Source organism: Roseateles terrae (genome assembly GCF_014192155.1).
Classification (GTDB): domain Bacteria; phylum Pseudomonadota; class Gammaproteobacteria; order Burkholderiales; family Burkholderiaceae_C; genus Roseateles; species Roseateles terrae.
Map to the genome: position 1 here is coordinate 1,432,267 of NZ_JACHXO010000001.1, position 49,717 is coordinate 1,481,983.

Here is a 49,717-nt window from a genome sequence, read left to right on the forward strand (position 1 = left end):
CAGCAACTCGTCGATGGGACTGTCCGGCTGCGTGCGTCGATTGGCAAAGAGGTAGGCGGTGTGCGGATGAGCCGCGCCGAAGACCTTAACCACGCGGGCGAGCGCGGTCTCGGTGCCGGCCCGCATATCGAGCGGCTCGACCGCCATCCACACGGCGTCGATGCGGATCAAAGCAGCAGCTCTCGGGTCCAGGCGGCGAACTCGGCCGCTGCCGAGGTCGGCCAGTGGATCGTCAGGACGATGGCGCCTCGGCGCAACTTCACATGGATGTCGGTGCTGGGGACCGGGGCCGGCGCCACTGGCGGCGAGGCAAGCGACACCGGAACAAAGCCGCTTGAGATTACGTGCACCGCTGGCTTGCCTACGCGCACCAACTGCCGCCACCGATGAACGACATTGGCATTGATGCCGTGAGCCAGCGCCACCTTCGCAACCGAACTGCCCGGCGCATCACATTCGGCAAGCACTTGCGCCTTCAGCGCCTAGTCATACGTCCGCCGCGTCGCCACCGAAGGCGCCACCACCGACGGCCGCACCATCCAGCGTGAATGGCTGGTCCAGGCGGCGAAGAACTACGACCCCAAGACCTTCACCGCGCTCGTGAACATCGAGCACATCCGCAGCGCCCGTCCCAACAGCAACTTCCGCAACTATGGGAAGATCACCGGGGGAGACCTGAGCGGCAAGCCCTTTCCCAACCGCTCCCCCACAGACATAAAAAAACCCCAGCCGCTCACACGCACTGGGGTTCTTGCTGAAGCCCGGCATCGCCAGGCTCTTCGAGATTACATATTCTCGATCATCACCTGCCCAAAGCCAGAGCACGACACTTGCGTGGCGCCGTCCAGCAGGCGGGCGAAGTCATACGTGACCTTCTTCGACAGGATCGACTTCTCGATCGACGAGATGATCAGGTCTGCCGCTTCCGTCCAGCCCATGTGACGCAGCATCATTTCAGCCGACAGGATCTCGGAACCGGGGTTCACATAGTCCTTGCCAGCGTACTTCGGTGCGGTGCCGTGGGTGGCTTCGAACATGGCGACGGAGTCGCTCAGGTTCGCACCCGGGGCGATACCGATGCCGCCGACCTGTGCGGCCAGAGCGTCGGAGATGTAGTCGCCATTCAGGTTCAGCGTGGCCACCACCGAGTACTCGGCGGGGCGCAGCAGGATCTGCTGCAGGAACGCATCAGCGATGCTGTCCTTCACCACGATGTCCTTGCCGGTCTTCGGGTTCTTGAACTTGCACCACGGGCCGCCGTCGATCAGCTCAGCACCGAATTCCTTCTGGGCCAGGGCATAGGCCCAGTCACGGAAGCCACCTTCGGTGAACTTCATGATGTTGCCCTTGTGCACGATGGTCACGCTGGGCTTGTCATTGTCGATGGCGTACTGGATGGCCTTGCGCACCAGACGCTCCGTGCCCTCGCGCGACACCGGCTTCACGCCAATGCCCGACGTTTCCGGGAAACGGATCTTCTTGACGCCGAACTCTTCCTGCAGGAACTTGATCAGCTTCTTGGCCTTGTCCGACTCGGCTTCGAATTCGATGCCGGCGTAGATGTCTTCCGAGTTCTCGCGGAAGATGACCATGTCGGTCTTCTGGGGTTCCTTCACCGGAGAAGGAACGCCATTGAACCAGCGCACCGGGCGCAGGCAGACGTACAGGTCCAGTTCCTGGCGCAGGGCCACGTTCAGCGAGCGGATGCCACCACCGACGGGGGTGGTCAGCGGGCCCTTGATGGAGACGACGAAATCCTTCAGGACCTTCAGGGTCTCTTCCGGCAGCCAGACGTCCGGACCGTACACCTTGGTGGACTTCTCACCGGCGTAGATCTCCATCCAGTGGATCTTCTTGGCGCCGCCGTAGGCCTTGGCCACGGCTGCGTCCACCACCTTGATCATCACGGGGGTGATGTCAAAACCGGTGCCGTCACCCTCGATGAACGGGATGATGGGGTTGTTGGGAACGTTGAGCGAGAAGTCGGCGTTGACCGTAATCTTCTGCCCGCCCTCGGGCACCTTGATGTGCTGGTACATGGAGTCGTCTCCGCGAATCGCGTGGTGGGGGTGATTAACCGGAAGCGCCGATTCTATGACAGCAGCCGCCCTGCTGCCGGATCGATCGGATGGCCTTAACCGCAATACGCGCGGATCTGGACCCACAGGCCGTGGCCCAGCGCCCACAGGGCCGCCGCGCTCAGCAAAAGACCCGACAGCCGTGTCGCCCAGCGAAGGCCGTCTGCACCCGGATTGGGGGGCATCCGTCCTTCCAGGTGGATCACCGACACCCCCGCAGGCGCCGGTCGCGTCTGTGCCAGGCGCCGAAGCAGCCAAGGCGCCGCCCAGAGGCCGGGCGACGATCCGATGGCAAAGGCCGCCATGACCATGGCCCCCGTGACTGGGCCGGTGGCCAGGGTAGCCACCATCAAGGCCGACTGCAGCAACCCGCAGGGCCAGGCCACCCAGGCCAGGCCCGCAGCAGCGGATCGCCCGCGAACGGAAGGGTGGGAGGCCCCGCCGGATGGCAGAAGCGACGGTGTACGGCTCAGGCGGCGCTGCATCCACAGCGGCTGCTCCCCCCGCCACAGCAGCCACAGGCCCAGCGCCAGCACCGCCAGGTGCAGGGCCAGCCACACCGGCTTGAGCCATGCAGCCGCCTGCTCCCATTGCCAGAGCAGTCCGATGCTGGACGCTGCCACCGCGCCCGCCAGCGAATAACTGACCAGACGCCCGCCATGGAACAAGGCCGCTGAGGCGCCCTGCCCGCCCGTGACCGCCGCGCACGGCGCGGCGCACATCGACACGCAATGGACGCTCCCCGCCATCCCCATCAGGAAAGCGGAGCCCATGAGTGCCAGTTCAAGCATGGCGATGCGCCGGGCCCTGCGGCCTCACAAAATGCGCGAAAAGCGCACAGGCGCCTCGTCCGGCTGCAAGATGCGGGGACGGCGGAAGTACTGATCGAACACCATTGCGACGGCGCGAACGAAGTACCAGCCCAGAGGCGTCACATCGATGAGGTGGTCGTGCACCGTGACGAGGCCGTCGCGCTCCAGTTGCGCCAGACGTTCCAGTTCGGCGCTGTATTCCTGCGCGAAGGACAGGCCGTGGTCGCGCTCGAAATGCTGCATGTCCAGGCGGCCCTGGCACATCAGCGTCATGATGATGTCGCGGCGGCGCAGGTCGTTGTCATCCAGCGTCATCCCACGCTCCACCGGCAGTCGGCCGGCTGACAGCGCTTCTTCATAGGTGCTGAGATCCTTGGCGTTTTGCGAATAGTGGGCGCCGATGCGCGAAATCGCCGACACACCCAGCGCAATCAGGTCCCGGTCCGGCTGGGTGCTGTAGCCCTGGAAATTCCGCTGCAGGCGCCCTTCCCGCTTGGCCACGGCCAGCGAGTCCTCCGGCAGCGCAAAGTGGTCCATGCCGATGTAGCTGTAGCCCTCGCCCATCAGACCGCTCAGCGCGTGGGAAAGCATCTGCAGCTTGTCGCCAGCCGTGGGCAGGGCTTCGCTGTCGATGCGGCGCTGCGGCTTGAACCGCTCGGGCAGGTGCGCATAGCCATACAGCGCGATGCGGTCCGGACGCAGCGCAGACACCTGGGCGATGGTGCGGGCGAACGACGCAGAGGTCTGCTTCGGCAGGCCATAAATCAGATCTGCGTTGATCGACTGGAAGCCCAGCGCGCGGGCGCTTTGCATCAGCGCCGCCACGCTTTCGAAGGACTGCTCGCGGTGTACCGCGCGTTGCACGTCGGGGTCGAAATCCTGGATACCCAGGCTCAGGCGGTTGAAGCCCATCTGCCGCAGAGCCGCCAGCCGGGTCGCGTCGACGGTGCGTGGGTCCACTTCGATGGAAACCTCGGCGTCGTCCGTCAGCTCGAACTGGCTGCGCAGCAACTCCATCAGGCGGGCGAGTTCATCGTCGGAAAGGAAGGTCGGGGAGCCGCCCCCCAGGTGCAACTGGCTGGCCGGCGTGTCGGCAGGCAGATGCTCGGCGATCAGCGCCAGCTCGGACTTCAGCTTCTCCAGATAGGGGGCGCCTCGGTCATGGTGCTTGGTGATGACCTTGTTGCAGGCGCAGTAGTAGCAGACCGATTCACAGAACGGGATGTGCACATAGAGCGACACCGGCTCTTCGCGACGCGCCGACAGGGCACGCTCCTTGAGCGCTTCAACGAGGCCGTCGGCGGTGTAGCGGTCGGAGAAACGGTCAGCGGTGGGATAGGAGGTGTAGCGGGGGCCGGCGACGTCGAAACGTCGCAGGAGGTCGGCGTCCACCAGGCTGCGGGAGCCGGCGTGATGCGGATGCCCGGCGTGCTCGTGCTCGTGGTCTTCGGCATGGGCATGGGCATGGGTGTGGGTGTGGTCATGGTGGCCCGCGCCCTTCCCTTGGCCACTGCACCCGCACCGGTTCGTGCAGGACTCGCCACAGCCGTGCGACCGTTCATGAGAACCCTGGTGCGCCTCGACCTGCTCACCCGCGTGGGTGGAGACATTGTCAGCCATCGTCGTGCCCATCTCAGTGCTCCTTCCCGCCCGTGGCGGCGTGATTGCGGGCGCGCATCGCAGGCTGCAGCGCGGGATCATCGACCGACGCGGCCTTGGCCGTCACGCTCGCGCCAATAGCGCCATTCGCACCGTTCACCCCGGAGGTGCCGCCGGTTGCACCGGTCCCATGGGTACCGAATGAAGCCGTCTGTGCCCGCGCAGCGTCTTCCGTGCCCGCATCTTCCGCCGACACACGCGCGGACCCCGCCTGATTGCCATGCTCCACCACCGGATCCGCATGCCGGACCGCGAGGGTCAAGGTGATGAAACTCGCCACCACCACCAGCGAGGGGCCGCCCACCACCAGCCACATCATCGGATGTCGCCACCAGGGGCCGGTGGACCCGCCCGTGCCTGCGCCCGCCAGGGTCGCGGCGGCCGCAGCCGATGAGGCGCGAGCCTGAGAGGCGATCGTTGCGCCAGTCGCGTGGGTCGCGGCGGTCGCGGCATCGGCAGCAGTTGCGGCGTTGGACATGAGGAACTCCTTCAACGGGGAATGACGAAGGTCGACTTCTCGACCAGCACCCGGCCCGGCGCGCCATCCGGCGCCACCTGCTGGATGCGGAATTGCATGGGATGCGCACCGGCGTTGAGCTGACCGGCCGTCTCCGGCGGCACCCGCAGGGCCACCGTCACCCAGCGGGCTTCGGCAGGCGCGAGCGACTGCACTGCAGGCGGGCCGCTAAAGGCCAGCGTGTCGATGCCGCTGATATCCAGTCGCAGCCGGAGCGTGTCGCCACTAGCGTTCATCAGCTGCAGGCGATAGACGTTCTCGATGTAGCCGTCTTCCACCTGTCGGGCGAGCGCTGCCCGGTCCCGCACGACGTCCGCGCGGAACGGCAGGCGGGTGGCCAGGCTCCACACCATGGCGGCCGAGAGCAGCAGCAGGATGCTGGTGTAGATCAGCACCCGGGGCCGCAGCACGCGTCGCCATTGCTGCGCGCTGGTCCAGCCCTTCTGGATGCCGTTCTGGGTGGCATAACGGATGAGGCCTCGCGGATAGTCGAAGCTGTCCATCACGCCATTGCAGGCGTCGATGCAGGCCGCGCAGCCGATGCATTCATATTGCAGGCCGTCGCGGATGTCGATGCCGGTCGGGCACACCTGCACGCATTGCTTGCAATCCACACAGCTGCCCACACTCGCGGACGACAGATCGGCCACGGCCAGCTTCTTGGAGCGCGGGCCGCGGGGCTCGCCGCGAGCCGTGTCGTAGCTGATGACCAGCGTGTCCTTGTCGAACATCGCGCTCTGGAAGCGCGCATACGGACACATGTATTTGCAGACCTGTTCCCGCAGGAAGCCGGCATTGCCATAGGTGGCCAGCGAATAGAACAGGATCCAGAAGGTCTGCCAGCCGCCGAGCAGCCCCTGCAGCGTGGCATCACCCAGCGTGCGGATCGGCGTGAAGTAGCCGACGAAGGTAAAACCGGTCCAGAGGGACACCGCCAGCCAGCCGCCATGCTTGGCGGACTTGCGCAGCACCTTTTCCAGGCTCCAGTCGGCGCGGTCCAGACGGATGCGGGCGCCACGGTCCCCTTCGGTGTGACGCTCGATCCAGAGGAAGATTTCGGTGTAGACCGTCTGCGGGCAGGCATAACCGCACCACAGACGCCCCGCCACCGCAGTGAAGAGGAACAGCGCATAGGCCGAGATCAGCAGCAGCGCGGTCAGGTAGACCAGGTCCTGCGGATACAGCACCAGGTCGAAGATGAAGAAGCGCCGGGCTTCCAGGTCGAACAGCACGGCCTGGCGGCCGTTCCAGTTCCACCAGGGCATCCCGTAGAACACCGCCTGGGTGAGGAACACCAGGGCCCAGCGCCAGACGGCAAACCAGCCGTGCACGGCGCGGGGATAGATCTTGGGCTGCGCCGCATACAGCGACACGGTCTTGAGCTCTGGCTCCGCAAGCGGTTTGTTCATGGGGACGGTCGCTTTACTTCTACTGCTACTGCTGAGGGCGCATTCGCGCCTGGGATCAGGGCTTGACTGCGGCAGCCACAGTGGCACCGCCGCTGAGGCCCGATCCGGTGCCGGAGGCGTCCGCCGTGATCGACGCGGTGTGAGACTTGCCCCACACATACGCCGCCAGCACGCGGATCTGATCCGCGCTCAGACGCGAGCCGTGCTCCGGCATCACGTTGTGCTTGCCGTTGTTGACCATGGCGACGATGGCGGCCTCACCCCAGCCGTGCAGCCAGATCTTGTCGGTCAGGTTGGGAGCACCCAGCGCCTGGTTGCCCTTGCCGTCCATGCCGTGGCAGGCGGCGCAGGCCGCAAACTTGGGCTTGCCCAGCGCGGCGGCGATGGAGTTGTGCGGGCTGCCGGAGAGGCTCAGCACATAGTTGGCCACGTTGCGCACGTCCTCGGGCGAACCGACCGCCGCGGCCATCGGGGGCATCATGCCCTGGCGGCCTTCGGTGATCGTCTGGATGATGGTGGCGGGGTCGCCGCCATACAGCCAGTCGTTGTCGGTCAGGTTGGGGAAGCCCTTGGAGCCCTTGGCGTCGGCGCCATGGCACTGGGCGCAGTTGTTGGCAAACAGGCGTTCACCGATGCCCTGCGCCTGCGAGTCGCGGGCCAGGGTCTCCACCGGCATGCTCTCGAAGCGGGCGTAGACCTGATGCATCGCCTTCTGTGCCTTGGCCTGCTCGTCCTGGTACTGGCCTTCACTGCTCCAGCCCAGCGTGCCGGAGTAGCTGCCCAAACCCGGATACAGCGCCAGGTAGATGCCGGCGATGACGATGGTCAGGACGAACAGGCCCATCCACCAGCGCGGCAGCGGGTTGTTCATTTCCCGGATGTCTTCGTCCCAGACGTGACCGGTCGTGTCGTCCTTGGCCATGACACGGCGGCGGCTGGCGATGATCAGCAGGGCGACGCAGAACACCAGCCCGCCGATCGTGCCGGCCATGATGAAGATGGACCATCCATTCGAAAAGAAATCACTCATGGCGAACTCCCTCCGGCATCTGCTCGTCGCCCAGGAAGGGCAACTGGGCCAGAGCCTGCAGTTCTTGTTTGTTGCGCTTGGCGTAGGCCCAGGCCACGATGGCCAGGAACATCACGAAGGACAGCAGCGTCACCGCTGCGCGGACGAGGTTGAGATCAAGACTGTCCATGGCGGTCTCCTCAACGCTTCATCGCGGTGCCCAGCACCTGCAGGTAGGCAATCACGGCTTCCATCTCGGTCTTGCCCTTGACGTCGTCGCCAGCGGCGGCGATCTCGGCGTCGGTGTAGGGCACACCGACAGTGCGCAGTGCCCGCATGCGCGGCGCCATGCTGTCCGGGTCGATCTGGCCGGTGGTCAGCCACGGATAGGCCGGCATGTTGGACTCGGGCACCAGGTCGCGCGGGTTGTTCAGGTGCAGGCGATGCCATTCATCGCTGTACTTGCCGCCGACACGGGCCAGATCAGGACCGGTGCGCTTGCTGCCCCATTGGAAGGGGTGGTCATACACCGATTCACCGGCCACCGAGTAGTGGCCGTAGCGCAGCGTCTCGGCGCGCAGCGGACGGATCATCTGCGAATGGCAGTTGTAGCAACCCTCGCGGATGTAGACGTCCCGGCCGGCCAGTTGCAGCGCGGTGTAAGGCTTGAGGTTTTCCAGCGGCTGGGTGGTCGAGCGCTGGAAGAACAGCGGCACGATCTCGATGATGCCGCCGACCACCACGGTCAGCAGCACCAGCACGATCATCAGGAAGTTGCTGGTCTCGATACGTTCGTGACCCACTGGTGTGGCATGGGCTTGCGCCATGACTTTCTCCTTCTTCTTCGCTTTGCGATCAGGCAGCGGCGGCGGCCAGCGGGGCGTGGCCCACGGTCGGGATCGGCTGCGGACGGGCCGAGCCCACACGCACCGTCATCACCACGTTCCAGGCCATCAGGCACATGCCGCTCAGGTAGAGCAGTCCGCCCAGCAGACGCACCACATAGAACGGGAAGGTGGCCTTGACGCTTTCCACGAAGGTGTAGACGAGGGTGCCGTCCGGGTTGACCGCGCGCCACATCAGGCCCTGCATCACGCCGGCAATCCACATGGCGGCGATGTAGAGCACGATGCCGATGGTGGCAATCCAGAAGTGCAGCTCGATGGCCCGGGTGGAGTACATCGCCGTGCGGCCCCACATGCGCGGGATCAGGTGATACAGCGCGCCCATGGAAATCAGGCCGACCCAGCCCAGCGCACCGCTGTGCACGTGGCCGATGGTCCAGTCGGTGTAATGCGACAGGGCATTGACCGTCTTGATGGACATCATCGGGCCCTCGAAGGTGGACATGCCGTAGAAGGACAGCGCCACGATGAGGAACTTCAGGATGGGGTCGTCACGCAGCTTGTGCCAGGCACCGCTGAGGGTCATGACGCCGTTGATCATGCCGCCCCAGCTCGGTGCCAGCAGCACCAGCGAGAAGAGCATGCCCACGCTCTGCGCCCAGTCCGGCAGCGCGGTGTAGTGCAGATGGTGGGGACCCGCCCACATGTAGGTGAAGATCAGCGCCCAGAAGTGGACGATGGACAGGCGGTAGCTGTAGACCGGACGGTTGGCCTGCTTGGGGATGTAGTAATACATCATGCCCAGGAAGCCGGCCGTCAGGAAAAAGCCCACCGCATTGTGGCCATACCACCACTGCACCATGGCGTCCTGCACGCCGGCATAGGCGGAGTAGCTCTTGGTGAGGCTGACCGGAATCTCGGCGCTGTTGACCAGGTGCAGCAGCGCGACGGCGATGATGAAGGCGCCGAAGAACCAGTTGGCCACGTAGATGTGGCGCACCTTGCGGATGCCGACGCTGCCGAAGAACACGACCGCATAACTGACCCACACGAGGGTGATCAGGATGTCGATCGGCCATTCGAGTTCAGCGTATTCCTTGCCGCTGGTGATGCCCAGCGGCAGGGTGATGGCCGCCAGCACGATGACGGCCTGCCAGCCCCAGAAGGTGAACCAGGCGAGCTTGGGCGCAAAGAGCCGGGTGTGGCAGGTGCGCTGGACGACGTGAAAGGCGGTGGCCATGAGGGCACAACCGCCGAAGGCGAAGATGACTGCATTGGTGTGCAGCGGCCGCAGGCGACCGTAGCTCAACCAGGGAATGCCGAAGTTCAGCTCCGGCCAGGTCAGTTGGGCGGCGATGATCACCCCCACCAGCATCCCGACCACTCCCCACAGCACCGAAGCCAGAGCGAAGGCGCGGACCACGCCATCGTCGTAGCTGGGAGGTGCCACCCCTTCCTTGCTGAGAACCCCACTCATTGACGCTCCTTGACCAATCTATTTGGATTTCCCGGTCATTCTTTGGCAGCGGCCTCGGGAGTGCTTTGATGGGAATCAACCTTAGGACTCGTCCTCGAGGATTCGTCGCCCTTCGCGATCCAAAGCCTCAGATTCCCACTGACCGTTGTATAAAGCCCACCCGAAAACGCCCAGAATCAGCAGCACCAGCACCACCGATAACGGGATGAGAAGAAAGAGGATGTCCACGGTGTTCAGCTTTCTGCGGTTGGCGCAGCGATTGGTGTGGCGAGAGGACCCGTGGCCGGCGCAGCGATCGGGGCACCGGAGGACGGAGCGGCAGGCATGCCGCTGCGTCCCAGGCGGGCCGCATTGCCGATGACCGCGCAGGAGCTCAGCGCCATGCCGAGGCCGGCGGCCCAGGGCGGCAGCCAGCCGACGAGCGCCATCGGCACGCAGGCGGCGTTGTAGAACAGGGCCCAGCCGAGGTTCTGCCGGACCACCCGCACCGTGCGGCGTGAGAGGGCCACGGCCTCCGGCAGCGCCCGCAGGCGCGGCTGCACCAGCAAGGCATCGGCGCGGACCTTGGCCAGATCCGCGCCCTGCCCCATCGCAATGGAGGCTTGGGCGCGCGCCAGCACCGGGGCGTCGTTGATGCCGTCACCCAGCATCAGCACATGTGCGCCCTGCTGCTGCAGGCTGCTCACCCGGGCCAGCTTGTCTTCCGGGCTGGCGCCGCCTTGCCAGTCGGTGATGCCGGCGCGTGCAGCCGCCTGCACCACGCGGGACGGCTGGTCGCCGGACAGCAGCGTGACGGACAGGCCCAGGGCCTGGCAGTCAGCGACGGCGTCGTGCGCGTCCTCGCGGAGCTGTTCGTCAAAGCGCCAGGCGGCGCGGGGGAAGCCATCGCAGCTCAGCACCAGCTGTGCATCGTCGAGGGGCACAGGAGCGGCAGTCGCCGCGAGTGTCGATGTCGACGCACGACCGGCACATCCGGTGCTCTCAATGATGGCGGTGCTCGCAACCGTCGCCGACTTCACGGTGGTTGTCGTGGTCGTTGTGGCGGGTGCGATTGCCCAATGGGGTGCGCCCAGGCGCCACACGCGGCCCGCCATGTCGGTGAGCGTCAGGCCGCGACCTGCGTGTTCGGTGGCAGTCGCGGCGAAGGTCTCGCTGAAGTGGTCATCGTTGCTGCCGGTGGTGCCGGCGGCGCTGCGGGGGCCAATGCCGGCCACCCCACCTTCAGACGTCATCGCCTCGTCCGCCAACGCACAACCCGGCCCGGCCTTTAAGGCGTCCTGCTCCTGCAGCGCCAGCAGGAGTGCGCGCGACAAGGGATGATGCGACGCTGCCGCCAACGAAAACGCCCAGTGGGCAGCCTGGCGGTCCAGGCGCTCCGGCCACTGCGCGGCCAGCGCCAATTGCGGACTCGTCAGGGTGCCGGTCTTGTCCATCACCACATGCGTCGTGCGGGCCAGCGCTTCGAGGGCTTCGAGCCGCGAGAGCAACAGCCCCTGCCGGGCGAGCCGACCGGCCGCTGCCACCCATGCTGCGGGCGCGGCCAGGGACAGCGCGCAGGGGCAGGTGACGATCAGCACCGACACCGCCACCGCCACCGCCCGCGACGGGTCAATGAACTGCCAGGCCAGCGCGGCGCCCAGGGCGAGCGTCATAACACCGGCCAGGAACACGCCCGCCATCCGGTCCGACGCCTTCAGCATCGCCGGACGTTCCTGGAAGGCCTGCTCCATCAGCCGCTGCAGGCCGGACAGTCGGGTGGCGGCCCCCACCTGCCTCACCTTCAGCAGCAGGACGCCATGCAGGTTGATGCTGCCGGCCAGAACTTCGTCGCCCACCGTCCTGGCCACCGGCCGGGACTCGCCGCTCAGCAGCGACTCATCCACCGCGCCCTGCCCTTGCAGCACCACCGCGTCCGCCGGAATGCGCTGACCGGCGGGCACCCGCACCCGGTCGTCCGGCTGCAGCGCCTCGGCGGCCACCCAGTCGCTGCCGCCATCGTCCCTCAGCCGCTCCACCTGGTCGGGCAAGGCACCGCTCACCTGTTCCAGCGCCTCAATGGCGCGGTGCCGGGCCCGCAGCTCCAGGTAGCGCGCCGCCAGCAGGAAGGCGACAAACATCGTGATGGAATCGAAATAGACCTCGTGGCCAAAAGGCCCGGCAGGATCCAGCGTGGCACCGGTGCCGGCCACAAAGGCGACCGTCAGGCCCACCACCACCGGCACATCCATGCCCAACCGGCGGCTGCGCAACTGGCTCCACGCCGCCTGGAAGAACGGGCCGGCGGCCATCAGCATCACCGGCAGGGTCAGCACCCACTGGCCCCAGCGCAGCAGGGCCTGCACGTCGGGCGTCATCTCTCCGGGCGCCGCCACATAGGCGGGCCAGGCCAGCATCATCACCTGCATCATCAGAAAACCCGCCACGAACAGGCGCCAGATCGCCTGCCGGTGCTCGCGGCGGCGCAGCTCGCGGGTGGGGGTGGCCAGGTCGGGGGCGCAGTCATAGCCGGCGCGGCGCAGTTCGCGGCGGAGTACGTCCAGCGAGACCTCTGCGGGGGCCCAGTCGAGCGTCAGCCGCTGGGTGGCCGGACTGACCTGCGCCGCCCGCACGCCAGGCTGGCGCAGCAGCAGGGTTTCGATCAGTCCGGCGCAGGCGGCGCAATGCATGCCAGAGAGGCGCAGGCGCGAGCGGGCGTCGGTCTCGGTGAGCCATTCACTGAAGGAGAGCCACGCGGGCTGTGTCGCTTCAGATGCCGCTTCAGATGCCGCTTTGGGCGCCGCTTCGGATGCCGCCTCGGGTGCTGCTGCTGGTGCTGCTTCCTGCACCGCTTCTGGCGCTGCTCCAGGCACTGCTTGACGCGCTGCAGCGGACACCGCTCCAGACGCAGTCTGCGTCGCGGTGGGAAGCGTGGTTTCGGACCGATCAGCAGCGTCTGGCCGGCCCAGCACCGGGGTCAGGGTGGGAGCAGGCAGGACCGCTTCGGCGGCGGCATCAGCGGGCGGCATGGCGCGATGATGGGCGAAACCCCATCGACACCCCATGTCGAATATCAATAACTTGATGGATTCATCGTCGGCAACCGAACTCGCGATGCCACAAACGAGGGATTGAAACCCTCGTCATACCGAGGAACTACTGCTTGATTCGTGTCAAGCAATACATCCCGCCCCAGCGGGCCGGTGCATGCGCGGCGCCCTGACGGGGGTAGCCGGAAAGGCGGCGCCAGAAATAACAACGCCCCACGGATGGGGCGTTGGATCGCTCGTGGAGCGATGTGAGAGTCAGACCCGGTGGGCGACCGGCCTCACGCCGCGCCCCCGGGCCCCTCGCTCCGCTCAGGCGAAGTTGGTCTGAGCGAATTCCCAGTTGACCAGGCTCTTCAGGAAGGTTTCGACGAACTTCGGACGCGCATTGCGATAGTCGATGTAGTAGGCATGTTCCCACACGTCGATCGTCAGCAGCGGCTTGTCGCCGGTCGTCAGCGGGGTACCGGCGGCGCCCATGTTGACGATGTCCACCGAACCGTCGGCCTTCTTCACCAGCCAGGTCCAGCCCGAACCGAAGTTGCCCACGGCGCTCTTCTGGAAGGCTTCCTTGAAGGCGTCGTAGCTGCCCCACTTGGCGTTGATGGCGTCCGCCAGGGCGCCCGTCGGTGCACCGCCGCCGTTCGGGCGCATGCAGCTCCAGAAGAAGGTGTGGTTCCAGATCTGGGCGGCATTGTTGTAGATGCCACCGGTGGAGGTCTTGACGATCTCTTCCAGCGTCTTGGACTCGAACTCCGTGCCCTTTTGCAGGTTGTTCAGGTTGTCCACATACGCCTTGTGGTGCTTGCCGTGGTGGTACTCCAGCGTCTCAGCGCTGATGTGCGGGGCCAGGGCATTCTTGTCGTAAGGCAGATCGGGAAGAACGTGTTCCATGAGGCACTCCTCTTGTTGAGTTTGGACAAAGATCGCGGCGATTGTAGGCAGCTAATCAGCACCGTCGCCGGCAGGGGATTAAGGATGGGTCACTCGGCCTTGGGCTTGCGCCGTCGGGGGCTTGGCGAAGGCGATGGCGACGGCGCATCCAGTGAGTCGTCGAGCAGCGAGCTTTGTGCGCTGGGCAAGCGGTCGAGAGGCGTGTCGGACGCTGTCAGGGACGCGTCGGCTGCGGCCGATGAAGCCGCTGCCGCTCCTTCGGGCCCGGTCTTTGGGCGGGCCCGCTTGCGCGCCACGGTAGCGGCAGACGATGCCGAGGCCGGTGCCAGCGCCGGCCTCGGCGCCGTTGCGATCGCGGCACCGTCGCTCCCGGTGAGCCGGTCCACCGTGAGGTCGGCCGCGCCATCGGCGAGCACCGCCCGCAACCCCTGACCCTGGCGCAGCTGGTGAATCGAGGTCAAGGCTTGGCCCTGGCCGTCATCCAGCCAGGCGAAACCGCGCTGCAGCACCTGCCGCGGGTCCAGCGCCTGCAGGCGCGCGGAAAGCGACTCCAGGCGGTGCGCAGCCCGCCCGGCCTGTTGCGGCAAGGCGCGTTGCAGCCGTCCCTCCAGATGCTCCAGCCGCTGCTGTCGATGCGTTGCCGCACGGGGCAGGAGCTGCGACAGCCGATGGGACAGCAGATCCAGCCGCTGTTGTCGCTGGCTGGCGATCCTGGGAAGCAACTGGCCGAGCCGCTGCCCCATCAGGTCCAGCCGGCGCCGTTGCCGGCTCAGGGCATCCCCCGGCCGCGCCAGTCTTAGTGCCAGTCGGTCCAGTCGCTGGGAGGCACTGTCCATCCGCTGCTCCAGCCGTCGGTGCAGCTGGCGCTCCAGCGCGGCCAGCGTCTCCAGGCATTGCTGGCGGGACACGGTGGCCAGCTCCGCCGCAGCGGTGGGCGTGGGCGCGCGCACATCCGCGGCCAGGTCGGCCAGGGTGATGTCGGTCTCATGGCCCACGCCGCAGATCACGGGCAACGCCGACTGCGCGATGGCCTGCACCACCCGTTCGTCATTGAACGCCCACAGGTCCTCCAGCGATCCACCGCCCCGCACCAGCAGCAGCACTTCGGCGTCGGCACGCTCGTTGGCCAGTTCCAGCGCCCGCACAAGGGCCGGCGGTGCCTCCGCGCCCTGCACCGGGCTCGGATAGAGGAACACCTGCGCATGCGGCGCGCGGCGCGCCAGGGCGGTCAGCACGTCGTGCAGCGCGGCGCCGGCGGCGGAGGTGATCACGCCGATGCGCCGGGCATAGGGCGGCGGCACCCGCTTGCGGTCGGCATCGAACAGCCCGAGGCTTTCCAGCCGGGCCTTGAGCCGCAGGAACTGCTCGTACAGCGCGCCCTCACCGGCCCGCCGCATCGATTCCACGATGAACTGCAATTCGCCCCGCGGCTCATACAGCGCCAGCCGGCCGCGTACTTCCACCGCATGACCGTCCCGCGGCGAAAAGTCCATCAGGCTGGCCGCCCGCCGGAACATCGCGCAGCGGATCATGGCCGACTGCCCGTCGGCATCCTTCAGCCCAAAGTAGCAGTGACCGCTGGCCGCGCGGGTAAACCCGGAGAGCTCACCTTGCACCGTCAGCACGGGGAATCGCGCCTGCAGTGCGTCGGAAAGGGCCATCAACAGGGCCGCCACCCCCCAGACCCTGCGTGGTGATGCGGCTTCCGGGGCGTCAATCACCTGCAAACCCAAGCGGGGCGCGGGCCGGGAACTCCACAGCCGCGCCAATGCTGGTCCCGCGGGCCACTTTGCCCGTCATACGACCGTCACAGATCGATAAGCGCTTGTTTTTCAAAAGCTTTTTCCTGCTGAAATTTGGAGCAAGCCAATCTTTGTCCCTTGGAGACGGGCCATGTCGCGCTTGATCACGAGGTTTCCCACAAAGTTATCCACAGGAATGGTGGATGTTTGTAAGGTCTTGTGTGGGAGACCGCGCGGAAGCTCGGCGACAGGGTCTTGAGGCGCCATAATGCGCCCGCCGGGCTGGAGTGGCCCGAACGGAGGGATTGCCTTGTTTTCGATCATACAAGCCGCCGGATGGCCCATTTGGCCCTTGCTGCTGTGTTCCGTGGTGGCCTTGGCCCTGATCATCGAACGTCTCGTGAGCCTGCGCGCCAGCCGCGTTGCGCCGGAGAGCCTGATCGAGGAAGTACTGGGCGTGACCCAGTTCCAGATCCCGAGCGGTGATGTGGTCAACAAGCTGGCCGAGAATTCGCTGCTGGGCCAGGTGCTCGCTTCCGGCCTGCGTGCCGCGCAGACCGACCCGCGCCTGCCCGAGCCGCGCCTGCGTCAGGTGTTTGAACTCGCGGGCCGCCATGCCATCCATCAGATGGAGCGCTACCTCAACACGCTGGGCACCGTGGCCGCTGCAGCTCCGCTGCTGGGGCTGCTGGGCACGGTGGTCGGCATGATCGAGATCTTCGGCAGCCAGGGTCCCACCGGGAACAATCCGACGCTGCTGGCGCACGGCATCTCGATTGCGCTCTACAACACCGCCTTCGGCCTGATCGTGGCCATTCCGTCGCTGATGTTCTACCGCTACTTCCGTGGCCGGGTGGAAGGCTATGTCATCGACATGGAACAGGCCAGCGAGCGTCTGCTGAATCAGCTGACCAGCCGCACGCTGAGCGGCTCCAGCGCCGCTGCGGCCTCCTCGGCGAGCACGGCCGCGGCCGCCCCGGCGGTGCGTTCCTCCAGCAAGGCGCCGACGAAATGAAGTTCCGCCGTCGCCAGAGCGAGGAGCCGGAGATCAACCTGATCCCGTTCATCGACGTGCTGCTGGTCGTGCTCATCTTCCTGATGCTCTCGACCACCTACTCGAAGTTCACGGAACTCCAGGTGACGCTCCCCACCGCCGATGCGCAGGCGATGAAAGACCGCCCGGCGGAAATCATCGTGGCCATCTCGGCGGACGGCCGCTACGCCATTGACAGCCAGCCGGTGGAAGGCCGCAGCGTGGATCTGCTCGCTGCCGCTCTGCAGGCCGCCACGCAGGGCAAGCAGGAGCCGGTGCTGATCATCTCCGCGGATGCCGCCACGCCGCACCAGGCCGTGGTCAACGTGATGGATGCGGCCCGCCGCGCCAACCTGCCGCGGCTGACCTTCGCCGCCAACAAGCCCCGGGAATGAACCCGGGCTCGCTGGAAGAGCGCCTGCAGCGCGCCTGGCGGGACAACGACCGCCTGGCGTTCTGGCTGCGTCCGCTCGGTGCCCTGCATGCCGGCGTGCTTCGGCTGAAGGTGGCGCTCTATCGGCTCGGACTCAAACGGGCGGCACGCCTGCCCGTGCCGGTGGTGGTGGTCGGCAACTGGGTCGTCGGCGGCGCCGGCAAGACCCCCACCACCCTCGCCATCCTGGCCATCCTCGCACGCGCCGGCATCCGCGCCGGTGTGATTTCCCGCGGCTACGGCCGGGCCGACGACCAGCGCATCCGCGTCCTGCAGGACGGCGACCGCGCAGCCGATGTCGGCGACGAACCCCTGATGATCCATCTGCGTGCCCGGGTGCCCGTGGCCGTTGGCCGGGACCGTGTGGCCACGGCGCAGGCACTGCTGACCGCCCATCCGGAGGTGCAGGTGCTGATCTCCGACGATGGCCTGCAACACTGGCGCCTGCCGCGCCAGCTGAGCGTGCTGGTCTTCGATGAGCGCGGCCTGGCCAATGGCCGTCTGCTGCCGGCCGGTCCGCTGCGGCAGTCCCGTCAGCTGCCGCCCCCGCCGGGCAGCAGCAACCGGCAGCTGGTGCTCTATTCGACGGGCCTGCGCAGCACCGGCCTGCCCGGCTACGTGGGCGTGAGGCAGCTCGCTGGCGCCACCGCGCTGGCCGACTGGTGGCGTGGCGAAGCGCCCCGCCTGGAGCGCCTGCACGCGCTGCGCGGCAAACCACTGATCGCCGCGGCGGGTCTGGCCCGTCCGCAGCGCTTCTTCGACATGCTGGGCGACCAGGGCCTGAGCTTCCGCGCCCTGCCCCTGCCCGACCATGCCTCGCTCGATCCGTTGCCCTGGGCGCGCACCGATGAGGTCGTCATCACCGAAAAAGACGCCGTGAAATTGCGCCCGGAGGCGCTCCAAGGCTGTCGCATCTGGGTGGTGGCGCTAGACTTCCAGCCCGAACCTGCATTTGAGGAGGCGCTGCTCAACGAGCTGTCGCGCCTGCTGCCTGATGGACCAAAGACTTCTTGACATGCTGGTGTGCCCCGTCTGCAAGGGCCCACTGGAAGACCGTCGCCATGCCGACACCGCCGGCAAGGCCCTGCCGGCGCGCGAACTGGTGTGCCCGGCGGACCGCCTGGCTTTTCCGGTGCGCGATGGCATTCCGGTGATGCTGGCCAGTGAGGCCCGCGTGCTGGACGCCGAGGGCGACGGGGCATGAGCCCCGCCGGCACGGCCGGCACCACTGCCGGCCCCGCGACGGGTGCGCTGCCCTTCCACATCATCATCCCGGCGCGGCTTGCATCCACGCGCCTGCCCAACAAGCCGCTGGCGGACATCGCCGGCCTGCCGATGATCGTCCAGGTGGCGCGTCGCGCCGCCCTGGCGGGCGCTGCGCAGGTGGTGGTGGCGACCGACTCCGAAGAGGTCCGTCAGGCCTGCGACACCCATGGGGTGCGGGCGTTGATGACCCGTGCCGATCACGCCAGTGGCAGCGACCGTCTGGCCGAGGCCTGCGAGCAGCTCGGCCTGCCCGACGACGCGCTGGTGGTGAATGTGCAGGGCGACGAACCGCTGATCGCGCCCGGCATGATCCGCGCGTGCGCCGAGCTGCTGGCGCAGCGTCCGCAATGCCAGATGTCCACGGTGGCCCACGCCATCGATGACGACGCTGAATTCGCCAATCCGAATGTGGTGAAGCTGGTAACGGACGCACAGGGTCTGGCGCTGTATTTTTCCCGCGCACCCATTCCGTGGTGGCGAGACGCCCCCGGCGGCGGTGCCCGCATCCGCCCGGGCGCCGTGATGCGCCATGTGGGCCTCTATGCCTATCGGGCCGGCTTCCTGCGCCGCTTCCCCACCCTGCCGGTCAGCCCGCTGGAGCAGATCGAGGCGCTGGAGCAGCTGCGGGTGCTGTGGCACGGCGAGCGCATTGCGGTCTTCGTCAGCGACGAGCGGCCCGGTCCCGGCGTGGACACGCCTGAAGACCTGGCGCGTGTGCGTGCCCTTCTGACAGGCGCCGCCTCCGTCCCCTGAAACGACGGGCAGGGAATGCCCGTCAGCGGAGTGAAGGCCTGCGCATGCTATCCTCGCCCGCAGTTTTCGAGGGCGCGTCACGTCTGCTTCAGCCGTGACGCGCCTTCTTCCCTGTATCGAGGAGACCCATGCGACTGATTCTTCTGGGCGCCCCTGGCGCCGGCAAAGGCACCCAGGCAGCCTTCATCTGCCAAAAGTTCGGCATCCCGCAAATCTCCACCGGCGACATGCTGCGTGCGGCGGTGAAAGCTGGAACCGAAATGGGCCTCGCAGCCAAGAAGGTGATGGACGCTGGCGGCCTCGTCAGCGACGACATCATCATCGGTCTGGTCAAGGAACGCATCACCCAGGCGGACTGCGCCAAGGGTTTCCTGTTCGACGGTTTCCCCCGCACCATTCCGCAGGCCGACGCCATGAAGGCCGCCGGCGTGAAGCTGGACTTCGTGCTGGAAATCGCCGTGCCGGATGAAGCCATCATTGAGCGCATCAGCGGTCGCCGCGTGCATCCGGCGTCGGGTCGCAGCTATCACCTGAAGTTCAATCCGCCCAAGACTGAAGGCAAGGACGACGTGACCGGTGAAGACCTGATCCAGCGTGACGACGACAAGGAAGAAACCGTCAAGAAGCGCCTGGAGGTCTATCAGTCGCAGACCCGCCCGCTGGTGGACTACTACTCCCGCTGGGCGGCCAGCGGCGACGCACAGGCCCCGCAATACCGCCGCATCGAAGGCATCGGCTCGGTCGACGAGATCACCGCGCGCGCACTGACCGCGCTGGCCTGATCCGTCTGCGAGGGACGGTCGGCTCGCGCCTCACCCCCTCTCAAGAAGGCGACCCCATCGGTCGCCTTTTTTTCACATCACAATTGACGTTAACGTCAACGGAAGGAGACAAACATGGATATTGCCAACAAGGTTTTCATCGTTACCGGCGGCGCCTCGGGCCTGGGCGAAGGCACGGCCCGGATGCTGGCCCGTGAAGGCGGCCAGGTGGTCATTGCCGACCTGCAGGCGGAGCGCGGCGAGGCGCTGGCCCATGAGCTGGGCGGCGTGTTCGTGAAGTGCGATGTGAGCCAGGAATCGGATGCGCAGGCCGTGGTCGCCACCGCCGTCGGCCGCGGCAAGCTGATGGGTCTGGTGAACTGCGCCGGCATTGCACCCGCCGCCAAGACGGTGGGCAAAGATGGCGCGCATTCGCTGGCCGCCTTCTCGAAGGTGATTCAGGTGAACCTGATCGGCAGCTTCAACATGATCCGCCTCGCGGCAGAGGCGATGTGCAAGAACGATCCAGAAGCCACCGGCGAGCGCGGCGTGATGATCTCCACCGCCTCGGTGGCCGCCTATGACGGCCAGATCGGGCAGGCGGCGTATGCGGCCTCCAAGGGCGGCGTGGTGGGCATGACGCTGCCGATCGCCCGGGACCTGGCCCGCAACGGCATCCGCAACATGACGATCGCGCCGGGCATCTTCGGCACGCCGATGCTGTTCGGCATGCCGCAGGAGGTGCAGGACGCGCTGGCTGCCAGCGTGCCCTTCCCTTCGCGCCTGGGCCGTCCGGAAGACTATGCCAAGCTGGTGCATCAGATCATCACCAACGACATGCTCAACGGTGAGGTGATCCGCCTGGACGGCGCCATCCGTCTGGCGCCGCGCTGATCGGCGTCTGCAAAAGAAAAACCCCCTGCGGCTTGCGCCCAGGGGGTTTTTTCATGGAGAACCGTCCGGCGGGCTTGCACCCGCCCGGCAGTTCAAGCCATCACTTCTTGCCGGAACGCGACACGACCAGCCACAGGCCCGCCAGATCGGCCGAGCCATCGGTACCCTTGACGGCGCGCCACGTGGCTTGCGCCTTGGCGGTTTCGCCGGCCAGGTATTGGGCGAGACCCTGGTAGAGCTTGGCATCGTCCGGGCGCTTGAAGTTGCCCTTGGCCATGCCTTCATCCACCAGCTTCAGGCCGGCGGCCTTCTGGCCACGTTGCACCTGGGCCAGACCCAGCTTCACCAGATCGTCACCGGCGCGGTCGGCACGGGCCGACTGCTCGTTGGCGGCCTGAGCCGCCACGGCATCCGCCACGCGCTTGTCGAGCAGGTCAGCCAGACGCTTCGGACGACCGTTGTCGTCGGTCGGCTTCAGCACGCCGGCAGCAAAGCCCTTCTCCAGGGCCTTCTTGCCTTCTTCCGGGAAGCCCGCAGCACCGGCCAGCTGAGCCAGCTCCATGTAGTCGTTGGCACCGGTCATGTTGTCGGTCGCCAGACGCAGGCGCAGCACATCGGTCTGATAGCGTGAAGCGCTGAAGCCCTTCTTGCTTTGCAGGTTGCCCAGCACGGCCGCCCACAGCTGCTTGGTCGGGTAGTAGTTCAGCTGCTTCTGGATGATCTGCGATTCAAGGGCGGTGTCGCCCTTCTTGTTCGCAGCCCACTGCGCGGTGTTCAGCGACTGCTGGGACGGTGCGCGACCGGCCTTTTCGTCAGCGGCGATTTCCGCCAGCGCATCCTTCAGCATCGGACCCACATCGCCCGACTTCATCTGGGCGCTGGCCTGGATCTGCTTCACGGTGGCACTGGTGCCACCGGCGGCGAAGTACTTGTTGGCCCAATCCAGCGCCTTGGCGGTGTTGCCAGCGCGCAGGTAGGTGCCGGCGATGGATTCCATCATCGGCAGCTTCTGCGCCGCTGGCAGACGGCCTGCCGCGTTCAGGGCGTCAAAGCCCTTGACCATGGCATCGGCATCGCCAGTACGCGAAGCAGCGGAAATGCGCAGGCCTTCCAGCGCAGCGTTCTCGTCGGCATTGCGGCCCGGGACGGCTTCGGCTTCACGGATCTTGCCCATGGCCTCGACCGCCTTGCCTGCCTTGAGCAGGTCAGAGGCAGCCTTCAGGTGCTTGCCCACATCGGGGCGCACCTGGGCGGAGGCCTGAGACATCACGCCGAGCGTGCCTTCGGGCGTTTGACCGAGGATCAGGGCCGCGGCCCCAACGGCGGCAGTGGCCAGCAGTTTCAGTTTCATTCGCTTGCTCTCCTAAGAAGAAAAACGCGCCGCCCTCGCGGGCAGCGCGTTCTGTTCCAACACCGAATCAGGCCGTCATCAGTTGATGAACTGTTCGTTCCCGACCATGGCCATCTTCTTGACGCCCAGGCGCTGCGCAGAGGCCATCACCGTCGCCACATAGCCATATTCGGCCAGCTTGTTCGGCTTGATGTGCACTTCCGGCTGGTCCGGGATCGCCACGACTTCCGACAGCTTGGACTCCAGCGCCGCATGGCTGGGCAGTGCCACACCGTCCCACAACACGGTGCCGTCAAAGTCGATCGCCACTTCGTGCACGATCGGCTCCGTCGGCGGAGTGTTCTTGTTGGGCGGAGGCATGTCCAGGTTGACCGAGTGCAGCTGGATCGGGATGGTGATGATGAGCATCACCAGCAGCACCAGCATCACGTCGATCAGCGGCGTCGTGTTGACGTCCAGCATGGTTTCTGGTTCGTCGCTACCGCTGGAGCTTCCAACATTCATACCCATTGTTCAGCTCCTTCAACCGCCACGAGCCGGGGGCTCGGTGACAAACTTGATGGACATGATGCCCGCGCGCTGGCACGCAAACATCACCTTGCCCACGTTCTCGTAGCGCGATTTCTCGTCGCCACGGATGTGGACTTCCGGTTGAGGATTCAGAACCGCCACCTTCTTCAGACGATTGACCAGTGTCTCGGTATCCGGCACTAGTTGCACGCCCCAGTAGATGTCGCCTTCCTTGGTCACCGCAATTTCGATGTTCTCCGGCTTCGTGACGCGGACGGCATTCGTCTCTTTCGGCAGGGTCACCCCCACCGATTGCGTCACCACGGGAACGGTGATCAGGAAGATGATCAACAACACCAGCATCACGTCCACGAGGGGCGTGGTGTTGATGGTGGAGACCACCTCGTCATCGCCACCGGACGAACCTACGTTCATCCCCATATTGAGTCTCCGGGACTTCGAGTATTAACGGCCAGCGACCTTGCGGCTGCCCATCAGGACGCCGTGCAGGTCAGCAGCGAAGGCACGCACTTGACCCATCACCGACTTGTTGCGGTTGACCAGCCAGTTGTAGCCCAGCACGGCCGGCACAGCCACGCCCAGACCGATGGCGGTCATGATCAGTGCGGCGCCCACGGGGCCGGCCACCTTGTCGATCGAAGCCTGGCCAGCCACGCCGATCTGGGTCAGGGCCTGCAGAATGCCCCACACGGTACCGAACAGGCCGATGAAGGGAGAGGTCGAGCCGACGGTGGCCAGGAAGCCCAGGCCGCCTTGCAGGCGCGAGTTCACTTCGCCGACAGCGCGGTCGATGTTCATCGTCACCCAGGTGTTGTGGTCGATGTTTTCGGTCAGGGCACCTTCGTGATGATCCGAAGCTTCCACGCCGGTCTGGGCGATGTAGCGGAAGGCGCCGGTTTCGCTCAGGCCCTTGATGCCTTCAGCCAGCGAGGCCTTCTTGAAGAAGGTGGCGCGGACTTCCTTGGCTTCGCGAGCGATCTTGGAGGTGTCCCACAGCTTCGTGAACAGGATGTACCACGAACCCAGCGACATGATGAACAGGATGGCCAGAACGATCTGGTCCACGATGTTGCCGTGGGCGACGATGTTGCCCAGGCTGTAAGGGTTGTCGACCTTCTCGGTGTGAGGGGCCGGGGCAGCCGCTTCAGGAGCGACGGCCGGAGCAGCGGTGTCAGCGGCAGGAGCAGCAGTCATTTCAGCGCCGGAAGCGGCGGCAGAGGCAGCGTCCTGTGCCTGAGCGGCCAGGGGGGACACGGCCAGGGTCGCGGCGCATGCAACGGCCGCAAACAAGGCAGACAGACGAGAGATCATGGAGTTAGCTCCTACGCAAAAAGTCTTGAACTCAGGTTGAGAGGGTCGGGACGCGTCAGGCGTCCCGGTGTTCGATCAATGGGGCGGCGGAAGTCCGGCGCCTCAATCCATGCTGAAGACGAATTCCTGCTCCAGGAGCATGTCTCCCGGGCATTCATAGCTGTCCCTCAGCGCGGCTTCAATCGCATTCTTCATGGCACGTTCAGCCTTGCGGTCGTTGGCGCCGCGCAGGGTCTGGAACTGCACGTCGGTGACGCGGCCGCCCTTCACGTTGAACGTGGCCTTGTAGGAAGCCTGACCGGACCAGTTCAGGGCCGGCATTTCGGGCTTGCCCATCTTGGTGCAGTTGCCGATGGCCTTGCGGGGACCCGCCACGGGCGGTGCCGGAGGTGCCGGTGCTGCCGGGGGCGCCGCCGGCTTGAATTCCTGAGCCGGCGGCGGCGTGGTGGTCACCTGCGGGGCAGGCGTATTCACCGGCGGCGGCGCGGTCACCACCACTTCAGGCGGCGGCACGAACGGCGGCGGGGGGGCCTTGATGTCGGGCGGGGGCGGCACCACCTTCTCCGGAGGAGGCGGCGGCTTGACCTTTTCCTCGACGACCTTCACATCGATGGGGCCCTTGATGGCTTCCTTGACTTTGGTCGCGAGACCGCTGGCCAGGGCGCCGATGATCAGGACGTGCACCAGTACGACGAGGCCAAAGCCCGTCAGGCGCGACGACCCGCCTTTATCCTGCGCAAAGTTCATGCGCGCTCCTTCATCAAACTGCGAATTTCTTTCATCGAGACTAAAGGGGAGTTCGACTCAACACAGCCAGGCTGATCAGGCGTTCGCGCCGCGGCCCCGAGGGTCAGCAGCGCCTGTCTTGCCGGCTGTGCGGACGGCAGGGAACGGTGGTGCAACGGCCATCAGTGCCGAAGATCGCCGCCCCGCCGAATGCAGGATGGACACACACGAAGAACCGAAACCCTGGGCACGATACGAACCCGACTCAACAAAAATGCCCGTCGGCTTGTGGCCGCGGGCGTCTCAAGGACTGGTCTGGATGTGTAGCAAAACTACATACCCGACTACCTTGCGCGACGCTGATCATAAACGACTTGGACTTGCGCTCTTGCCTGGGGTTTGCCCGAACAATTGGACGCGTCATCCAAGGCCGCTCATGGCCTTGCCGAATCACCTGGTATCTTACTGGTATGGTGCTCGTCCGGGGTCTGCACCGAGTCAGTGCTTTCCCCATGCGACCGATCTTTCAACCGGTCCGACCACCCCACCATCCCAAACGAAGACGCAATTTTCGCACCTGCCAACCCGCGAGGACTGACTGACGTGCGCATGCCGTCCATCACTGCAATTCCGTCAATTTATCGGAAAATCGTCGGGTTCGTACTCGCGTTTCTCCGTAGTCACCCATCGTCTCGCACCCCGGCGATGTGAGGGCAAATCACGCTCCCGGCGATGTGAGGGCAAATCACGCTCCCGGCGCTGGGATTGAGCCCTGCTGCGGCGCTGCAATCAGCCAGCCGGTGATCGCCTGGCGCTCCCCCATGGCGTACGGCGGTACATACGAAACGAAATGCGACTGCGGCACGGTGAATAGAGAGAGTGAATTGAAGTGGGGATAGAAGGTGTCCAGCACCGAGCCATCTTCGGCCGTGAAGTGCAGCAGGCCGCCCCAGTCCGGGCTCCATTGGCGTGTCAGATTGATGACATACGCCAGACGCCGATCCTCGCGCTCGACATGGTCGTCGTGTGCAGTCAGGAAGTTGCCGCGGGAGTACATCGTCGCCTGCGCATAGACGCCTTTGATGCTGGCATCACCGCTGAGTTCTCGCATGACGGAGAGGAAGTCCTCCTCCGCCATGTAGCGCATGAAACGCGCCAGCAGGTCAGACCGGCCCTTTTGCAGCGCCTCCACCAGCGAGTCGGAAAAGAAGGAAAACTGAAAGCCTTCCCGGGCAACGGAATGAATGCCTTCGGTCAATTGCCAACGCTGCTCAGCGGTGAGGCTGCGCAGTTGCTCGCCGGTCAATCGGCGATCGCCATTCAGATCGCGGTAGACCAATTGCCAGTCAATGCGCTGCAGGGCCTGATCCAGCGCATCCGCCACTTCCCTGGAAAAGAAATTGCGGATCTGCACACGGCCGGTGCTGCGCAAGGTCTGCCCCAATGCCGCCAGGTCCAGATCTGGATTCAGATAGTTCATGACATTCTCGTCCGCGGATGCCGCCGCCCACTCAGCGGACAGCATACGCATAAAACAAGGGCAGGCCCCGGAGGGCCTGCCCTGATGCAAGACCCGGCCTGATCGACTCAGGCCGGTCCTCTCATCGATCAGAAGGCGTACTTGCCACGCAGATAGAAGGTGCGGCCCTTCACGTCGGCGTAGGTCGGGTCGAAACCGACCTGGAAGTAGTCTTCCTGCACGGTGACCGGCGGCTTCTTGTCGAACAGGTTGCGGAAGCCCATGGTGAAGGTCATGTTCTTGACACCGCGGTACAGCGCCTGGAAGTCGACCAGATCGTAGGCCTTGACGGTGCGCTCGTCGCCATAGTCCGTGTAGGAGTTCTGACGGTAGTAGCGCACGCCCATGCCCCAGTTGCCCTTGTCCCAGTCCAGCGTGAAGGTCTGCTTGAACTTGATCACCGGGCCACCCACCGCATACTTGCCGAGATTGTCGACTTCCTCGTTGGTGACGACGTTGGTTTCGGTGCTCTTGGTCAGGAGGGTGCCTTCCCAGCCCGGGGTGAAGGTACCCCATTCGGAACGCACACGGGTCTTGGCGTTCAGGTCGAAGCCGGCAACGCGGGCCTGACCCACGTTTTCCTGCGACGCATTGACGTAGTTCAGGTAGCCGGTGGTCGGGTCGATGACCAGACGGTTGGCATACACCGAGCTGCTGGTCGTCGGGCCGGTCCGCTTGGCAAACCAGTCCTTCAGGATGTCGTCACCGGTCAGCGCGCGGATGCCGTTCGTGATCTTGATGTCAAAGTAGTTCACCTCCATCGTGGTGTCCTTGATCATCTCGAACACCAGACCCAGGTTGAAGGACTTCGATTTCTCGGGCTTCAGCTTGGGGTTGCTGTTGTTCACGGCGGTCAGCTGCGTGTCGCAGTGGTCCGTGTTGGGCGACTTGGCGCAACCGACGATCGCGTCATAGAACGGGTCGGTGTAGTTGCTGCCCGTGTTCGTGCCGGCGGACGGTGCGTACATGTTGTCCAGGGCCGGGGCACGGAAGCCCTTGCCGTAGGACGCGCGGAACAGCAGGCCCGGCATCGGGGTGAAGCGCAGGGCGATCTTCGGGCTGGTGGAGGAGACCGACGGCGAGGTGAACGAGCCGTCGCGCGATTCGCCCTTGGTGCCGCTGTAACGGTCATAACGGACCGCGGCGTTCAGCTCCAGGCTCTTCAGAACCGGGAAGTTGAATTCGCCGAAGATGCCGCTGATGTCGCGCTGACCCGTCACCTTGCCGGCATTGCCGGAGCCACCGACGATGTCGCCGGAGCCTGCAATCTCGGAGTAGCCGTCGTTGTACTTTTCCTTGCGGAATTCGCCACCGATGGCGGCACCCATGTTGCCCGCGCCGACATTGAACAGCTCACGCGACAGCGTGAAGTCCACGCCGGTGTTGCTGGTCTTGGACTTGCGGTTGTTGCCCGACAGTTCCGCCGACTTCAGCGCGGCCAGGCCGGCGGCGTCGTTGGGGCCGAAGGGGTTGATCAGACCGGTCTTCAGCGCAGCCACCAGACGCGAGTCCGAATAGATGCCGCTGACAAAGTCGTCACGGGCCTTGCCTTCTGCGTAGGTGAAGGCGGTCTTGTAATCAAAACCGCCCAGCGTGCCTTCCGCGCCCACGACGGTGCGCAGCACTTCGCTGGTGACCTTGTCGCGACGCTGGCCGCCGTCCACGATACGCCAGTTGATGATCAGGTCACCGCGATAGCCCGGCTGCACCGCGTCCACGGCGGCGGTCGGGTACCACTTGCCGCCGCCCGGATAGCGGTAGGCCGGCTTGCCGGTGGTGGTCGAGGGCGTCTGCGACGAACCCAGGGTGATTTCGTTGCGGCTGTAGGCCAGTTCGGTGAACAGGGTGTTGTTCTCGTCGGCCGCCAGCGTGCCCTTCAGCAAGGTGCCATAACGCTCCTGCTCAGGCACCAGGTCGATGTAGTGGGTGTAGTCGTAGCGGCAGTTGGCCGAACCCTTGAAGCTGTCCGGTGCATTGCACAGCGGATAGTTGGCGGCGCCCGGCACATAGATGTTGCCGGCTGCATTGGGGATGGAGGCGTTCGCGGGGAAGGTGTTGCCCGAGTCCTTCACGATGCCCAGGTCCGGACGATTGCCGGTGCTGGCGAAGCCCCGGTCCTTGGCGCGGATCGGGTCGTACTTCTGGTAGTTGAAGGTGCCCAGGATGTTGAACTTCTGCTTGGACAGGTCGCCCACGCCGAAGCCACCGGCCAGCGAAGCGACATCGCCCACGCCATGCGGCACTTCCAGGCTGGCGCTGATTTCGCCGCCCTGCCAGTCCTTGCGGGTGATGAAGTTGATCACGCCGCCGATGGCGTCGGAACCGTAAGTCGCCGAAGCACCGTCACGCAGCACTTCGATGCGCTCGATGGCCGCCAGGGGCACCGAGTTCAGGTCCACGCCCTGACCGCTGAACGGGTAGATCGGCAGACGACGGCCGTTGAGCAGCACCAGGGTGCGGGAACGACCCAGGCCGCGCAGCGAAGCACCGGTCTGGCCGGTGGCCGACGAGTCACCAATCGACTGACCCAGCGCAATGCCGCCGCCGTTGTTGTAGCTCAGGCGGTCCACCAGCTCCTGCACGTTGGACACACCGCTCTTGTCGATGTTGTCCCGGGAGATCACGCTGACCGGCAGCGCGGTTTCGGCATCGATCCGCTTGATCGACGACCCGGTAATTTCGACCCTGTCGAGTTGCTGCTGGGCGACGGCGGGTAGCGCGATACCCAGCGCCAGCAGCGCGGCAAGATTGACGCTCTTGCGTTTGAACATTGGAAACTCCTTTTCCAGAAACACTCGTGACGTGTTGTGAACACTTGGCAGACCTCGATAAAGGTCAGACCCGTGCCTGAGCATCCATCTCAGATTTAGGTGCGATGAAGTGTGATTTCTGGAAGGTGAAGCCTCCTCAGGTGAACCCCTAGAGCGAGGCCGGAAGTGCCTCAAGTCACGGTTTTTTGCGGGTAAGTACGAGTGTGCGAATGTTGTTTTCCGTTGCGTTGATGCGACGACGCGGATCGCACGAACTTCGTAGGACGCGCGCTGCGCTGTGCGTTTGTTTTCGGTTGGTCCAACTTTTGAATACTTTCGCGCGTATATCGCACTTTAACTAACCAATTTGGCGCACAGGTTCGCCCTTGTTTTGGGCGGTCTGCACAACAGTCGTGCATGCAAGCGCTTCACAGGCGAATGGCGAGGGGCCAGACGAGGGCAAAACGGCTCGTTTTCTTCTGCGGCGGATTGCAGATTCGTTGTCAATTTCGACACATGCCTCGGTAATGTTCGTGGGAGCGCGGGCGACGCACGAATATCAGCGGGGGTATGGCAGATGCTTTACCGGCAGAAATGCAGGAATATCGACACGACCGATTTCGAATATCGACATACTGCAAATAAAAAAGCCCCGCGAACCATCGCGAGGCTTTTCGTGGAGTGACGTCCGCGCCGATGCGCGTGCGGGATGGGGCCGTTCAGGCCGCTGCGGGACGCTGCACGACCCGAGGCACCGCCGCCAGCAAGGTGCGGGTGTACGCCTGCTGCGGACTGCCCAGCACCTGGCTGCAGTTGCCCGCCTCGACGATGCGGCCCGCCTGCATCACCGCCACGTTGTCGGCGATGTACTCCACCACCCCGATGTTGTGGGTGATGAACAGGAAGGACAGGCCACGCTGCCGCTGCAGCTCCCGCAGCAGGTTCAGGATCTGCGCCTGGACCGACACATCCAGGGCGGACGTCGGCTCGTCACAGACGATCAGCCGCGGCTGCACCGCCAGCGCCCGCGCGATGGCGATCCGCTGACGCTGGCCGCCGGAGAATTCATGCGGGAAACGGCCGAGCGCATCCCGGCGCAGACCCACCTGATCGACCAGGTCATGCAGCAGCGCCTGACGGGCGCCTGCATCGAGTTCCGGCCGGAGCGCCAGCAGGCCCTCCTCCAGCACCTCCTGTACCCGCAGCCGCGGATTCAGCGACGCAAACGGATCCTGGAAGATGATCTGCACCTGACGACGGGCGTCGCGCAGCGCTTCGCCATCCAGCGCGAACAGGTCCTGCGGCGCAGCGCCCTGCCCGGCCTTCGACCGATCCACCGCCGGATGCAGCCACGCCTGGCCTTCGATCGTCGCGACACGTCGCAGCAGCTGCACGATGGCCTTGCCGGTGGTCGTCTTGCCGCAGCCGGACTCGCCCACCAACGCCAGCGTCCGTCCGGCCTCGATGGACCAGGACACGCCCCCCACCGCATCAAACCACTTCTTGCTGCCACCCAGCAGGCCGCGCGACAGCGGATAACGGACCTTCAGATCCTTGACCTCCAGCAGCAAGGGCCTAGTGGCAGTCGCAGATGCAGCCGCCGATGCAGCCGGCTCCGCGCTGGCATCCGCCATGGGCAGCGCCGCCCGGGGCAGTGCCTCCCGCGGATCGGTATAGAGCAGGCATCGCACTTCATGCCCCAGCGGCCGGTCCGGCACCGCCGAGAGCGACGGGCAGGTCGACCCGCAGTGCACCATCACCCGGTCGCAGCGGGGCGCGAAGCGGCAGCCGTCAAAGTCCTGCCACAGCGGCGGCACCGTCCCGGGAATCGCCGCGAGCGGCTCCCCGCGGCGGTCCGCATCCGGCAGCGCCTTGAGCAGCAGCCGCGCATACGGGTGGCGCGGTGCGGCGAAAAAGTCCTGTGCCGGAGCCACTTCCACGATCTGCCCGGCATACATCAGTGCCACCTGATGGGCCATGCCCGACACGACACCGAGGTCGTGCGTGATCAGCAGCAGGCCCAGGCCCCGCTCGCGCTGCAGGTCCTTGAGCAGGTCCAGGATCTGCGCCTGGATGGTCACATCCAGCGCGGTGGTCGGCTCGTCGGCAATCAGATAGTCCGGCTCGGCCGCCAGCGTCATGGCGATCATCACCCGCTGCTTCTGGCCGCCCGACATGCGGAAGGGATAGTCGTCGATGCGGCGCTCCGGCTCCGGAATGCCAACGCGGCGCAGCCAGTCCACCGCCTTGGCACGGGCCGCCGCACCGCGCAGGGCGGTATGGGCCTCGATGGCCTCGACGATCTGGTCGCCCACCTTCATCACCGGATTCAGGCTGGTGCCCGGCTCCTGGAAGATCATGCCGATCCGGCCGCCGCGCACGTCCCGCATGCGGGCTTCGCTCAGGTCGAACAGGTCCTGGCCGTCCAGGTCCAGCCGGCCGTCGGCAATGCGGCCGTTGTCCGGCAGCAGGCGCATCAGCGCCAGCGCGGTCATGCTCTTGCCGCAGCCGGATTCGCCCACCAGCGCAAAGGTCTGTCCGCGCGAGAGGGTCAGGCGCATGCCGTCAATGGCCCGGACCAGCCCGGCCTCGGCATCCAGATGCACCTTGATGTCTTCAATCTTCAGCATGGGGACCTCAGGCTTGCGGCTGGGAGGAAGCGGCGCGCTGCGCATCGTCCGCGGCTTTCTGGGCCGCCGCGCGGCGGGCCTTCAGCGCCAGCCACTGGGGACGCAGCTTGCGCGAGCGCGGATCGAAGGCGTCCCGCACGCCGTCGGCGAACAGGTTGGCGGCCAGCACCAGGCTCACCATGAAGCCGAAGGCCGCGGCAAAGCTCCACCACACCACCGGGTCGCGGCTCATTTCCGAGCGAGCGAGGTTGATCATCCCGCCGAAGCTGTTCATCGTCGGGTCCACGCCGACGCCCACATAGGTCAGCACCGCCTCGTACAGGATCAGGTCGGAGAAGTTCAGCACCAGGCTGATCAGCACCAGGTGCATCACGTTGGGCACGATGTGCCGCATCATGATGCGGGTGTCCGACACGCCAAAGGCGGTGGCAGCCTGCACGAAATCGGATTCGCGCAGCTTCAGCGTTTCGCCGCGCACCAGGCGGCACAGCGTGGCCCAGCCGGTCACCCCGAGAATCACGCAGAGCAGGAAGATCTTCAGGTCTGACCGCTCCGCGCCGGTCTGGAAGACCTCGGGGTGCTTGTCCAGGAACACCTGGACCATCAGCACGCAGGCGGCGATCAGCAGCACATTGGGCACCGAGGTCAGCACGGTGTAGAAGTACTGGATGACTTCATCCACCCAGCCCTTGAAGTAGCCGGCCAGGATGCCCAGCACCAGCGCGAACGGCAGCGTCGCCAGGGTGGACAGCGCGCCAATCACAAAGGCGGTGCGCACGCTCTTGAGCGCCTGATAGAGCACGTCGTTGCCGGTCTGGTCGGTGCCGAAGACGTGATAGTGGTCCATCAGTGCCACCACCGGTCCGGCCAGCAGCATCACCACGGTCAGCGTGGCCAGCGCGGCGCGCCAGGGGTAGTCGGTGCGGTCCGCCAGCAGGTCGCGCAGGGCGGTGCGCCAGCCGCCGTGGCCGCGCGCGAGCACACCCGCCATCGCTGCCGCCAGCAAGGCGCTGAGCAGCGCGCCCCCGGCCAGGCCCGTGAGGACGCGGCGGGTGAGGTCCCCCACCCATTCGGTCGCCGGATCCTTGAGGTGCGCCCCGCCCCAGGTCAGCCGCGGGAACTCGCGCACGATCTCGCTGCCGTGCGCCACCGCATCCTTGTTAAAGCCTGCATAGGCCAGCGGCGCGGAGTAACTGATCTCCCGCATGTCCAGCTGCCGCGCCAGCATCACATCCAGGATGGAGCGGGTGCGCGTTTCATAGAACTGCTCGCCGGACGGGCTGTCCGGCAGGGCGCGCCGGAAATGCACGCTGTCCAGCGCGGTGATGGTGATGAAGAGCAGCAGCACCACGCCGGCACTCAGCGCCACCGGGTCGCGCAGCACCCGCTGCCAGTTGGTGCGCAGATGCGGCCGGCGCACCAGCCGCAGCACATAGCCCAGCAGCGCGGCCAGCAGCAGCCACAGCGCCACATCGGTCCACAGGACGACGATCTTGAAACCCATGACGTCCTCCGGACTCAGCTCAACCGCACCCGCGGATCGACCCAGGTGTAGACCACGTCGATCAGCGCATTGCTGGCGATATACAGAACAGCACCCAGGAACACCATCGTGCGCACGATGGCAAAGTCCTGACCGGTGATGGCATCGATCACAAACGCGCCGAGGCCCGGGATGCCGAAGAAGCTCTCGAACACCAGGCTGCCAAGGAAGACATACGGCAGATAGGCACCGGCGCTGGTGATGATCGGAATCAAGGCATTGCGCAGCACATGGCGGCGCAGCACCACCGGCTCGGACAGGCCCTTGGCTCGCGCAGTGCGCACATAGTCCTTGCCCACCTCTTCCAGCAACATGGCGCGGTACAGCCGCGCCTCACCGCCCAGCCGCGACAGCAGCGACAGTGCAATGGGCAGCGCCAGGAAGCGGATGGCGTCCAGGCCGGGCGCATAACCGTTGATCGGCACCAGGCGCAGGATGCGGGAGAAGAAGAACTGGCCGACGATGATGTAGAAGAGACTGGAGATCGACAGCATCAGCACACACAGCACCACGCCCCAGAAGTCGATGCGGGAGTTGCGGAAGAAGGTCAGCAGCAGCGCGAACGCCACGCTGATGATCAGCTGCAGCACAAAGAGCGGCACCGCCAGCTGCAGGCTCACGCCCATGCGCTTCTTGATTTCGTGGCCGATGTCCACCGCCTGACGGGCATCCGAACGGCCGAAGTCCAGCAGCATCAGCGAGACCGAGCGCTCCCAGAACACCGTGTGAGTGACCCGGGCGCTGCCCTGCTGGGTGTCGTCCCAATACAGCGGCTTGTCATACCCGCGTTCGGCCTTCCACTTGTCGATCTGCTCCTGCGTGACCCGCTTGCCGCCGATGTTCAGACGCGCCATGTCGTCCGGCGTGTTGACGGTGAAGAACAGCAGAAAGGTCAGCAGGTTGACGCCGATGAGAATGGCCAGACCGTAGCCCAGCCGTCTTGCAATGATCTTGAACATCAGTCGGCCCCTCCAGGGGCGGCAACCCGGCCGCGCGCGGTGGCGGTCTCCCGGGCCATGAAGCTGCGACGGGTGGCCCACACGATGGCGACGGCGCCGAGCACCAGCACCAGCAGCGGCCACCAGACCGGACGGTTCCACTCGGCCTGCTGGCGGTCTCGCTCGGCCGCATCAAGGCGGTAGAAGCGGACGGGGTCCCGCACCACGATGCTGGGCTTGCCGTTGTAGATCCAGTGCTGGAAGGCCTGGCCGGTGTAGGGCCAGTAGCCGCCCGCCCAGGGCGCGTCCTTCTGGACGATCTCCATCATGCGGGCGATCACGCGACGCTTCTCCGGGCCGTCGTCCAGCGTCTGCATCGTCTGGAAAAGGCGGTCGTATTCGTCGTTCTGGTAGTTGCTGGAGTTCTCGCCCTCGTGCTTGGACTTGCTGTTCGGTCCGTACAGCAGGAAGAGGAAGTTCTCAGCATCCGGATAGTCGGCGAACCAGCCCCACCAATAGATCTGATGCTTGCCCTGGCGAACCTTTTCCTGGAACTGGTTGTAGTCGGTGGCCCGCACATCGAGCTGCACACCGAGCTTGGCGAACTGCTTCACCATCCAGTCGTTCTCGGCTTTCACCTCGGGGGTGACGGTCCGCATGAAGTCGTAGTTGAGGACCAGCGGACGGCCAGTGGTGGCATCCCGGCCATCGGGATAGCCGGCTTCGACCATCAGCTGACGAGCTTCCTCCAGTGAGCGGCGGACGATCTTGCCGTCCACCCTCTTGTGGGTGACCGGATTGAAATAGCCCGGTTCGGCATCACGCGAGCCGAACACGCCGGGCGGTACCGGGCCGTAGGAAGCCACGCCGCCGCGGTTCTTGAAGATCTGGCCGTAGCCCTCTTCCCAGTCGATGGCCATGGACAGCGCCTGACGCAGCTTGCGGTTGCGCTCATGCTGCTGCGGCGTCGCGCCGTCGCCGACCACCGGGTCCAGCCAGTTGAAGCCCAGGTACCAGCTGTTGGGATCGGTATCGCGCGGGAAGCGGAAGCCTCGCTCATGGAAGAAGGCGGCCACCTCGTCGGAGTCGCTCTGGTCGGCGAGGAACTCCACGCCCCAGTCGCCGCGCTCCAGGTCAGGAATGTCCAGATAGCCCTGCTTGAACAGCTCCTTGCGCGGCACCCGCTCTTTCACCAGCGTCGCCACGACCTTGTCGATGAAGGGCAGGCGCTTGCCGCAGTCGGCCAGCAGGCCGGCGGCCTTGTCTTCTTCGCTACCGTCGCAGGGGTAGGTGTCCACGTGATAGTTGGGATTGCGGGACATCACATGGCGGCGGTCCTGCTCGTACTCGGTCATCATGAAGGGCCCGGTGCCCACCGGCCACTGGTTCCAGGAGATGCCGTGCTCGGCCATGCCCTTCTGTGCATAGAAGGCGTCCACTTCCCAGGGAATGGGCGAGAGGAAGGTCGTGGCCATCCAGTACGACCACTGGGGATACTTGCCCTTGATGCGGATGCGCAGCAGATGGGGATTCACCGCCTCCGCGCCTTCCAGCGGCCACTTGCGGAAGTCCAGGAAGGGCTTGTCCTTCGTGCTCTCCGGCAGGCCTTGCAGCAGCTTGGCGTTTTCCTGGCGGATCAGCGCGCCATATTCCTTCAGGCCCAGCACGCGTTCGGAGAACAGGCCGTAGATGGGTGCTTCGGTGCGGGGCGTGGCGTGGCGCTTGAGGGCGTAGACGAAGTCGTCCGCCACCAGTTCGCGGGTGCCTTGATGCTCGAACTGCCAGGGGGAACGCTTGTCGCCGAGCTGCCCGGCGGTGAGCTGGTGGTAGTAGTAGTGGCCCTGCGGATCCCGGGCAAACGCCGGGCTGGGCGCGAACATCACGCCGGGGCGGATGGGCACGTCATAGATGCTCAAGGCGATCTTGTCGGCCGGGGCGTCCTCGGGCAGTCGCTGGCCCTGCGCGTCGAGATAGTAGGGCTTGACGACCTCAGCGGCAGCGCGCGGAATCAGCTGGTACGGCCGCTTGAGGTAGTGGTAGCCGTAGAGCGGCTCGGTGATCTGATAGACGTAGACGCCTTCCGGGGCCGTGTAGGACGAGGTGGGATCCAGATACCGCGGCGAGCGTTCGTCGAAGGAGATGAACAGGGTGTTCTCCTTGCCCGCGCCCGCCCAGTAGGGGCTGTTGTTGCAGCCGCTCAGGCCGGCGCCCGCCAGCCCGATGAGCAGGACCGCCGTGCACAGGGCCCACATCCGCCGGGCCAGGCGTTGCCACCCGCCGTCCCCCTCACTCCACCGTCCCGACGACATTCGTCACCCCTCAAAACACAAAGCCGCATCCTCTGGACGCGGCATTGCCAAATTGTTTCCGGGCTGCCTGGGCGGACGGTCCGCGAGGACGCTGCATTCCGCGAAGGTTCCCTTGCCAAATCATACGTGAGCCCTGCCGGCTGAAAGTCTGGAGATGTGTCTCCAACAGCTTTCAGACAGCTTCGGCGAACAACCGCCGCGGGTCAGTGATTGTGGCCGTGATGATCGTGATCGTGCCCATGCGGATCGTCATGGGTGTGATGCGGATGATCGTGGTGGGGATGGTCGTGGCCATGGTCGCCATGCCCCACATGCCCCCAGGCGACAAACACATCGTGGCCTTCCACCAGCAGCTCGGTCTTCGCACCGACCGGCAGACACACCTTGGTGGGCACGTGACCGAACGGCAGGCCAGTCAGCACCGGCACCTTGCAGCGTGCCCGCAGCGCTTCCACACAGCTCTTGAAGTTGTAGCCCCGGTCCAGCGGCGACTTCTTCCAGCCGGTGAAATGGCCGAGGATGACCGCCTTCTGCGCATCCAGCACGCCGGCCTGCTGGAGCTGCAGCAGCATGCGCTCGATGCGATAGGGATGCTCGTTCACATCTTCCAGGAACAGCAGGCCGTTCTTGATGCGTGGGAAATGCGGCGTGCCCAGCAGCGAGCACAGCACGGCGAGGTTGCCGCCCCATAGGGTGCCACGCACGCCCAGGCCGTCAAAACCGGCCTCTGTGCGAAAGCCCACGGCTTCGAGCGATCCGTCCATGGCTTCGACGAAACAGTCGCGGGTGATGTCGTCGACGCCGCCTTCATCCTCGGTACGGCCGAAGTCGTCGCAGGCCAGCGGGCCGGCCCAGCTCATCTGCTGGGTGTGGGCCAGGAGGCCGAGGTGCAGCGCGGTCAGGTCACTCAGGCCGACCCAGCGGGTCCCCTTCTCCACACTGCGCCCCATCTGCTTCCAGTTGATCTGGTCGAGCAGCCGGGTCAGGCCGTAGCCGCCGCGGGTGGCCAGCGCCACGTCGGGCGCGGCCTTGGCCACGCGGTGCAGCGCGGCCAGGCGGGTCTCGTCGTCACCGGCAAAACGCTGGTGTTTGGCGGTGGCCGCTTCGTCGATGGTGACGTTGAAGCCCAGGGCGCCCAGCCGCTTGGCGGCGCGGCGCAGGGGCGGCGTGGTCGCCAGAACGCCGGAAGGGGTGTAGAGAATCAGGTCGCTCATGGCTGCGGGTCGGTTGGAGGCGGATCGGGGGTGTCCACGGGCAGGTATTCGGCCTCGCCCACGGGGATGTCGGAGGCCAGCGGATCGATCTGCGAGGGAGCGCGCAGAGCGGCCAGCGGATCGGTCTGTTCCGCGACGCGCTGGGCATGGCGGCGCTGTCGTGCCGCCTCACGACGTTCGGCAAAGAACTGGCGCAACAGCTGGGCGGAGGGTTCCGCGAGCACACCGCCCACCAGCGCGGTGTGGTGATTGAGCTGCTTCTGGGCAAAGAGGTCCAGCACCGAGCCGGCAACGCCGGTCTTGGGATCATGCGCCGCGAACACCACGCGCTTGATGCGGGCATGCATCATGGCCATGGCGCACATCGCGCAGGGCTCAAGGGTGACGAACAGTTCGCACTCGGGCAGGCGGTAGTTGCCCAGCAGTTGTGCGGCATGGCGCAGGGCCACGATCTCGGCATGGGCGGTGGGATCGTGGGTGGTGATGGGCCGGTTGTAGCCGGTCGCGATGATCTGACCGGCGCGCATGATCACCGCGCCCACCGGCACCTCCCCGACGAGCCAGGCGTTCTGGGCCTGGTCCAGGGCCAGGCGCATGGCGTATTCGTCGGCAGGGTCTGCAGGGGCCGCTGCGGCGACCGGGGCGCTCACTGCGCGCGCGACGCCCGCGGCAGCGCCATGGGCGCACGGAGTGGCATTCGCGGCATTCGCAGCGTCAATGCCAGGCATGGGGATCGGGTGAAAGTCAGTCATGGTGCGTGTTCGCGCGGCAGTGTAGCCCGTGGCGCTATGCTGCCGGGCCATGAGCTCGGATCCGACCGCCCCCATCGCCGACCTGCACCGCGACCCCGCCACTGGAACGGACGCGGCGGGGGACGCTTCGGACGCTTCGGACGTCGGGGTCGACCTGTTCGGCATGCCGGTCGTGGCGCCGGAGCGGCGGACTCGAAAGAAACCGGCGACGGCGGAGGACGAGGCGCGAGACGCAACGGGTGCATCGGGCGCACGACGCGCAGCAAGCGCACCCGGTTCAGCGGACGCAGCGGATGCGTCGGATGTTCAGGGCTTACAGGAGGAGCTGGAAGGCGTGGGGCTGCCGAGTGAGTTCGGCGAATCGCACCCGAAGGCGGACGCGGTCGCCGCCGAAGATGGCGCGAACCGTCGCTCGCGCCGGTGCGGCGGTGTGGCGGCCGCGCCCGCGCTGGACACCGATCTCGCACTTGCGGCGGCGCTCTCCCCGCATATCCGCATCGGTACGTCCTCCTGGAGTTATCCCGGCTGGCAGGGACAGGTCTGGGCCGGGGAGCACAGCGAATCGGTGCTGTCACGGCAGGGGCTGTCTGCCTACGCCCAGCACCCGCTGCTGCGGGCCGTTGGCATCGACCGGGGCTTCTATCAGTCGCTGACGGCCAGCCAGTTCGAGCGCTATGCCAACCTCGCGCCAGAAGACTTCCGGTTCATGGTCAAGGCGCCCAGCGCGGTGACGGACGCGCTGGTGCGGTCGGAAGACGGGCGGGGCCGACAGGCCAATGCAGCCTTCCTGAATCCGACGCTGGCGCTGAAGACTTTCGTTGAACCCGCCTTCGAGGGGCTGGGGTCCAAGGCCGGTGCGCTGGTGTTCCAGCTGAGTCCCCTGCCGCTGGATCAGCTGGCGCGGATGTCCGAGCAGATGGACCGGTTGTGGCAGATGCTGCGCGCGCTCCCGCCGCCGGCAGATCGCCCGCCCGGCGCCGTGTTGGCGGTCGAGGTCCGCGATCCGGAATGGCTGTGCCCGGATCTGGTCGCCTTGCTGAAGGACACGGGCGCGGTCTATTGCCTCGGCCTGCATCCCAAGCTGCCGCCGATCCAGGAGCAGTTGCCGCTGCTGCGCGCCCTGTGGCCGGGGCCGTTGGTGGCGCGGTGGAACCTGCATCGCAAGCATGGGCCGTATGGCTATGAGGACGCGCAGCGGCTGTATGGGCGATATGACGAGCGGGTCGATCCGGATCCTGAGACGCTCACCGTGCTGTCGAAGGTGATGCGCGCCACCGCCGCGGCGGGACACGAGGTGCTGGTCACGATCTCCAATCACGCGGAGGGATCGGCGCCGCTGAGTGCGCGGGCGTTGGTGGAGGAGATCGTGCGGGGTGGGTGATGGGTGGCGCTGAACCGCAAGATCCGTCACTTTGCGCCGAATGTTCCTGATTCTGGAACGTTCGTACCTAATTTAGGAACATGTGGGCGAGCGGCCTCATTGTTTGCTCCGCAGCGCCTCCCAGCGCCACGCTTTTGCCAATCGGCTTGCCAAGAAGTCCACCAGCGCCCGAACGCGTGGCGGTAGCTGCCGGCCTGAGGGATACAAGGCGTTCAGCGGCGCGGCGGACATCGGAAACGCCGGGAGCACCTGCTTGAGCCGGCCCTGCATCAGGTCGTCGCCCACATCCCAGATCGATTTCCTCACGATCCCCGCTCCTTCCAGCGCGAACTGATGGGCCGCGCTGCCATCGTTGGTGACCAGGCTGCCAGTGACCTGGACGGACGTCTGCGCTTCATCGTCAAACGCCCAGACCGCCCGGCCATGGTGGCCGATGAGGATGCAGGCATGGTCCACCAACGCCTGCGGATGAGTCGGACGGCCGCGGCGCCGCAGATAACCCGGTGATGCGCATAGCACGCGAAAGTTCGGGGCCAGTGGCCGGGCAATCAAGCTGGAATCGCCGAGTGCGCCAAAGCGCACGGCAAGGTCGATGCCGGCGTCCACCAGGTCGACCGGCACATCCGACAGCTCCAGATGAATGCGGATCTTCGGATGCTGCTTCTGAAACGCCGCCACCACCGGTGCAATCCATTGCCGCCCCAACTCCCCGGGCGCACTCATTCGAATGGAGCCCTCCATTGACTGCGACCGACCGCTCATGACCACCTGCGCGTCTTCCACCGCGGCGAGGATCCGCAGCGCCTGCGCATGAAACAGCTCCCCCTCTTCCGTGAGGGCCTGCTTGCGCGTCGTCCTCTGGAGCAGGCGAATGCCCAGCTCGCGCTCCAGCTGCGTCAAGCGTTTGCTGATCATGGCCGTGGACAGGTCCATGTTCCGGGCAGCGGCGGACAGGCTTCCGGCGGCCACGACACGCGCAAAAGTCCGCAGGCTGGCGAGGTTGCTGATCATCGGTTGTTGAATAAAAGGAAAAGATCCATTCGACGCGCGCATCTGTTTTCAGGCATGCGCAGCCGTGAGGATAAAGGCCTCACAACTTCAAGGTCGCTGCAATGCAACGCCACTCCCCTCGTTTCCGTCCTACTGCTGCCGCCCTGTCCTTCCTGGTGATGCTGAGCGCTTCCTCGTCCGGCTGGGCAGGCGCCACAAGCCGTGACCCGGTGACTTCGACCCAACTGGTGGCGCCGGCCGAACTGGTGGTGGACGCCAGCCTGCCCGCCTCCACCCTGGATGCCCAGGTACTGGCCGCGCGCCGATACAGCTCGTTCTGGAACACGGGGGACGCTGAACTCGCGCGGCAAGCGCTGGCGCCAGACTTTGTGGACCGCACGCCGCCTCTGGGTCGTCAGCCTGGCTTACCCGGGGTGTTCGCGGCCTCGAAGACCTTCCGTGCTGCAGTGCCCGACCTGCGGTGTGAGGTGCTGCAGATGATCGTTGCCGGCGATCGGGTGGTGACGCACCTCAGGTTCAGCGGTCACTTGACCGGCGAGCTGATGGGACGCCGCGGCGACGGACAGGCCATTCAGTTCATCGCCACTGACATCTACCGGGTGCGAGACGGTCGTATCGCAGAGAATTGGCATCTCGAAGACACGCTGACGCTACTGCAACAGGCGGGACTTGTGGCTCGGTAGATCTTTGGGGCCGCCAAAAAAACATCGCCCCGGTCCGAGCGACATCGAACCGGGGCACCCGCATTCAATCCTGCGGCAGACGCTTGTACAAGCTGAGTGTCTGGCTGCAGGCGCGCGCCACCTCAGCGCCCTTCTCCACAAAGTGGTCCAGGAAGAAGGCGACATGGCGTTCATGCTCGTGGAAGTGGTGCGGTGTCAGCACGCAAGACAGCACCGGAATGCCCACATCGAGCTGTACTCGCATCAAGCCGTCGATGACGGCATGGGCGACGAAGTCGTGCCGGTAGATGCCGCCGTCCACGACAAAGCCGCAGGCCACCACGGCCTGATAGGTGCCGGTCAATGCCAGATGCTTCGCCAGCATCGGGATCTCGAAGGCACCGGGCACATCGAACACGTCGATGGCGTCCGGAGAGACGCCTGACTTCGCCATTTCACTCTGGAATGACTGCCGTGCCGATGCAATGACATCGGCATGCCAGCCTGACTGAATGAAGGCGATGCGCCAGGCACTGGGGCCATCTTTGGCGCGCTGCTGAAGCGAGGAAAGACCTTTTTGGAAGGTCGTCACAGAGGTCTGATTCATGTGTGCTCCAAATGGAGGGATGACATGGAATCAGGGCGCACGGATCCACCGCACGAGGCTGACGCTTCATGCGGAAAACACGCGGTCTCTTTCATCCGGACTGTGACCGTCGGCCCCGGAATTGCACCGGATCTGCTGACCCTGCCCGAAGGCAGGCGCTCGCGGGCTGAGGACCGAAGTCCATCACCGCCGGTGGGGAATTTCACCCCGCCCTGAGAACGCTTGAGCACGCCGCGGAAAGGATGGACCTTGCCGGAGGCGGGCTCGGCGGCATTCTAGGCGGCGCCGGCGCTCCTTTCGCCTCAGAGGTGCGCGACAGAAAGGGCCTCAATGGAGTCGCCGTCGAATGCGATCAGCACGCGGCGCGTGCGGTCGAACAATCGCGCCGTGAAGTTCGGGTGGACCGCAACCTGCTCCCGTGTCGAAAGACACCAGACCGTGGTGCCGGACTTGGCGGCCAGGTGGAGATGCCTGCCGTCGCTGAACACGGCGGTCACGTCCCCGATCTCGGGCATCGGCCACCACCCCTCATGCTGCGCTGTGGTATCCATCAGCTGCACCAACTGCACACCCTGCCCCTTTCGAGCGCTCTCGCCTTCTTCATCGTCCCAGTCGAGGGTGCCCCAGAACGCAAGACGGTCATCGTTGATCCAGCACACCGGGATGGTCCACATGTCGCGCTGGCAGACGTCGATCACCGAAGTGCCATCTTCGCTTTCCCATGGATTCGAGGACAGCCAAGCGTTTACCGACCAGATCCGTGGTATCGACAGCGGCTGCCAGACCCAGCCATCGTCGAGCAGCCGCCCGCCACTGGGACTGGGGAACAAAGCACCATGAAAGTAATCCAGGTGGTGCGGCGGCCAATCGCCGTCCGCATTGCGTGGCTCGATCTGTCGATCCGTCAGGCAGACCCCGGTAGCCGGATCGGAGACGTCCAGACGATTCCAGGCCGTGCGATGCACCAGCAGGTCCCGCTCATTCCAGCGCACAAAGCAGGCGCTGAACGGCACGGTGTCCGGGTGATAGTCACCACCGTTCAACAACAAGGTTCGTTGACCCGTCCGCGTGTTGATTACCTGCCCCTGGGTGCCCAGGTCCGACACGACCGCCACATAGGCGCCGTCATGAGAAGCGTACAGGCGATGTTGCGGCACTCCGAACACGCCCTGACGCTCATCGACGGGTAGAGCTGGCAGTTCCAGCGAGCAAAGCTGGGTGGACGACACCGCTGCGAGATCCACCTGCCACAGGGCGCCCTCAGCCGTCAGAACCACGAGCGTGTCCGCAGTGGCCTCCACGGAACATGCATCCAGAATTGCCGCGCCGCGCCAGGTGAAGCGGCGGAGCGCGTTGCTACTCCCGTGAACGTCGGCGGAATGGGTCAGTGAGAGCAACTTCAGTCCTTCAATACTTCCGAGCGCGAGGGAAATGGCATGGCCTTTCAATCACTCGCCAAGCTTGATACGTGTTGCGCAACGCGGATCCACAAATGTGGCTTGCTTCATGCACTGGACGGAATTCGATTGACCAAGGGCTGACCTTGCTCGAACGCCGTGATGCTTTCAAGTGTCGTCTGGACGATCTGGCCGATCGCCTCCTCGGTGAGGAATGCCTGGTGACCCGTGACAAGCACATTGGGGAATGACACCAGCCGCTGGATCACATCGTCCGTGATGATGGTGGACGACAGATCCTGGAAGAACAGGCTGGCCTCCTGTTCATACACATCAATGGCCAGTCCGCCCAGTTGACCGGTTTTGAGGAACTCGATCGCCGCCTCCGTGTCCACAAGACCGCCGCGACTGGTGTTGATCAGAATGGCACCGCGGCGCAGATGCGCCAGCAACTGGCGGCCGACGATGTGGTGGGTGTCCGGCGTCAGCGGGCAATGCAGGGAAATGACGTGCGACAAGGCGGCCAATTCGTCCATGCCGACATACCTTCCCCCCAACTGCTCAAAGGTCCGGTTGAGATACGCATCGTGCCCCAGCAGCGTGCAGCCGAAGCCCTGCATGATCTTCGCAAAGACGTTGCCGATCTTGCCGGTGCCGATGATGCCTACCGTCTTGCCATACAAGTCGAAGCCCATCAGGCCGTCCAGTTCGAAGTTCCCTTCGCGCGTGCGCGTGCTGGCCCGTGCAATCTTCCGATTCAGCGCTAGCAGCAGCCCGACCGCAAACTCGGCCACGGAATGCGGCGAGTAATCGACCACTCGAACCACGGCGATATTCAATGCGGCCGCTGCCGCGGTGTCGATGTGGTTGAAGCCGGTCGAGCGCGTGGCAATGAGACGGGTGCCCTGCCCGGCCAGCAGCGCCAGTACTTCCGCATCCACCTGGTCATTGACGAAGACGCAAACGGCGGGACATCCAACGGCCAGGCGAGCCGTGTCCGGCGTCAAGCGGTCACCTATGAAGAGCAGCTCGTGTCCGAATTGGACGTTCGACTTGTTGAAGAGCGCCTGGTCGTATCGGCGAGCACTGAAGATGGCTGCTTTCATGGAGGACGCCTGAAGACTGGTGGATGCCAAGCATCTTAAGCGGCGGCTCCGAAAGCGGCTTGGGCTTCAGTCAATGATCAAGGTGTAGGTGACCGCCTGGTACATCGTCGGCAGTGCGCCGCCGAATTCCACCGTATGGCGGCCGGGGCTGAGCGGTCTGAGCATGACGTAATAACCATTGGCGGCCGCGCGGTACCTGGGACTCCCGAAGGCTTTCGCCCCCACATCGAAGCACGCCGGCGAAGCCTGGCGGTGCGCCATCAGGTCTTCCATCCGCACACCATCCACCTGCAACACCAGTGCCTTCGGTTTGCGGGTGAGCTGAGCCGCACTGGTCATGAAATCGACGCACGGACCGGCACGGTCTTCAAAGGCGGAAGCGAGGTAATTGATCAGTGGGAAGAACAGGTACTTATCGCGCGGCACGTGACAGGTGCGAATCGCCCGCTGCGTGCCGTACGTGCCGGCCAGGAACCACACCTCACCGCTTTGATTACTGGCGCAGAGGTCACCCGTTTTGTCGGCCACCGGACTCAGTTCATATGGAAAGGATCCCGCCCATTCCCACCAGCGCTGAGACCAGATCGCCTGGGAGGCACCTTCGACTGATTCATCCGGCGGCAGGAGCACGGAGTCCGCCGCCAGCGCGGCGCCTGTGGACATGGCCATCACAACAGCGGTGGCCAGGACTTGTGTTGCCAAGGAACTGAAGAAACGCGGAAGCTCGCCCATGACCGGAACCATTTCATCGCAAAGGGCGGCATGTTAAGTGGCAAGCGATATCCCGTATCGAAAGAATTGGAAACGTTGTCGCTCCCTGTCCCCTCAGCGCCCTTTTCTACCCAACACCCAGCCGATGGAAAAGACGTAGCGACTGCCACCTGCGACACGGGTGACGCTGTGTTCGCTGACGTCCGGTCTGAACAGCTTGATTCGCGACCCCGAGTAGATGGGATCCTTGCAAACGAATTCGCCACCTGACTTCGGTGCCTTCAGGATCACATTCAACCTGTAGTGCCGCCCCAGCTGCACCGGGTCCTTGTGAGGGGGGATCTCAGACCCGTCTGGGTAGCGGATCAGATAGGAATCAAACGGAATGGGCCAAGGTGCGGTCAGCAGCAGCATCTTGTCGTACCCGGTTCCCTGTCGGCCGCGTTGCCAACGGAAGGCAGTTGAGAGGAATGAACGCAGTCGACTCGGCGAGGACATGTGGGGAAAGGACGGTCAGACGTTGGGGAAGTCGGTGGCGGAAGCATGAGCGCCGGCACAGATGATACGGAGGAACTTCACACCACTCACGGGGCTAGCGAGGTGAAACCCGCGCAAGGGATTCACGGGCGCAAGCGCCATCGGCACTGGCAGGGTTCATCGCTGTCGGTCGATGGCGGGCACCTCAGCAACAACAATGCAAAGGCTCGCGGCATTTTGGGCTCTTTTTCTGCAGCCAGTGAAGGTGAGCCGCGGAGCTCATGCGTGCTCAGACTTCTCCATAGCTCATTGTTCGTCAGCGCCCTCCCGCTCCGCATACATGCTGACAAGCAACTCCACGCCACCTTGCCCGAGCAGCATCATGTCGGCGGATTGGATCGAGAGGCCAGCGAACTCAGTATCTGAGTGCACCTCGCACCACAGCGACAGTGCCACATCGTCGATCGCCGATAGACGCTCGGCATAGCCACAGGCCCAACTTGCGGCCCGTGACAGCGCTTTGTCGAAACCTTCACCAGGCTCCGGTTCCAAACGCCAGAAGACGCGGTGATCGTCTCGGCTCGGGGTCGCGGGCGACACTTTCGTAGGAGGGGCCGTAATTCGGCTCGCCATATCTTCGACGTGATGCAACCGCGACAATGCGCAAAGAGTGATTCGATAGTCCGAGATTGCCATCAGTGCAGGGAGTCTTTGTCACGCAGCAGCGCTCACGACAGTCAATGCTAACAAGGTCTTTGACGTCACTAGCCGTTTTCATTTCGCGCCAACGCCTCAAGTCGTCGGACAGCCTCGGTCAAGTTGAGCCCAGTCTCCGCATCGAAGTACTGCCCCGGGAAACGCAGCTGAAAAGCTACTGCTGGCTGCCCGCTCGGGGCCGTTTCCGCCGCCGTTGACCCAAACAGCTCAGCAATCCACCGCCAGCGCTCCGCCCCGGTTCTGTCAATCAAGATCCTAGGCGCCCTAAGGTGATCGGCATAGGCGAAGAACACATCGCTGCTGTTGGCGGGCCCAAGGACTGCCAGCGGCTGCAAACCACACCAATTCTTGCACTGCCGTGCCTCCGCCGTGTATTTCCCAACAGTTCGGGACCGGACGCATAGAAGCACAGTCGCGCCTGCTCCGGCGCGGCGGCATTGGACCTGCTCACCCGCTGCCAACCCGCGTCGTAGCTGAAGGCGGTCGTCTGCCCCGCCTTGGTGATGGGGGTGAGCCGGTTGTCCAGGCTGTACGCCACGCTGCTGTACATGGCGGTGTCCGTCAGCGTGTTGCTGGCCGCGCTGCTGCTCTGCGCGACGATGGCCAGCGGCTTGTCGAGCTTGCGCGAAGTCGCGGCCAGGTAGCCGTCCACGCCCTGCGCCATCAGCGCTTCGGCGAGCTTGGCCGCGCCGCGCTCGCCGGCATCGTCAAGGTCGTTGCCCGCCGCATCAAATACCGGGATGACCAGGCTGCCCGTCAGGTGCTCGTTGCCGCTGTCGCGGTAGATGCCGATGCGTTGCAGCTTGGTCTACAGCTCGTTGCCGGCGACGCGGCTGCGCTCGGGCAGCCGCAGGTCCAGGGTGCGGTTCGCGTAGCCCAGCCCGAAGCGCGCGATGCCTGCACGAACCACCGCCTGGACGTCGGCGGCACGCGCAGGAAGCCACCCCGGTTGTCGGGCGCCTGTGCAACGTGCCGTTGCCCTGGCTCTGCGCTGGACGCTTTGCCGCCATCCAGGGTGGCTTCCTGCGCTGCGCTTCGTCAGTGGCGGGCTTCGGCCAGCTTCGCTGACCTGCACCCCAACCTCGTTCTTCGCGTGGGCGCGAACCGGCGCGAGGACCGCGCCTGAACAAGGTCGGCCCCTGCAGCGCTGCGGCAACCCGCCTGGGGGCGGGTGCGCCTTCGCGTCAGCACCGGCGCCGGCCGGTGCTGCCCGCTGTCCTGCGGCAGCGGCTCCAACCCATCCCCCCGCCCTTCCCAGGGAAGGGAGCGAGTCGCCCTCCGCCGTCAGCGGTGCATGCCACTTCGTCCGCATGCACCGCCCACGGCGAGCGTCGAACGGCACGCCACCGCGTCAAGGCCGAGCCCTGCGGGTGGCCTGCGGCCAGCCTGGACTCGGCAGCACGCCTGAACTCAGCGAACCGCAGCGCTCTGCAAGCGCCGTGCTTTCCAACGACGCCACAGCCACGGCAGCAAGACGAACCATTGAAGATATCCAGCAATTCCGCACGTCAACGTCACCAGCAGAGCATCGCTCAAACCCTCAGCTTCCAACCCAACAAGTGCCAGGATTGCACTGACAAGAGCAGTTAGCAGCCAGCCGCTCGGGAACGTCAACACCAGCATGCAGAGCCCATGCCTTAACAAGACCTCGTTTCTTAACTGGCCATCTGGCAGCCCTTGGTAGCTCGTCAAGGTCCAGATAAAGACCAGCCCGATGACCACCACCCAAGCAAGCAAGAAGAGGGAATGTCTTTTCATCATTACCGCCGCACGCAGCGCCTTTCGCAGGTGCTCACCACGTCCTCGGTGTACTCCTGGCAATCAGTGCCCAATGGCCCAATGGCGTACTTGGGACGAGTCGGTTTCTTGAGTTCGTTAGCGATGCAGGTTTCGATGCAGCTGTCTTCCCCTTGCCGCCTTTCACATGCCTCGGGCTTGTAGTAATCCTTGTCAGGCGTTGTGGGCGCTCCCGGACTGCCCGGAACGATATTGCTACCGACCCCGCCGCTTGAGGCAGTAGTGCTGCCACAGGTCATATTTTCGCCGCTGCCAACGCACACGTAGGTGTGGTTCAAGACCGGCGGGGCAAAAGAGCCTGGCTTGCCACCGAGCGGGCGCTTGCAGATGTACGTCTCCAACCCCAGCGGGTCCGTGTAGCTCAGTGGGTTGCCCTCGACGTATGCATACGTGTTGATACCGCCTTGCAACCCGATGGGGTCAGATTGGGCATATCTTCCACTTGTCGAATCAAAGTTACGGAAGTAGTTGTAATTGAGCCCTGTCTCCGCATCGAAGTACTGCCCCGGGAAGCGCAGATGGAAAGCTACTGCTGCCTGCCCGGTCGGGGCCGTTTCCGCTGCCGTTGACCCAAACGGCTCAGCAATCCACCGCCAGCGCTTCGCCCCTGACCTGTCAACCAGGATTCTGGGCGCTCCGAGGTGGTCTGAGTAGCTGAAGAACACCTCGTTGCTGTTGGCCTGCCCCAGCACGATCAGCGGCTGCCCCTCGAACCACACCACTTCTTGCACTGCCGTGCCTTCGGCCGTGTACTCCCCCAGCAGCTCAGGACTGGATGCGTAGACGAACAGTCGCGTTTGCTCCGGCGCAGCAGCATTGGACTTGCTCACCCGCTGCCCGCCTGCGTCATAGCTGTAGGCGGTCGTCTGCCCCACCTTGGTGATCGCTGTGAGCCGGTTGTCCAGGCCGTACTGAATCAACCCGGTTTCCGCGGAGGCTGTTTGGTTTAAGTCAGGCCATTACGGCGGAGTTCTGACTGGCGAGTTGCCGATAGTAGTTTGCCTCGGCCTCAGCGGGCGGGATGTGGCCGATGGGCGCAAGCAGGCGATGGTGGTTAAACCAGGACGCCCACTCGAGCGTCGCGAACTCCACAGACTCCTTGGTCTTCCACGGAGCCCGGCGATGGATCAGCTCGGCCTTGTAGAGCCCGTTGATGGTCTCGGCCAGGGCGTTGTCGTAGGAGTCCCCCTTGCTCCCAACGGAAGGCTCGATGCCGGCTTCTGACAGCCTCTCCGTGTAGCGGATGCTGACGTATTGCGAACCCCTATCGGAGTGACAAACCAGACCGCCGTCCCGCTCGGGCTGCCGGGCGTACAACGCCTGCTCCAGAGCATCGAGCACGAAGTCTGTGCGCATCGAACTGCTCACGCGCCAACCCACGATGCGGCGCGCGAACACGTCGATGACGAAGGCCACGTACAGCCAGCCCTGCCAGGTCGACACGTACGTGAAGTCGCTGACCCACAGCTGGTTGGGCCGCTCGGCGCGGAACTGCCGATTGACTCTGTCCAGTGGGCACGGAGCCTTGGCATCGCTGATGGTCGTGCGCACAACCTTGCCGCGCATGACCCCGCGCAGCCCCATCCCGCACATCAAGCGCGCGACGGTGCAGCGGGCCACGCTCACGCCTTCGCGTCCCAGCTGCCGCCAGACTTTCTTGGCCCCGTAGACC

At 65.2% G+C, this 49,717-nt stretch carries 47 protein-coding genes, 2 pseudogenes and 1 riboswitch (1 of these 50 cut by a window edge); of the genes and pseudogenes, 10 read left to right on the forward strand and 39 right to left on the reverse strand.

The genetic code is table 11. The features are described from left to right. Positions 1–171 carry the 5' portion of an IS66 family insertion sequence element accessory protein TnpB gene (locus FHS28_RS06015; protein WP_088448630.1) on the reverse strand. Its footprint begins 24 nt before the window's first position, so the window shows 171 of its 195 coding nt (coding positions 1–171); the start codon lies at positions 169–171; its stop codon lies beyond the left edge, outside the window. After that, on the reverse strand, positions 168–467 hold the full coding sequence (locus tag FHS28_RS06020) for a transposase (RefSeq protein ID WP_088448629.1): 300 nt from the start codon (positions 465–467) through the stop codon (positions 168–170). The genes FHS28_RS06015 and FHS28_RS06020 overlap by 4 nt, the downstream gene beginning before the upstream one ends. Before the next feature lie 40 nt (positions 468–507). On the opposite strand from FHS28_RS06020, the pseudogene FHS28_RS06025 reads away from it, so the two are divergent. Further along, positions 508–654, forward strand: a pseudogene (locus FHS28_RS06025) (GPO family capsid scaffolding protein); the annotation flags it as partial. Positions 655–785: 131 nt separating this feature from the next. On the opposite strand, the gene icd reads toward FHS28_RS06025, so the two are convergent. From icd to xseA, 13 genes and pseudogenes are all read right to left on the reverse strand, one after another. Next, on the reverse strand, positions 786–2,039 hold the full coding sequence (icd, locus tag FHS28_RS06030; protein ID WP_088448628.1) for an NADP-dependent isocitrate dehydrogenase: 1,254 nt from the start codon (positions 2,037–2,039) through the stop codon (positions 786–788). A gap of 95 nt (positions 2,040–2,134) precedes the next feature. Further along, positions 2,135–2,869 carry a sulfite exporter TauE/SafE family protein gene (locus tag FHS28_RS06035; protein ID WP_088448627.1) on the reverse strand — a complete coding sequence of 245 codons (735 nt, stop codon included), beginning with the start codon at positions 2,867–2,869 and terminating at the stop codon, positions 2,135–2,137. Between the two features lie 24 nt (positions 2,870–2,893). Continuing rightward, a complete protein-coding gene (hemN, locus tag FHS28_RS06040) occupies positions 2,894–4,522 on the reverse strand; it encodes an oxygen-independent coproporphyrinogen III oxidase (protein ID WP_246409518.1) in 1,629 nt (542 codons plus the stop codon). 1 nt (position 4,523) lies between these two features. Continuing rightward, positions 4,524–5,027: a hypothetical protein gene (locus FHS28_RS06045; RefSeq protein WP_246409520.1), complete on the reverse strand. Its 504-nt coding sequence runs from the start codon at positions 5,025–5,027 to the stop codon at positions 4,524–4,526. An 11-nt stretch (positions 5,028–5,038) separates the two neighbouring features. Continuing rightward, positions 5,039–6,475 (reverse strand): cytochrome c oxidase accessory protein CcoG, encoded by a 1,437-nt coding sequence (ccoG, locus tag FHS28_RS06050; RefSeq protein ID WP_088448626.1) that lies wholly within the window; start codon positions 6,473–6,475, stop codon positions 5,039–5,041. A 55-nt stretch (positions 6,476–6,530) separates the two neighbouring features. Further along, complete coding sequence (gene ccoP / locus FHS28_RS06055) at positions 6,531–7,505, reverse strand: cytochrome-c oxidase, cbb3-type subunit III (RefSeq protein ID WP_088448625.1); 975 nt, start codon at positions 7,503–7,505, stop codon at positions 6,531–6,533. Next, complete coding sequence (locus FHS28_RS06060) at positions 7,498–7,674, reverse strand: cbb3-type cytochrome oxidase subunit 3 (RefSeq protein WP_088448624.1); 177 nt, start codon at positions 7,672–7,674, stop codon at positions 7,498–7,500. Before FHS28_RS06060 ends, ccoP begins: the two co-directional genes overlap by 8 nt. 10 nt (positions 7,675–7,684) lie before the next feature. Beyond that, a complete protein-coding gene (ccoO, locus tag FHS28_RS06065; RefSeq protein ID WP_088449663.1) occupies positions 7,685–8,311 on the reverse strand; it encodes a cytochrome-c oxidase, cbb3-type subunit II in 627 nt (208 codons plus the stop codon). Positions 8,312–8,339: 28 nt separating this feature from the next. Then, on the reverse strand, positions 8,340–9,806 hold the full coding sequence (gene ccoN / locus FHS28_RS06070; RefSeq protein ID WP_088448623.1) for a cytochrome-c oxidase, cbb3-type subunit I: 1,467 nt from the start codon (positions 9,804–9,806) through the stop codon (positions 8,340–8,342). A gap of 81 nt (positions 9,807–9,887) precedes the next feature. Further along, positions 9,888–10,034, reverse strand: coding sequence for a cbb3-type cytochrome oxidase assembly protein CcoS (gene ccoS / locus FHS28_RS06075; RefSeq protein ID WP_088448622.1), 147 nt, complete (start codon positions 10,032–10,034; stop codon positions 9,888–9,890). Positions 10,035–10,039: 5 nt separating this feature from the next. Then, entirely contained in the window at positions 10,040–12,811 is a 2,772-nt protein-coding gene (locus tag FHS28_RS06080; protein ID WP_184294234.1) for a heavy metal translocating P-type ATPase, read from the reverse strand. Positions 12,812–13,141: 330 nt separating this feature from the next. After that, on the reverse strand, positions 13,142–13,723 hold the full coding sequence (locus FHS28_RS06085; protein WP_088448620.1) for a superoxide dismutase: 582 nt from the start codon (positions 13,721–13,723) through the stop codon (positions 13,142–13,144). Positions 13,724–14,106: 383 nt separating this feature from the next. Beyond that, positions 14,107–15,441, reverse strand: a pseudogene (xseA, locus tag FHS28_RS06090) (exodeoxyribonuclease VII large subunit); the annotation flags it as partial. Between the two features lie 334 nt (positions 15,442–15,775). Between xseA and FHS28_RS06095 the strand changes: the two are divergent. The 7 genes from FHS28_RS06095 (at position 15,776) to FHS28_RS06125 (ending at position 20,605) form a co-directional block, all read left to right on the forward strand. Next, the gene (locus tag FHS28_RS06095) at positions 15,776–16,480 is read left to right on the forward strand and encodes a MotA/TolQ/ExbB proton channel family protein (protein WP_088448619.1); all 705 of its coding nucleotides are present in this window, start codon (positions 15,776–15,778) and stop codon (positions 16,478–16,480) included. Beyond that, positions 16,477–16,893 (forward strand): ExbD/TolR family protein, encoded by a 417-nt coding sequence (locus FHS28_RS06100; RefSeq protein ID WP_088448618.1) that lies wholly within the window; start codon positions 16,477–16,479, stop codon positions 16,891–16,893. Before FHS28_RS06095 ends, FHS28_RS06100 begins: the two co-directional genes overlap by 4 nt. Then, positions 16,890–17,945: a tetraacyldisaccharide 4'-kinase gene (lpxK, locus tag FHS28_RS06105; protein ID WP_088448617.1), complete on the forward strand. Its 1,056-nt coding sequence runs from the start codon at positions 16,890–16,892 to the stop codon at positions 17,943–17,945. The genes FHS28_RS06100 and lpxK overlap by 4 nt, the downstream gene beginning before the upstream one ends. Next, positions 17,926–18,135, forward strand: coding sequence for a Trm112 family protein (locus FHS28_RS06110; RefSeq protein WP_088448616.1), 210 nt, complete (start codon positions 17,926–17,928; stop codon positions 18,133–18,135). Before lpxK ends, FHS28_RS06110 begins: the two co-directional genes overlap by 20 nt. Next, positions 18,132–18,950: a 3-deoxy-manno-octulosonate cytidylyltransferase gene (kdsB, locus tag FHS28_RS06115; protein WP_246409522.1), complete on the forward strand. Its 819-nt coding sequence runs from the start codon at positions 18,132–18,134 to the stop codon at positions 18,948–18,950. Before FHS28_RS06110 ends, kdsB begins: the two co-directional genes overlap by 4 nt. A 128-nt stretch (positions 18,951–19,078) precedes the next feature. Next, positions 19,079–19,732, forward strand: coding sequence for an adenylate kinase (gene adk, locus FHS28_RS06120; RefSeq protein WP_088448615.1), 654 nt, complete (start codon positions 19,079–19,081; stop codon positions 19,730–19,732). Between the two features lie 114 nt (positions 19,733–19,846). Continuing rightward, entirely contained in the window at positions 19,847–20,605 is a 759-nt protein-coding gene (locus FHS28_RS06125) for a 3-hydroxyacyl-CoA dehydrogenase (RefSeq protein ID WP_088448614.1), read from the forward strand. 100 nt (positions 20,606–20,705) lie between these two features. On the opposite strand, the gene FHS28_RS06130 is transcribed toward FHS28_RS06125, so the two are convergent. The 13 genes from FHS28_RS06130 to tadA all read right to left on the reverse strand — a co-directional run bounded on the left by FHS28_RS06130 (position 20,706) and on the right by tadA (position 38,023). Next, entirely contained in the window at positions 20,706–21,956 is a 1,251-nt protein-coding gene (locus FHS28_RS06130; protein WP_088448613.1) for a hypothetical protein, read from the reverse strand. Positions 21,957–22,034: 78 nt separating this feature from the next. Next, positions 22,035–22,466, reverse strand: coding sequence for an ExbD/TolR family protein (locus FHS28_RS06135; RefSeq protein ID WP_184294236.1), 432 nt, complete (start codon positions 22,464–22,466; stop codon positions 22,035–22,037). Between the two features lie 12 nt (positions 22,467–22,478). Further along, a complete protein-coding gene (locus FHS28_RS06140) occupies positions 22,479–22,907 on the reverse strand; it encodes an ExbD/TolR family protein (protein WP_058935833.1) in 429 nt (142 codons plus the stop codon). Positions 22,908–22,931: 24 nt separating this feature from the next. Then, positions 22,932–23,798, reverse strand: a complete 867-nt coding sequence (locus tag FHS28_RS06145) for a MotA/TolQ/ExbB proton channel family protein (RefSeq protein WP_088448611.1) — start codon at positions 23,796–23,798, stop codon at positions 22,932–22,934. Between the two features lie 102 nt (positions 23,799–23,900). Then, the gene (locus FHS28_RS06150) at positions 23,901–24,545 is read right to left on the reverse strand and encodes an energy transducer TonB (RefSeq protein ID WP_088448610.1); all 645 of its coding nucleotides are present in this window, start codon (positions 24,543–24,545) and stop codon (positions 23,901–23,903) included. A gap of 724 nt (positions 24,546–25,269) precedes the next feature. Next, entirely contained in the window at positions 25,270–26,004 is a 735-nt protein-coding gene (locus tag FHS28_RS06155; protein ID WP_184294238.1) for a 2OG-Fe(II) oxygenase, read from the reverse strand. Positions 26,005–26,132: 128 nt separating this feature from the next. Continuing rightward, positions 26,133–28,814, reverse strand: coding sequence for a TonB-dependent receptor (locus tag FHS28_RS06160; RefSeq protein WP_184294240.1), 2,682 nt, complete (start codon positions 28,812–28,814; stop codon positions 26,133–26,135). Positions 28,815–29,512: 698 nt separating this feature from the next. Next, positions 29,513–31,423, reverse strand: a complete 1,911-nt coding sequence (locus FHS28_RS06165) for an ABC transporter ATP-binding protein (protein ID WP_088449660.1) — start codon at positions 31,421–31,423, stop codon at positions 29,513–29,515. 7 nt (positions 31,424–31,430) lie between these two features. Beyond that, positions 31,431–32,927 carry an ABC transporter permease gene (locus FHS28_RS06170; RefSeq protein ID WP_088448607.1) on the reverse strand — a complete coding sequence of 499 codons (1,497 nt, stop codon included), beginning with the start codon at positions 32,925–32,927 and terminating at the stop codon, positions 31,431–31,433. Between the two features lie 14 nt (positions 32,928–32,941). Continuing rightward, positions 32,942–33,925, reverse strand: coding sequence for an ABC transporter permease (locus tag FHS28_RS06175; protein ID WP_088448606.1), 984 nt, complete (start codon positions 33,923–33,925; stop codon positions 32,942–32,944). Further along, the gene (locus FHS28_RS06180) at positions 33,925–36,213 is read right to left on the reverse strand and encodes an ABC transporter substrate-binding protein (protein ID WP_246409523.1); all 2,289 of its coding nucleotides are present in this window, start codon (positions 36,211–36,213) and stop codon (positions 33,925–33,927) included. The genes FHS28_RS06175 and FHS28_RS06180 overlap by 1 nt, the downstream gene beginning before the upstream one ends. A 203-nt stretch (positions 36,214–36,416) precedes the next feature. Next, positions 36,417–37,427 carry an LD-carboxypeptidase gene (locus FHS28_RS06185; protein ID WP_088448604.1) on the reverse strand — a complete coding sequence of 337 codons (1,011 nt, stop codon included), beginning with the start codon at positions 37,425–37,427 and terminating at the stop codon, positions 36,417–36,419. Beyond that, a complete protein-coding gene (gene tadA, locus FHS28_RS06190) occupies positions 37,424–38,023 on the reverse strand; it encodes a tRNA adenosine(34) deaminase TadA (RefSeq protein ID WP_246409657.1) in 600 nt (199 codons plus the stop codon). The genes FHS28_RS06185 and tadA overlap by 4 nt, the downstream gene beginning before the upstream one ends. Before the next feature lie 205 nt (positions 38,024–38,228). Between tadA and FHS28_RS06195 the strand changes: the two genes are divergently transcribed. After that, positions 38,229–39,560 carry a DUF72 domain-containing protein gene (locus FHS28_RS06195; RefSeq protein ID WP_310736741.1) on the forward strand — a complete coding sequence of 444 codons (1,332 nt, stop codon included), beginning with the start codon at positions 38,229–38,231 and terminating at the stop codon, positions 39,558–39,560. A gap of 96 nt (positions 39,561–39,656) precedes the next feature. On the opposite strand, the gene FHS28_RS06200 is transcribed toward FHS28_RS06195, so the two are convergent. Further along, complete coding sequence (locus FHS28_RS06200; protein ID WP_088448602.1) at positions 39,657–40,571, reverse strand: LysR family transcriptional regulator; 915 nt, start codon at positions 40,569–40,571, stop codon at positions 39,657–39,659. Between the two features lie 158 nt (positions 40,572–40,729). Here FHS28_RS06200 and FHS28_RS06205 point away from each other — a divergent pair, with 158 nt between their 5' ends. Further along, on the forward strand, positions 40,730–41,254 hold the full coding sequence (locus FHS28_RS06205) for an ester cyclase (protein ID WP_088449658.1): 525 nt from the start codon (positions 40,730–40,732) through the stop codon (positions 41,252–41,254). 64 nt (positions 41,255–41,318) lie between these two features. On the opposite strand, the gene FHS28_RS06210 is transcribed toward FHS28_RS06205, so the two are convergent. The 10 genes from FHS28_RS06210 to FHS28_RS06255 form a co-directional block, all read right to left on the reverse strand. After that, the gene (locus tag FHS28_RS06210; protein WP_088448601.1) at positions 41,319–41,840 is read right to left on the reverse strand and encodes a 6,7-dimethyl-8-ribityllumazine synthase; all 522 of its coding nucleotides are present in this window, start codon (positions 41,838–41,840) and stop codon (positions 41,319–41,321) included. A gap of 79 nt (positions 41,841–41,919) precedes the next feature. Beyond that, a riboswitch (FMN riboswitch) is annotated at positions 41,920–42,064 on the reverse strand. Positions 42,065–42,142: 78 nt separating this feature from the next. Further along, on the reverse strand, positions 42,143–43,288 hold the full coding sequence (locus FHS28_RS06215; RefSeq protein WP_184294242.1) for a hypothetical protein: 1,146 nt from the start codon (positions 43,286–43,288) through the stop codon (positions 42,143–42,145). A 56-nt stretch (positions 43,289–43,344) separates the two neighbouring features. Beyond that, complete coding sequence (locus FHS28_RS06220; RefSeq protein ID WP_088448599.1) at positions 43,345–44,343, reverse strand: 2-hydroxyacid dehydrogenase; 999 nt, start codon at positions 44,341–44,343, stop codon at positions 43,345–43,347. A 66-nt stretch (positions 44,344–44,409) separates the two neighbouring features. After that, positions 44,410–45,045, reverse strand: a complete 636-nt coding sequence (locus FHS28_RS06225; RefSeq protein WP_184294244.1) for a hypothetical protein — start codon at positions 45,043–45,045, stop codon at positions 44,410–44,412. 123 nt (positions 45,046–45,168) lie between these two features. After that, positions 45,169–45,552 carry a 2OG-Fe(II) oxygenase gene (locus tag FHS28_RS06230; RefSeq protein ID WP_088448597.1) on the reverse strand — a complete coding sequence of 128 codons (384 nt, stop codon included), beginning with the start codon at positions 45,550–45,552 and terminating at the stop codon, positions 45,169–45,171. 285 nt (positions 45,553–45,837) lie between these two features. Further along, the gene (locus FHS28_RS06235) at positions 45,838–46,227 is read right to left on the reverse strand and encodes a hypothetical protein (protein ID WP_184294246.1); all 390 of its coding nucleotides are present in this window, start codon (positions 46,225–46,227) and stop codon (positions 45,838–45,840) included. A 268-nt stretch (positions 46,228–46,495) separates the two neighbouring features. Beyond that, a complete protein-coding gene (locus FHS28_RS06240) occupies positions 46,496–46,900 on the reverse strand; it encodes a hypothetical protein (RefSeq protein ID WP_184294248.1) in 405 nt (134 codons plus the stop codon). A gap of 758 nt (positions 46,901–47,658) precedes the next feature. After that, positions 47,659–48,006, reverse strand: coding sequence for a hypothetical protein (locus FHS28_RS06245; protein ID WP_221193723.1), 348 nt, complete (start codon positions 48,004–48,006; stop codon positions 47,659–47,661). 2 nt (positions 48,007–48,008) lie between these two features. After that, on the reverse strand, positions 48,009–48,965 hold the full coding sequence (locus FHS28_RS06250) for an RHS repeat domain-containing protein (RefSeq protein WP_088449657.1): 957 nt from the start codon (positions 48,963–48,965) through the stop codon (positions 48,009–48,011). A 31-nt stretch (positions 48,966–48,996) separates the two neighbouring features. Continuing rightward, positions 48,997–49,717: IS3 family transposase (locus tag FHS28_RS06255; protein ID WP_184294250.1), on the reverse strand; the 721-nt coding region annotated here is incomplete at its 5' end.

What these genes read in the sequence shown, in the direction of transcription:
- icd (WP_088448628.1), bottom strand. Translation starts at nt 2,039, where the DNA reads ATGTACCAGCACATCAAGGTGCCCGAGGGCGGGCAGAAGATTACGGTC.
- FHS28_RS06035 (WP_088448627.1), bottom strand. Translation starts at nt 2,869, where the DNA reads ATGCTTGAACTGGCACTCATGGGCTCCGCTTTCCTGATGGGGATGGCG.
- hemN (WP_246409518.1), bottom strand. Translation starts at nt 4,522, where the DNA reads ATGGGCACGACGATGGCTGACAATGTCTCCACCCACGCGGGTGAGCAG.
- FHS28_RS06045 (WP_246409520.1), bottom strand. Translation starts at nt 5,027, where the DNA reads ATGTCCAACGCCGCAACTGCTGCCGATGCCGCGACCGCCGCGACCCAC.
- ccoG (WP_088448626.1), bottom strand. Translation starts at nt 6,475, where the DNA reads ATGAACAAACCGCTTGCGGAGCCAGAGCTCAAGACCGTGTCGCTGTAT.
- ccoP (WP_088448625.1), bottom strand. Translation starts at nt 7,505, where the DNA reads ATGAGTGATTTCTTTTCGAATGGATGGTCCATCTTCATCATGGCCGGC.
- FHS28_RS06060 (WP_088448624.1), bottom strand. Translation starts at nt 7,674, where the DNA reads ATGGACAGTCTTGATCTCAACCTCGTCCGCGCAGCGGTGACGCTGCTG.
- ccoO (WP_088449663.1), bottom strand. Translation starts at nt 8,311, where the DNA reads ATGGCGCAAGCCCATGCCACACCAGTGGGTCACGAACGTATCGAGACC.
- ccoN (WP_088448623.1), bottom strand. Translation starts at nt 9,806, where the DNA reads ATGAGTGGGGTTCTCAGCAAGGAAGGGGTGGCACCTCCCAGCTACGAC.
- FHS28_RS06080 (WP_184294234.1), bottom strand. Translation starts at nt 12,811, where the DNA reads ATGCCGCCCGCTGATGCCGCCGCCGAAGCGGTCCTGCCTGCTCCCACC.
- FHS28_RS06085 (WP_088448620.1), bottom strand. Translation starts at nt 13,723, where the DNA reads ATGGAACACGTTCTTCCCGATCTGCCTTACGACAAGAATGCCCTGGCC.
- FHS28_RS06100 (WP_088448618.1), top strand. Translation starts at nt 16,477, where the DNA reads ATGAAGTTCCGCCGTCGCCAGAGCGAGGAGCCGGAGATCAACCTGATC.
- lpxK (WP_088448617.1), top strand. Translation starts at nt 16,890, where the DNA reads ATGAACCCGGGCTCGCTGGAAGAGCGCCTGCAGCGCGCCTGGCGGGAC.
- FHS28_RS06110 (WP_088448616.1), top strand. Translation starts at nt 17,926, where the DNA reads ATGGACCAAAGACTTCTTGACATGCTGGTGTGCCCCGTCTGCAAGGGC.
- kdsB (WP_246409522.1), top strand. Translation starts at nt 18,132, where the DNA reads ATGAGCCCCGCCGGCACGGCCGGCACCACTGCCGGCCCCGCGACGGGT.
- adk (WP_088448615.1), top strand. Translation starts at nt 19,079, where the DNA reads ATGCGACTGATTCTTCTGGGCGCCCCTGGCGCCGGCAAAGGCACCCAG.
- FHS28_RS06125 (WP_088448614.1), top strand. Translation starts at nt 19,847, where the DNA reads ATGGATATTGCCAACAAGGTTTTCATCGTTACCGGCGGCGCCTCGGGC.
- FHS28_RS06130 (WP_088448613.1), bottom strand. Translation starts at nt 21,956, where the DNA reads ATGAAACTGAAACTGCTGGCCACTGCCGCCGTTGGGGCCGCGGCCCTG.
- FHS28_RS06135 (WP_184294236.1), bottom strand. Translation starts at nt 22,466, where the DNA reads ATGGGTATGAATGTTGGAAGCTCCAGCGGTAGCGACGAACCAGAAACC.
- FHS28_RS06140 (WP_058935833.1), bottom strand. Translation starts at nt 22,907, where the DNA reads ATGGGGATGAACGTAGGTTCGTCCGGTGGCGATGACGAGGTGGTCTCC.
- FHS28_RS06145 (WP_088448611.1), bottom strand. Translation starts at nt 23,798, where the DNA reads ATGATCTCTCGTCTGTCTGCCTTGTTTGCGGCCGTTGCATGCGCCGCG.
- FHS28_RS06150 (WP_088448610.1), bottom strand. Translation starts at nt 24,545, where the DNA reads ATGAACTTTGCGCAGGATAAAGGCGGGTCGTCGCGCCTGACGGGCTTT.
- FHS28_RS06155 (WP_184294238.1), bottom strand. Translation starts at nt 26,004, where the DNA reads ATGAACTATCTGAATCCAGATCTGGACCTGGCGGCATTGGGGCAGACC.
- FHS28_RS06160 (WP_184294240.1), bottom strand. Translation starts at nt 28,814, where the DNA reads ATGTTCAAACGCAAGAGCGTCAATCTTGCCGCGCTGCTGGCGCTGGGT.
- FHS28_RS06165 (WP_088449660.1), bottom strand. Translation starts at nt 31,423, where the DNA reads ATGCTGAAGATTGAAGACATCAAGGTGCATCTGGATGCCGAGGCCGGG.
- FHS28_RS06170 (WP_088448607.1), bottom strand. Translation starts at nt 32,927, where the DNA reads ATGGGTTTCAAGATCGTCGTCCTGTGGACCGATGTGGCGCTGTGGCTG.
- FHS28_RS06175 (WP_088448606.1), bottom strand. Translation starts at nt 33,925, where the DNA reads ATGTTCAAGATCATTGCAAGACGGCTGGGCTACGGTCTGGCCATTCTC.
- FHS28_RS06180 (WP_246409523.1), bottom strand. Translation starts at nt 36,213, where the DNA reads ATGTCGTCGGGACGGTGGAGTGAGGGGGACGGCGGGTGGCAACGCCTG.
- FHS28_RS06185 (WP_088448604.1), bottom strand. Translation starts at nt 37,427, where the DNA reads ATGAGCGACCTGATTCTCTACACCCCTTCCGGCGTTCTGGCGACCACG.
- tadA (WP_246409657.1), bottom strand. Translation starts at nt 38,023, where the DNA reads ATGCGCCTGGCCCTGGACCAGGCCCAGAACGCCTGGCTCGTCGGGGAG.
- FHS28_RS06195 (WP_310736741.1), top strand. Translation starts at nt 38,229, where the DNA reads ATGAGCTCGGATCCGACCGCCCCCATCGCCGACCTGCACCGCGACCCC.
- FHS28_RS06200 (WP_088448602.1), bottom strand. Translation starts at nt 40,571, where the DNA reads ATGATCAGCAACCTCGCCAGCCTGCGGACTTTTGCGCGTGTCGTGGCC.
- FHS28_RS06205 (WP_088449658.1), top strand. Translation starts at nt 40,730, where the DNA reads ATGCTGAGCGCTTCCTCGTCCGGCTGGGCAGGCGCCACAAGCCGTGAC.
- FHS28_RS06210 (WP_088448601.1), bottom strand. Translation starts at nt 41,840, where the DNA reads ATGAATCAGACCTCTGTGACGACCTTCCAAAAAGGTCTTTCCTCGCTT.
- FHS28_RS06220 (WP_088448599.1), bottom strand. Translation starts at nt 44,343, where the DNA reads ATGAAAGCAGCCATCTTCAGTGCTCGCCGATACGACCAGGCGCTCTTC.
- FHS28_RS06230 (WP_088448597.1), bottom strand. Translation starts at nt 45,552, where the DNA reads ATGTCCTCGCCGAGTCGACTGCGTTCATTCCTCTCAACTGCCTTCCGT.
- FHS28_RS06235 (WP_184294246.1), bottom strand. Translation starts at nt 46,227, where the DNA reads ATGGCAATCTCGGACTATCGAATCACTCTTTGCGCATTGTCGCGGTTG.
- FHS28_RS06245 (WP_221193723.1), bottom strand. Translation starts at nt 48,006, where the DNA reads ATGAAAAGACATTCCCTCTTCTTGCTTGCTTGGGTGGTGGTCATCGGG.